This is a genomic window from Sphingomonas sp. A2-49 (assembly GCF_025548555.1).
GTDB lineage: Bacteria > Pseudomonadota > Alphaproteobacteria > Sphingomonadales > Sphingomonadaceae > Sphingomonas.
Map to the genome: position 1 here is coordinate 564,017 of NZ_JAJLPA010000001.1, position 55,828 is coordinate 619,844.

Genomic DNA, 55,828 nt, shown 5'->3' on the forward strand with positions numbered 1-55,828 from the left:
CGGCTCTCAATGTGCTCGACGGTTCCCTCAAAGTCTTTGACTACGATCTGATCGCCGCGCCGATAAGGCCGATTGACGAGCAGCAGAATGCCGGCGAGCAGATTTTGAAGGATGTCCTTGAAGGCAAAGCCGATCGCGACCGAGCCAATCCCGAGACTAGAGATGATCGTAGCTGGCTTCACCGAGGGGAAGACGATCACAGAGGCTATCAGCACCGCCGCCACCATGGTTGCACCGAAAGTGAGGCTGGCGAGCACGCCACCGAGATCGACCAGCCCGCGATGCTGAAACCCCTTGCGGACCCCGCGCGCGATCAGCTTACCGATCAGATATGCAACGATCAGCAGGACGATGCCGCCGACGATGTTGGGCAGCTGTAGGAAGAAGCCGTTCGCGGCGACGTGCAGCTTGGCGAGGATCAGGTCGATCGGGTTCTTGACGGGCGGAGGGGTGAGAGGCTGCATCCATGAGCAACGAAGCGCTGTAGCCGCCGTTCCTGTGCGCGGCTCAGTACAGGCCGTAGCGCAGCACGAGCAGGCCCGACAGGGTCACGACCATGATCGCGACCAGCGGCAGGCCGGTGCGCGTATAGTCTGCGAACCTGTAGTCTCCGGCAGACATGATCAGCATATTGGTTTGGTAGGCGACGGGCGTCGCGTAGCACAGGTTGCAGCCGAACAGCACGGCGAGGACCAGCGGCTCGACCGGAATGCCCAACTGCTGCCCGAGGCTGAAAGCGATCGGCGTGCCGACCGCCGCGGCTGTGGTGTTCGACGCGAAGTTGGTCAGCACGGTGACAAATAGCATGACCGCGGCCAACACCCCCGCCGGCGGTAGGAACTGAAGCCCCATCGCGATCAGCTCGCTTAGCCAAGTCGCCGCTCCGCTCTCCAGCACGATGCGGCCGATGGCGATGCTGGCGGCGACCAGCACCACCACCTTGGCCGAGAGCGCCCGGCCGATGCGGTCGAAACGGACGCATCCTGTGACCAGCATCGCAATGGCACCACCGAGCGCGGAGATCGCGATGGGAACGATACCAATGCTCGCCGGCACAACGGCACATGCCATGATCGCCAACGCCAGCGGCGCCTTGGCCGTCCGCGGCAGTTCTTTCGCCCCTTCGAGAACCAGCATGTTCTCGGCGAGCGACATCTGCTCAATGCTGCCGACGGCACCAGCGACCAGCAGGATATCGCCCTCGTCGAACGGACTCTCGGTTCTGGTCTCACCATCAGGCTGTGCAACCCATGGGCGCTGCGCGCGATGAACACCGAGAATGGCGACGTTGTACAGTTCGGCAACGTTCGCGGAAGCCACACCCTTGCCGACAAGACCCGAGTCCTTCGTGACGGCCAGCTCGGCGACGGTGAGATCGTGTCCTGTCGTCGCATAACCGCTGCGCAGCCGGTCCATGAGCCAAGCCGGGGCTGCGGTTGCACCCAGGATGCGCATCGTCTCTTCTAGGGCTGCATGCGTCGCGCGCACTAGCATCCGGCCGCCCGCTGCTGTGCCTCCAAGAAGCTCGACATCTGCAGGCAATCGCTCCGCGATCAGTTCGTGAGACAGACCGTGCGCGAAGGAATTTTCGCCGAGGCGGAGCAGAGCTGCGAAGCGACGTGGCTCGTGACCCGCCTCGACCGAATTGTCCGGCAGCAGGCGTGGCATGACCAACCAGATAAACGGCAACGCGACCAGAGCGGCCAGCAGCACGATCGGCGTAAAGTGGAAAACCGACATAGGCGGCAGGCCGAGATCGCCCGCAATCGACACGACCAGCAGGTTGGTCGAGGTCCCGATTGTGGTGGACATACCCCCGATCAGCACCGCGCTGTTGACCGGGATCAGCGTGCGCGAAGCCGGCATGCCGCCGTTCGCGGCGATCGCGGCCATCACCGGCAGCATCAGGACGAGCACTGGCGTGTCGTTGACCATCATGCTCATGCCGAAGGCCAGCAGCAGCGTAACGAAAAGGCCAATTTGACGGTTGAACCGCCAGACCCGGGTCAGCAGGCGAGATACGGGTTCCAACGCGCCAGTCGTGACCAGACCGCGCCCGAGGACCATCAGCGCGCAGATCGTGATCAGCGCATAGTGGCCGAACCCTTCGAACGCCAACTTGAGCCCGTCGGTCGGTGACTGCCCGGGGAGCGGAAACCAGTAGAGCCCGAGCGCTATCGCACTGATCGTCAGCAACGAGATGATCTCGACTCGTGCCCGACCTGAAACGAAGCCATAGAACATGGCGATCGTCAGCAGCATCGCTCCGATGGCATGGGGTTGCGGCGCGCTGAGCATGGAGATCAAATCGGAGCCTTATCGAGTTAAGGTGCCGACAGTAGCCCGACCGCACGGTCCGGCCAACGATATCAAGGCTTCCCCGTCCTGTGAGACGGCTCGGGATCGTCGTGCGATGCCATCCCCTGCGCTTGCTGGGGATCCGGCGGCGGCAGAAACGCCTGCGACAGCGCATGGTAAAGCCGCTCCTTGGATACCGCTTGCGCCACGAAATCAGCAATCAATGCGGAAGCGAGCAAAGGCATCATCAAACCGCGGCTGGCTGTCGTCTCGGAAATGATGATGACGGCGGTGAGCGGCGCACGGACGACACCAGTGAAATAGGCGACCATGCCGAGCAGCACGATCGCGCCGCCGGGGTAGGTTGGAAGCAGCCAGCGCAGCATGTTGCCGACCCCCGCCCCGACCGCGAGTGACGGTGCGAAGATGCCGCCCGGCATACCGGAGACCGCGGTCGCCAGCGTCGTAGCCAGCTTGGCGATCCCGAACCAGTGCGGAACATCCGTCCCAGTGATGATCGCCCGCGCCGCACCGTAACCGGTGCCCCAGGTCAGCCCACTGGCGACCCCTATAACTGCGACGATCGCGCCAAGCGATCCGGCGAACAGCATGGGTCGTGCGCGCAGCTTGGCGACCGGTCCCCAATTAGTCCGCCCCGTCGCCAGCACCGCGCGCGAGAAGAAGGCACCCATCAGGCCGCCGAGTATGCCGGCAATGGGAGCCGCCAACATCGTCTCTCGTACCGAGAGCGTCTGCCTCATCACTCCAAAATAGATATAGTCGCTGGACAGGCCCAGACTGGTCATGCCGGCGATCAACACCGCGGTCATGACCAGCAGCGTCATCCGCTGCTCGTAGGCCGCCGCCAGTTCCTCGATCGCGAAGGCGACCCCGGCAAGCGGCGTGTTGAACGCGCCCGCCACGCCCGCAGCGCCGCCGGCGATGAACACCGATGCCCTAAGCGGGATCGCCATCAGCCGGTGTGCGTAGCCCATGATCGATGCGGCGATCTGGACCGTCGGCCCTTCGCGCCCCGTCGACGCGCCGACCAGCAGGGTGCCGATCGTCAGGGCGAGTTTCACGAGGACGATCCTCGCCGAAACGAGCGCCGACATCGCGTGATCGGGGTTTCGGGTCGCTGCCATCACCTGCGGTATTCCGGACCCACGTGCCGCAGGGGCAAATCGAGCCGTGATCCCCGCGATGGCGGCATAGCCGAGCGGCGTGACGATCAACGGCGCCCACCACCAGCGAGCGGCGACTGCCGTAAACCGCTCGCCCGCCCAATCCGCGAGGTGCGCAAACAGCAGGGCGACCAGCCCGATCGTCACCGCGCCGCCAAGGATCGCGACACGTCGCCGCCACACCGGCGCGGTAGGCCCGTGCTCGCGCAGTAGATCACGCGCTTGTTCAGGTATCCTAACCATCAGCCTTCGGCAGGCGCGCCAACTGCCGCAGCGACGAGGCAGACAAGCCCGATCGCCACGAAGCCAATCCGCTGCGAGGTGGTGCCTTTGCCATCCTTGACCGACACGATCAGCGCCAAGGCGCACTGGAGGCCGTAGAATAGAGCGAAGGCGCGCGACGAGAGGGCGACGACCTCAAACGGGTCGGTCAGCCACACGATAACGATGGCGAGCGCGCCGGCCAGCGCGAACGCGAGCGGCACGCTGACCTTGCGACGGGAGACCTCGTTCACAAGCCCCCCCGATCCGATCGAGTCTGCCACCGCGGCGCTCAACTGACTCGACACCGCGCCGGCAAGCACAAAAAGGCCGAGCGCGGGCGCGATCAGTTCCATGATATCGAGGATGCCCGCCACGCCCTCGGTCGCGGCGGCACGGGTCAGGAAGGGTGTCAGCAGCGCGATGAAGGCGAGATAGATGGCAGACGAAATCCACTGCGCATGCCGCATTGTCCTGATCCGCATCTCGGCGGGATAGGCATGGCCAAGATAGCGTGACGTCTCGAACCCCTGAACCGTGATGAGCAGACCAAGCAGCATCGGCACGCTGGCGAACGACAGCTTGACCGGGGGCAGCGGGTCACCGGTGCCATTGATCGCCCACGAAATGCCGAGCGCGGCAAGCAGACCGGCGATGATCCCGATCTTGATCGAAACGGTGCCATGAGCAAGGTGCTCCACCTTGCGGAGACTTCCGCCCAACGCGAGCAGCGTCATCAGCACAATTAGAACGGTGACGATGATGTTGGCCGCCAGCGGCTGCGAAGCTGGATCGATCGCGATCGGCTTCAGCGAGAACTCGGCCAGCAACTTCAGGTAATAGGCGACCGAGACAGCATAGGCGAGCGCCAGCACGCCCTGTGTCACGCGAGCGATCCACGCGATCGGATCGTTAAAGGGGGCGGCCGCGAGATGCGCTTCGACATGGACGATGTTGAAGCGGATTACCGCACCCGCGGCGTAGGCGATTGCCAGAAGCACCGCCATCGCACCCAATGCCGCGCTGCCGAACTCCTTCGCCAACAACGGCCCGCAGATCAGGAAGCCCGAGCCAATGATCGACGCCAGCGGCGTGACGGTGGCCCGCCAGCCGTCGCTGCGCGCGAATCTTCCGAAGGTCAGCGCGGTGGTGACGATGATCGCGACGATCAGGGCGACGGTGACGATCATGCGGTGCCTCCGAGCCAGGCGTTGCCGTCACGGAGTCGGCGCTTGTAATCAGGTTCGACCAAGGCTCGCAGCAGGTCATCGGCACGCTCCAGCACGGCTTTGCGACAGGCGCCATCCAACGCCCCCTCGGCCAACAAGCGGAACTCTCGAGTTTGTCGCGCCAAGGTGGAGATCCGGCTCGGATCGTCGCAGCTCAATGCGACGTCGCCCAAGGCGTTGAGAAAGCGCTTGCCTGCGATCATGTCGCCGCTCGCATATTGGGCGAGCGCACCGAAGGCACGACCGACGAGACCGTCGAAGGTCGTTGGATGGGCGATCACCCTGAGGGCCTCGTCTTTATCCGCACGCAACCGCGACGGCAGGTCCCGCCGAGCAAGATCCGCCATGGCCGCGCCGAGCCAGTCGAGACAGCTGTTGGCGGTAAAAGGATCATTGACGCCAGGTGACAGCGCGCGGGCCGCGATCTCAACCAATTCGTCAATCAGGAAACGCAAATCTTGAAGAGCCGTTCGACGCGCGCCTACCGCAAACGCTCCACGCAGCGCCTTCATCGCGTCCTCGTCGCACCGCTCGGCGGGCCAAGCCTCCAGCAGCACGCTACCTTTGTGGGTAAAATCGCCCGACTGATATTGCAGGCGGATCACCAAGTCATGGCTGCGCGCCGCCTCCATCAGCGTGCTTTCGTCGATCAGCTGGATATATCCCGTGTCCTTGGATCGGACGGGAGCGCGTCGCTCGTAATCGGCAGAGCTTGCTTCGTCGCGGAACGCCAATGGTATGCGAGGGTCGTCCGAACGTTCGGCGAGCGGAACGCCAACGAAGACCGGAAAGCGTGCGTCTGTCTCCTCGATTAGTCGATTGCCGATCCGCTCAATCACATTGTTGATGTGGATCCGCATCGGCACGTGATGGATGAAGAAGATCAGCACGGCGATCGAACAGAGGACGAGGACCAACGCCAACAGCAGCGCAAGCTGCGGAACGAAGGCCGGCGCCCCCGCCCCGCTCTCCCCGGCAGATCGGATCGTGCGCAGAACCACCAGCGAGTAAACGAAGGTCGCGATGAAGGTGCCCAGTGTCACCTGGTTGCCGCGATCCGACATGAAGTTGCTCAGCAGCCGCGGACCGTATTGCCCCGAGGCGTAGACAACGGCGGCGATCGTGACCGAGAAGGTGGTGCCTGCTACCCCGATCATCGACCCGCCGATCGATGACAGCAAGCTGCGCGCGCCGTCGGGTCGCGCTGCATAGAGCCACGGCAACCCGTCCATCCAGGTCGAGCCGGAATGGCTATCGATATACACTATCGCCAATGCGAGCAGCAGTGCCGCGATCGCCATGACGGTGGGAACGAACCAGTAGCTCTCGCGCAGATCGTTCGACAGGCGGAGCAGGCGGGTTCTCATGAAGTCTTCTCCGCATCGGCTTCGGTAAGCCGTTCCAGCACGCGCTTGATCGTTCCGCCCTGCACGATCACCGAAAAGAGCACGACGACGTACGTCGCTGCGAGGATCACGGACCGCGCAGGCCCATCCGGCAAGCCAAGTGCCAGCGCGATCGAAATGCCGCCGCGAAGGCCACCCCAGATCAGCGTTACCGGCGCGACCCGCCCGTAACGATGCGTCGGGCGGATCGCCCGGAGCGGCAGCAGGACCGACACCGACCGCGCGGCAAGCGCCAGCGGTATCGCGGCGAGACCCAACACGACCAGACGCAGGTCGCCGGGGATGGTCACGACTTCCAGCCCGATCAGCAGGAACAGCACGGTGTTGAGGATGTCGTCGATCAGATCCCAGAACTTGTGGAGATAATCGCGGGTCGTCTCGCTCATCGCGTGGGCGACGCCGGCATTGCCGATGATCAGCCCAGCGACCGCCATCGCCACCGGGCCGCTGGCGTGAAGCGGCCGCGCGATCGCATAGCCGCCCATTACCACGGCCAGGCTGATCAGGACCTCGACCTTGTAGTCGTCGATCGACCGCATCATGCGGAATGCGACCCAGCCGATGCCGAGCCCTAGCAGGACGCCGCCGCCCGCCTCGACGGCAAATAGTTCGACGCCATGTGCAACGGAGAAGGCCTCACCCGACAGCGCCGACGCCAGCAGAATCGTGAAGATAACAACACCGACGCCGTCGTTGAACAGGCTCTCGCCCGCAACGGTCGCCTCGAGCGCGGGCGAGACGTTCGCGTGCTTGAGGACGCCCATCACCGAGACCGGATCGGTTGGACTGATGAGCGCGCCGAACACCAAGCACCAGATGGCAGGTACGTCGAAACCGATCGCCCTCGACAGCAACAGGAACCCGCCGCCGACCAAGACGGTCGAAAGTGCCACGCCAATGGTGCTCAGCACGAGGATCGGCCAGCGCCCACGCCGCATCTCGCCCCAGTCCACGTGCAGCGCGCCGGCGAACAGCAGGAACGACAGCATGCCGTCCATCAGCGTGGTGTGGAAATCGATGCCGGCGATAAAGCGCACGATGTCGCGGGCAAAGTCGGCGCCCGGAAGAATGCGATCGATCGCGACGACGAGTAGCGAGGCGATCGCACCCATGACCGTCAGGCCGATCGAGGATGGCAGTTTGAGAAACCGGTAATTGAAATAGCCGAGGACCGCGGCGAGCACGATGAGGATCGCTGCGGCATCGAAGGGCGTAAGCGCAAGACCGCCGCTCACCGGGTGATCCCGATCGATAGCTCGAAGCGCTGGCCTTGAGCAGGCGCCGAAACGGCACCGATGCCCCGACTTGCCAACAACGCTGCCACCGCTAGTGCCCTGCGCTGCGTCAAGGTCGGCCGCGCAGGCGGATCGCCCGTCGGCAAACCGGGAACGGCCAGCGTGGGCACGTTCCAGCGATGCGCAGCCCAGGCCGATGTCAACACCGCTGAGCGAGCCGCTGGATCGAGCGTATCGACATTATCGGCGAACGCGATCTCAGGCAGCGGTCCCTGCGGGGGCACGATCGCGACGCTCCAGCCATCCGTCTCCGCCACCGCGCGGGCTTCAAGGGTCCGATAGGTCGCGATGGTCGCACCGGGCAGCGCCACGGCCGCTGCGGTCGCGCGCCGATGGTCGCGATCGATTGTCACATCGTCAGCCGCGACACCGGTGATGAGCGCGATCATCCGTGCCAGCGCCGTCATCCGCTGCGCCTCAAGGTTCGACTGGTCGCCCGCCTGCCGCAACTCCTCGCGTTGTGCGTCGAGTGCGCCCGCGCCTGCTTCGAGCAGGACCTGGTCGATATCGAGCCGGACAGGACGGCCAAGCGCATCTTCGATCGATTTCTGCAAGGGCGCGGTCTTCTGCATCCGCCCGCGCGGAGTGATGACGACGGCTCTGACGACGTTGGGCTGACGGTCGAACTCAACCTCCAGCTGCGTCACGCGAGCGTCGTTGCCGAAGCGTTCGTTCAGAAGCGAGCGCACCTGCGACACCGTTAATGCCTCGCGCGCAATGCGGTTCAGCGACAGTCCCAATGGGACCGCCATGACTGCGAAGACGCAAAGCAGCACAATAGTTTGAGTCCAGCTCTGCCGACTGGAGAGGTGATGTCCGAAGCCATAGTACCTTGCCATCGCTGTTGCGGCGAGTGCGATGGTGATGAAGTTCGTGACGAACAGAGCGAACGCCCCACCCAGCACCGGCAGGTTCCAGGTCGCTAAGCCATAGCCGACGACAGCCAACGGCGGCATCAACGCCGTCGCGATGGCCACACCGACAATCGTCTCTCCCCGCCCGCGAATGATGGCGAAGCTGCCGGCCAGTGCGGCGAACAGCGCGACGCCGAGATCGAACAGGTTTGGCCGCGTGCGCGCGACGATCTCCGCCGTTGGAGCTTGAAGCGGCGACAGGGTTACGATCAAAGCGGTGAAGACGACCGCTGCGAACGCGCCAATGACGAGCGCCAGCACCGAACGTCGCATCTCGGCGAAATCGAACAGCGCCAGGCTGAACCCGAAGCCGAGGATCGGGCTCATAAGCGGCGATATCAACATCGCGCCGATAACAACGGCCGGCGACGATAACAGCAGTCCCAGCACCGCGATGCCGGCGGACATCATCGTCATGAAGGCGTAGCGCGGCGACCACCCGCTCTCTTCGACGATTCGGGTGACCACCGCCTCGTGATCGATCGGCCCGACGACGCTGCGGCGCCACCAGCGGTAGAGCGCAAGCCGTCCGAGCCGTGCATTCATCTGTTTGCTTCGAAGCTTGGATCCTCTGGACGCACCCTCGCGCGTCATGCTGCTGCTCGCGTTGTCGCGTGGCGTCTCGCCCCGTGCTCGCCGCAGCACGGCATATCCAAACAAGCCGGAAATGAGCGAGCCGGCCAAGACGCCGATCTTGGCTTCTGCCTGGAGCAAGGGACTGCCGGGGAAGGCAAGAAGAGTGATAAATATGCTCATGGTAAAGCCAATCCCGCAGAGCAAAGCGACGCCAAGCAACTGAAGCCGGCTTGCATGTGCTGGCATATCCGCCAGCCCCAGGCGAACCGCGATAGCTGAAAAGCCGAACACGCCGAGCACCTTGCCGATGAGCAGCCCTGCGGCGACACCGATCGTGACCGGCGCGGTGAGTGCGCCGGGAGGCAGTCCGAAAACCGGAACTGCGGCGTTCGCCAGTCCGAAGATTGGCACGATAATAAAGCCGACCGGCTTATGCAGCGCGTGCTCAAGCCGATGAAGCGGACTCATGCAGTCTGCGTCGGACCGGCTGGGCGTGCGGTCCATCGGAATAGTGAAGGCGAGCATGACACCTGCGAGCGTCGCATGGATTCCCGACCGAAGCACCAGCACCCACAGGATCAGGCCGACCATCATGTATGGCGACAGGCGCCGGACACCGAAGCGGTTCAGAGCTACCAGCACGCCGAGAGCGACCGCGGCGCCCCCGAGGTCAGCTACCGAAAGCTCCGCTGTGTAGAAGAGCGCGATGATGACGACCGCGCCGAGATCGTCGATGATGGCCAGCGCGGCAAGAAATATGCGCAGCGATCCTGGCACCCGATTGCCCAGAAGCGCGATGACTCCAAGGGCGAAAGCGATATCGGTGGCCGCAGGTATGGCCCATCCGGCAGCTGTCGGACCTTGGTTGAAGGCGAGATAGATTAGCGCTGGCACAATCATCCCGCCGCTCGCGGCTATGCCTGGAAGAATGCGTCGCGGCCACGACGAGAGCTGTCCGTCGAGCACCTCGCGCTTGATCTCCAAGCCGACGAGCAGGAAGAACACGGCCATCAGGCCGTCGTTGATCCAATGCCCTAGATTCAGCGGCCCGACATAGGTGTGCAGCAGCGCCTCGTAACCCGGCGCAAGCGGTGAATTGGCGATGACCAGAGCAACCAGCGCAGCTGCCATCAAGACGATGCCGGCGGACGACTGAGCTTCGAGAAATCGGCGGATTGCGCTTGGATGCGCATGGGCGTGGTTCATCATCATTCGTCCAGGCACAGCAGATCAGCGCTGGCGGCCCGACCAACGAAAGAACCTGCTCGCACTCGAGATCAAAGACGAACACCCACGCGAGCTATCGCATCGGGCGACCGTCGTCGCAACCTTCCCCGTGAGGTACCCCTTCGCCGGCGCTTCATAGAGCGTGCGGCTCGGCCGCCGTCCACCACACTCCAACGCCTTGCCAAGCCGCCAGAGGATCCGACGCGATGGTTGCGGGTCCGGGTGTCCGTGGCTCGCAGGCCGCGTCGCCGATTGATGCGTGACCGACAGCCCGCGGAATTCAAGCCTGGTCTTGAGGGCTGCCGCTCCCGCTCGCCGTTCTCATGAGGAGATTGCTAATCGAAAAATGCGGCGACGAATCGCCGCTTTCAAGCGATCGCTCGGCCCGAGCCACCATTGTCGTCGAGGGTACGCTGCACCTCGTCCACTTCTAGGCCCGTCTCGCGCGTATCCACGATCAGAAGCACGCCGCCCGCTTGCAAGTCTTCATCGTAACGACGCGCCCGATCCTCATCCACACCATAGCGGCCGAGCAAGGCGGTGAGAGCGCCCGCAGTTGCACCTAGTGCAGCAACCCCCGGCGTGGCGGCGACGGCGATGGCCCCCGCCGCGACGAGCGGTCCAACGCCAGGGAGAGCGAGTGCGGCGACACCCAGACCCGCTCCCAGCGCTCCTCTGCCAATCAGGTCGCGAAGCGACGCTTCCCCTGATGCTCCGGGCGCGCCCGCGCTTCCGCGCTCTGGGACGAGCACTGAAAGCGCCGAGTTGGGGATCCCAAGGCTGTGCAACGCAGACAATGCTTTACCTGCATGCGAATACGTGGGGAACACAGCGGACGCAGTATAGGGTGTCATCGACCAGTTCGCCTCGTTTCGTTCAGCGTCCTATCGCACGCTGCGTCGAAGAGCGACGTTGCCGGTCGGTAACCGACGACGTCACTCCTAGGTTTGCCCCATCGCTCGATCACGACCTCTGCTCGACGATCGCGCCGGTCGTCTCCGGCAATGAGCGGATGTGAACGTCACTTTGCGGATAGGGGATTTCAATTCCGTGCTCCTGGAACAGGAGCCAGAGACGGTTGAAAATGTCGGATTGCACGTTGCCGACACCAGCCTCTGGATCGTTGATCCAGGCAAGGATCTCATGGTCGACGGAGCTGTCTCCGAAGCCGCGTAGCCAAACGGTCGGTGCCGGGGTTTTCAGGACGCGCTCGGCAGCAGTTGCGGCCTCGATCATCAGCTTCTGCGCAAGCGGCAGATCGCTCGCATAGGCGACGCCCACAGGGATGTGGATACGGACGTTGCGACTTGAGTAGGACCAGTTCTCGACGGGCTCGACCATGAGTTGCTCGTTCGGGATCAGGTGCTCCTTGCCGTCGCGCGTGACGACCGAAACCGCCCGGACACCGATTTTCGTGACTTGACCGAACGTTTCGCCGACGACGATCACATCGCCCGGCTTTACCGAGCGGTCCATCAGTAAGATGAGACCGGACAGGAGGTTGCCGACTGTCTTCTGGAGTCCGAAGCCTACGGCAAGTCCCAATGCCCCCGAGAACACCGCCAGCGCCGTGAGATCGATGCCGAGCAGATCGATGCCGATCAACGCCGCGACGACGATGACGGCGATCCCGGCGAGCTTTTGGACGAGCGCGCGTTGCGACACGTCAAGCCGTGTGAGGCGCCCGATCGAATGGGTCAGCACGCGATTTGCCAGTCGTGCTACCGCGAACAGCACCGCGATCACAACGACCGCGTTGACAACGCCGAGCAGCGAGATGCGCCTGGTCCCCACCTCGACGCTGGCCCGGTCAAGAGTGGCGAGCAGCGGCTGCAGACCGCCGAGCGAACCGGCTGCCGCGACGACGAAGACGACGGCCGCGAGCAGCCAGGCATATCCCGAGCCCAGCCCTGCAAGCCTGACCAGCGAATAGGCAAGTCGCGCCACTGCCACGCCCAGCGCAACGGCGACGAGCACCAAAGCGAACGGACTCGCCGTGAAGAAGGGTAGCGCCAGCAACAGCGCGAGAGCCGCCAACAGCATGCCGACGATCGCAACGCCGGACCGGTATGCGTGCCCTTCTGCACGGCCCATCAAACGGTGCACTAAGGCCGTCAGCCTGGGACCGGCGCGTTGACCGATCCACCAGCCTGCCGCGAAGGCGAAAATGATGACAGCTACAGCCCCGGCGATTGCGGCCGCGTTGGGGTCGGTCGGAATCGGTATGCCTTGGGCGCGCAACCAGGCTACGAGGCTCATGTTTCGTCTCCTGCGCGTTCGACGGGCGATGTGGCCGTGCGCTTCCAAACGTCTCGGGCAATGGTTGCGGCATTGTCGCGCGCCTGCCTTTCGAGAACAGGCCACGAGTCTACGTAGACGCGGGCGAAACGGTCGACGCCGAGCTCTTCATATTGGCGAACATGGACAAGCTCATGCGCCCATAGCTGGACGTCCTTGGCCGTGTTCAGGTTGCTGAATACGTAAGCGTGGTGTGGGGGCCGCAGATTATGCGGCTTGCGCGATTGGCCGATCTGCCGACGGCATCCAGTTCCATGGCATGAGTTCGTCCCATCGGCTGGCAGGCCAGTCGCCCGCGACTTTGGCGATGACGTCGGCGATGTAGGCGTGCGGGTCGATGCCGTTGGCCTTGCAGGTCTGGATGACGGTATAGATGGCGGCGGCCCGTTCGCCACCTGCGCGAGAGCCGGCGAACAACCAGTTGCGCCTTCCCACGGCTATACCGCGGAGCGCACGTTCCGCGATATTGTTGTCGATCTCCAGGCGACCATCGTCGAGAAAGCGTGACAGCGCCGGCCAGCGCTTGGTGCCATAGGCGATGGCCCGAGCCATGTCGGATTTGGGTGACAGACGGCGCAAGGCTGCATCCAGCACCTCACGCAAGGCGTCGACCAGCGGCCGACTTTTCTCCTGTCGGGCTCGACATCGCACGTCGGGTGGTTGGCCGCGCACCTTGGCCTCGACGGCATAGAGTGTGCCGATCCGCTCGAGGATGTCGGTGGTCAGCGGTGTGGGCGACCGCTCGTGCAGGTCGAAGACCTTGCGCCGGAAATGGGCCCAGCAGGCGACTTCGGTGACGCCGCTGCGATACAACCCGTCATAGCCGGCATAGGCATCGGCCTGGAGAAAACCGCGAAAGCCGGCAAGATGGGCCATCGGATGCGCGGCGGTTCGGTCGGGCGTGAAGCGATACCAGATCGCACGCGGTGCCGTGCCGGCGGACGCCTGGTCATCGGCGGCATAGACCCACAGCCGCCCGGTCGCGGTCTTGCCGCGGCCAGGATCAAGCACCGGCACCGGCGTGTCGTCGGCATGGATCTTTTCGGCCATGAGGACTTCGTCGCGGATGCGGCTGACGATGGGGTCGAGGAGCACCGCGGCCTGTCCGGTCCAGCCCGCCAGCGTCGAGCGGTCGATGTCCAGCCCTTGCGCGGCCATCATCGCGGTCTGGCGGTACAGCGGCAGATGGTGGTCGAACTTGGAGACGACGACGTGCGCCAGCGTGGCGAAGGTCGCCTTGCCGCGTGCCACGGCGCTGACCGGCGCGGGAGCCTGGACGATCTTGTCACATACCTGGCAGCTGTATTTGGGGCGGACGTTTCGCACGACGCGCCAGCGCACCGGCACGATGTCGAGCATCTCGTGCGCGTCGATACCCAGCGGCCGCAACGCACCGCCACAGTCCGGGCAGGTACAGGCACCCGACGCCGGCTCGTGGACGACCTCCTCGCGCGGCAGGTGCCCCGGCAGGCTGCGGACGGGCACCGGCCGAACCGCCACGCCAGGGTCAACCATCTCAGGCCCAGGCGCGTCGCGCTCCGTCTCCAGTTCCTCCAGCGCCAGTTCGAGCTGCTCGATCTCGCGTCCCAGCTTCTCGGACGAGGCGCCGAACTGCATCCGCCGCAGCCGGGCGATCTGTCCGCGCAAGGTATCGATGAGCAGGTCGCGGGCGGCGAGCGCGGCATTGGCCCGGGCGAGCGAGGCCTCCAACGCGGCGATCCGCGCGGTGGCATCAGCAGGGGAAACGGGCGCTTCCAACACCCCGTTTCCATAGCAGATTGCAGGCCAGTGAGCGAGAGAAAGTGGCGCAAAACCGCCGTTTTCATCCCGCCAGCGTCGGCGTGAACGTCCGCTCGGGCTGCCGCCAGTCGATACCCTCCAACAGCATCGACAATTGCGCCGGCGTCAGTGCCACGGTGCCGGTCGCGGTCACTGGCCAGACGAAGCGGCCCCGGTCGAGGCGCTTCGAAAACAGGCAAAGACCTTGCCCATCGAACCACAGCAGCTTGACCAGATGACCGCGCTTGCCGCGGAACGCGAACAGCGCACCCGAATGCGGGTTCTGCGCCAGCACCTGCTGCACCAGCACCGCCAGGCCATCGAACCCCTTGCGCATATCGGTCACGCCGCACGCCAGGAATACCCGCGTCGGCAGCGGCACCGGGCTCACCGCAGCACCGACAACACCCGTGCCAATGCGCCCGCATCCACGCCCGCGTTGACACTCACCCGCACGCCGCCCGGCAGTTCGATCTGGATAAGCCCCGATGAACATGGCGCCGGCTGTGGTGTCGGCACAACCGGTTCCGCCACCTGCACTTCGGCAAACACCGGCAACGCGCACGCCAGCTTGCCCTCCCGCAACTGCTTGCGCCACGTGTAGATCAGGCTGCTCGACACGTCCCGACGGGCGATGACATCGCAGACCCGAACCCCCGGCCGGAACGCCTCGGCCAGGATCTCCAGCTTCTCCGCATCAGACCATCGCCGTCGACCCGACACCCGGCCGACCACCTCCATCCGACCAGTCATACGAGCACTCGTATGACTGGTCGTAAAACCTACAACTTCCCGCACCGCCCGCGCCCTCGTCAAAGGCCGCAAGCATCTCAGCCACAGGCCCTACCGCAAGGCGGCCTGCTGGCCACGCTTACCTGAATACCACCACCTCATCCAGCGTGACGGCACCTTCCCGGTAGTACCAGCCGGCGAGCACGGTGCCGAGGCTGATCCGTTTGCCGGCCGTCGTCCATCGCACCCGCCGCAAGGTTTGCGAGGGAAAATAGCTTTTCAGGGCCTCGGCGATATCCTGCGGGATGAGCTGCGGCGCCGCATTGCTCGCCTGCTTTCGGGAGAAGCGGATCGCCTGCGCCAGCGCGATGCCGCCGACTGCATGGGTCCTCTCTCCAAATGCGTGTCCGATGCGTGCGATCCGCCTTTGGTTTGATGCCACAGCGCTGTCGAATTGATTGCGGCTGATCCGAAGACCTCTTGGGATATGATCCTGCGCGCCCGGTCGCAGCACTGCTGGCGCGTAGAACACGGCAGCGAGCACCATGGCGAGCAGAGCCAGGGCGACCAGTTTCGTCGCGCGAGGCCAGCTGTTGCGCATGCCCGCGATCTTCCCCGCAGAAGTCTGACGTTGCAAGCTCGCATCCGAGGACCAGACGAGCAGCAAGGTGTCCTCGTAGACGTTTCATCGCCGCGAAGGCATGGTGCTTGGATGAACGATGAGGAGCCGCCCGGGACAACGGAGCTCGCTGAGGATCGCACCGATCTCGCCGAGGACCGCACTCTGCTCGCCAACGAGCGGACGTTCAGTGGATGGGCGCGCACCGCAATGGCCTCGATCGGTATCGGCATCGGCTTCAACGCCTTGTTCAAACCCGTTGAGCCGACATGGGTCGCCAAGGCGATCGCGACCATCTTTATTTTGCTCGGCATCTTTCTAACGATCAGCGCCGAGCGCCGCGCCGCATCGGTGCAGCGGCGGCTTGATGCTCACAAGGTCGCCAGCATTTCGAGCATCAACTTTCGTGTCATGTCCGTTGGGATCTCGACCGGGGCGGTGGCGCTCCTGGTCGCCATTTGGTGGCTGGCGTGATCGAGCTGGCGCCGGCACGCACCGCGTCTGGGGCGATCATACGGACGTCCACGGGCATCCAGACCCTGCTCTCACTGGTCGGTAGTGGGAACGATCTCGATCAGCACGTCGCCTGCCTCCATGGCAGCAGCCTCGGGCTCCCAGAAGCCGATTGTCCTGCCGTCACGGTAAAGGCGTAAAGCCTGGCCTGTCTCAACACCACGCAACGGCCGTCCGACCTCTTGCGGCGTCACCGGTCGCTCGTTCAGCTTGACCCGCCCGTCGGATGTCACGAGGTCGCTGACATAATCGGCGATGTGCGACCCCATCGTGGCACCAGCGAGCAGCCGACCACCGAAGCTGACTGGATTGACGATGACCGCAGCGCCCGCGTCGCGAGCGAGGATCTCGTTCTCGGTTGCTCGGACGCCGACGGCGACCGGCACCTCCGGAGCCAGGCGCCGAGCCGTCATCGCAATCAGCACGGCGGTATCGTCGCGGTTTGGGGAGACGACTAGCGCTCGGGCGCGGATGATGCCCGCTTCTTGGAGCACCGCGTTGTGCGTAGCGTCACCGAGCACGGTTCCAACACCAAGTTCGTCCGCTTCTTCAAGCGCGATTTCGTCGGCGTCGACCACTACAATTCCGTCTGGTGGACAGCCGCGACGCAGCAGTTCCGCGACCGCCTCCGCGCCAGTCGCGCCATAGCCGCAAACGATTGTATGGTTCTGCAGCTCTCGCTGGATGCGGGCCATGCGCCAGCGCTCCCATGTGTTCTTGAAGAGGAAGGTATAGGCTGTACCGAGGAAAATCAGCCATACGAAGATGCGGACAGGCGTCACCACGAAGGTGTCGAACAGGCGAGCCCGGTCGGTTACCGGCACGATATCGCCATACCCAACCGTAGTGACGGTGATCATCGTGAAGTACACTACGTCGATGAACGATACCTCACCGTCGGTATTGTCACGTAGGCCCTCACGATCGAACCAGTGTCCCGCCAGCGCAATTCCGACAAGCGCAAGCGCGGCGAGCACCCGAAGTCCGAGCGCAGCTCCTGCCGTAACACTGCTGCGCCGCTGAAAGTGCGCTGGCCGTCGCCGAACTTCCCGCGACTGTTTCAGCATCCGGGATTGCCGTCAGCGCGGCCCAGAGCGAGATTGCCGCTGGCCGAAGCCGCCGCTCCAACCGCAGAAAGGGGCTTCAGCTCGTGGATCAGAGGGGTCAGGGTGCGGCGCATCTAGGCTGTCAAACTTACCGCTGAAGCTTGAGGTCGAGACCGACGAGAACGAGTTTTGCCGCAATCCGGTCACCGCTTCTACGCGTCAGATCGCCCGGTCGATTTAACGGTGCCTGCTGGTAGCACGACGGGGCGAGGCCAAGCCCAGGCTGCCCGAGCCGACCATCAATCAGGCGCGGCCGGGGCGTAATCCTAACAGGTGCCAGCTTTGCGAGCGGAACAGGGAGCCGAAGGGTTAAAGGCATAAGGCAACCCTAGTCGCCATTGAGCGCGGCGTCGCCCGCCAACTCCACGTTGAAGCGAGCCCCGAGCAGGAAAGCGAACGCAGATCCGAGCAACCAGAGCTGCAGCACGATCACCGCACCAAGAGACCCGTACAACCGACCGAAGCTCCCGAAGCGGGTCAGGTAGATGCTGAACAACGCTGTCGCTCCCAACCACAGAGCGGTCGCCAGAACCGAGCCTGGCATGACGTCATGCCAAGGTGGCGCATCGCGAGCCGGCCCGAAACGGTAGATGATCGCCAGCATGGCCGCTGTGACCGCGGCCGTCCCGACCCAAAAAAGTGCCTGTGTAAGTTCAGAGGCAAAGGGCAGTTCAGGTAGGAATCGCGCGATGAAGGCGAATGCCGATACCGCGACGAGCGCCGATGTCACCAACGCGGCCACGGCAAGCACGATCAGAACGGATACCTCTCGCCTAGCCACGAAGCTCGAGCGCCGCTCGATACGGCACGCCACATTCAGTCCGTACAGAAGAGATCGACCCGCGCGGCTGGCGCTAAAAAGGGTCAGCGCAATCGACAGGGCGAAGCCGGCTCCACGGCCGTCGGAAATGAGTAGCGCCTCACCCAACGAGTTGTTGATCAACGCCCGGGCCTCGTCAGGCACGATCCGCGTAAGTGCGCGCAGGTTCGCGACAACTTCCTGCGGTTCGGTGAAGGTGCCGTAAGCCAACGCGACGAGCGCAAACAACGGAAGCATGGAGAGGAACGCCGAGAAAGCGATTGAACTCGCCACCATGCCGAAGTCGTCCTGCGCCGCCCCCCTGCCCGCACGCCAGCCGGCCGCGGCCAAGCGTCCGATCGAGCCAGAGGTCAGCGGAGCAGCGCCATTCGAACCCATCAAGACCGCTTTTTCCAGAGGTTGGGTCATCAGCCAGCAGCGCTCAGCGCCGCATCGGCACGACGCTCATGCTGCCGTCTGTTTCGAGCATAACGAGCGCAATTTCGGCCGCATCTGAGTGACCGGAGCGCCGTATCGCGGCGTCTACCTCGTCCGGCGTGACGCGCTCAGCTTTCAACGCATCGATGATCAGCTGCCCTTCGCGCAGCAGTGCGCGCGGTTCTGCCTTGATCCACCCTCGGAACCAGTGCGATCTTAACGACATCCAGGTAACAGCATATTGCGCGCTAGCGAGCAGCAGGAAGGCGGTCACGCCCTCCGCAAGCGCCACATCCTTCGACAACAGGACCGTTGCTAGTGTGGAGCCAAGAGCGACCGTCACGACCAAATCAAAGGCGTTCATTTTGGAGAGCGTGCGCTTGCCGGTGATGCGGAGCACGCCGACCAATCCTGCATAGGCACATAGGCCTACCACTCCAGTGCGCCAGATGCCGTCCCAACCGGAAAAGAACATGGTGCTCCTTTGCATGGGGGCTGTGTAAACCTTACCCGACCCTCGGCGTTGCCCCAATGTCGATCACCGGGTGCCCCCAGCCAGGAGCGCTGGCCTAGTCCGCAGGAGCTTACCGCGGCGAAGAACAGCGAACTCAGCCACGGCTTCGATCGCTTGGTCCTAAACCGTGACGACGATCTTGCCCACCTGTTCGTTGGACTCCAGGAAATCGTGCGCGTCCCTGATCTGCTCGAGCGGAAAGGTCCGGGCGATCTTCGGCGCGAGCACACCGCTCGTCAGCCCTTCCAGCATGAACGTCTTGGCACGCGCGAACGCGTCGGCGTCGCGCACCACCTCGCTGTAGAGATAGCCCCGGATCGTCAGCATCTTGCCCAGCACCGCGAACAGCGGGAACGGCGTCGGGTCGGGGCTGAGCGCGCCATAGATCAGGAGAATGCCGCCCTCCGCCATGGCGGCGGTCAGCGGTTCGAACGAGGGCCCGCCGACCGGATCGAACACGACGCGCGCCCCGCGGCCGCCGGTGATGGCGGCCACCCGGTCGGACAGGCTCTCCTCCGCCGTCGCGATCACATGATCGGCGCCCAGGGCGGTCAGCGCGTCGCGCTTGGCGCCGGTCCGGGTCGTCGCGATCACCGTCGCGCCCACCTGATGCGCGATCTGGATGGCGGCCAGCCCCACGCTGGACGAGGCGGCGGTGACGATGAGATGGTCGTCCGGGCCAAGCTTCGCCTGCTCGATCAGCGCCCCATAGGCGGTCATGTACTGCATCCAGACCGCCGCCGCCTCGATGGAGGACAGCTGCTCGGGATGCCGCACCAGATGATCCGCGGGCACGTTGGCGACCTCGCCATAGGTGCCCCAGCGCGCAATATCGAGCGGCGGGACGAGACTGACGCGGTCGCCCACGGCCCAGCCCTCGACGCCTTCGCCCAGCGCGGCGATCGTACCCGCCGCTTCATAGCCGAGCCGGCTCGGAAACTCGGCGTCCTGCAGGTAGGCGCCGTTGCGGAACATCACCTCGGCGCGATTGAGCCCGATCGCCTCCACCGCAAGCCGCACCTCGCCCGCGCCGGGCGGCGGAACCTCGACCTCGTCGAGCGACAGCACGTCTGAGCCGCCGTAACTGTTGAACTGGACGATGCGCGCCATGGGATACTCCATGATCGTTGGGGAATGCGGCGGATGGGCAGCCCGGGCGCCGGCGGCAACCGGCCGCTTCAGGCCCGCTCGCCCGGCGCCGTCGCGCGCAGCAGCGCGTCGAGCAGGCCGGGGAAGCGCGCGTCGAGTTCGTCTCGCCGCAGCCGGTTCATATGGGTCGTCCCCTCTGGCCGGGTATGAACCAGGCCCGCCGCGCGCAACACGCGGAAATGGTGCGACATGCTCGATTTCGGCCGCCCCCGGTCCAGGGCACCGCAGCTCGCCTCCCCCTCCCCCGCGAGCTGGCGCACGATCTCCACCCGCGCCGGATCGCTTAGCGCATGGAAAATCTGCTCGGCAGAAACTTCTTCGAGTTGAGGATGTTGGAACGCACGCATGACGCTCTTGGAGTAGCACGGTCTGCCCTGGCTACGAAAGTTCGATGGAAATCGAACGATCGAACCACTAGCTAGGGCATCCGATCAATTTCACCGGAAAACCCGATGGCCTCCCTGTTCGAGCCATATGCGCTCAAAGGCGTGACCCTGCGCAACCGCATCGCGGTATCGCCGATGTGCCAGTACATGGCCCAAGAAGGTGTCATCACCGACTGGCACGGGGCGCATTATGCCGGCCTCGCCCGCGGTGGCGCCTCGCTCGTGACGGTGGAGGCGACCGCCGTCTCGCCCGAAGGCCGGATCACGCCGGGCGATGCCGGTATCTGGACCGACGCGCAGGCCGACGCCTGGCGTCCGGTGGTCAGCGCGATCAAGCAGGCGGGCGCGGTGCCCGGCATCCAGATCGCCCATGCCGGCCGCAAGGCAAGCGCGAACCGCCCGTGGGAGGGCGACGACCATATTCCCGACGGGGATCCGCGCGGCTGGCAGACGATCGCGCCCTCCGCTGTCGCGTTCGGCGGCGACCTGCCCAAGGTGCCGCTGGCGATGACCGCCGATGACATCGCCCGCGTGCGCGCCGATTTCGTCGCTGCGGCACGACGCGCGGACGCGGTCGGGTTCGAGTGGCTCGTGCTGCACTTCGCCCATGGCTATCTGGGCCAGAGCTTCTTCTCGCCCCATTCAAACCAGCGCACCGATGAATATGGCGGCTCGGCCGAGAACCGCGGCCGCTTCCTGCTCGAAACGCTCGCCGCCGTGCGGGCGGTCTGGCCGGATAACAAGCCGCTCACCGCCCGGTTCGGCGTGATCGAGTTCGACGGGCGCGACGAGGAAATGCTGGCAGAGTCGATTGGGCTGGTGAAGCGCTTTAAGCAGGAAGGGCTCGACTTCATCGACGTCAGCATCGGCTTCTCGACGCCGCATGCAGCGATCCCCTGGGGTGCGCACTTCATGGCGCCGATTGCGGAGCGGGTGCGCCGCGAAACCGGCCTGCCGGGTTCCACCAGCTGGTTCATCAGCCAGCCGGACCAAGCCAACACGCTGATCGCCGACGGCACGCTGGAGCTCGTGATGCTCGGCCGGCCGCTGCTCGACAATCCGCACTGGCCTTATGCCGCCGCGCTGAAGCTGGGTGTCGACAGGCCCGCGTGGACGCTGCCCGCTCCTTATGCCCACTGGCTCGAACGCTATCGCGCTGCCTAATTGACCGGAGTTAGCCCATGAGAATGCAGGATCTGAACGGCCGCGTCGCGGTCATCACCGGCGCGTCGAGCGGGATAGGCGAAGCTGCCGCCCGGCTGCTCGCGGAGGAAGGAGTCACCGTTGTCCTGGTCGCGCGTCGCGCCGAGCGGATCGAGGCACTGGCCCAGGAGATCGGCGATCGGGCGGTCGCCATGCCCGCCGACGTCGCCGACCGCGATGGGGTGGTGAAGCTGTTCGACGCGGTGAAGGCGCGCTTCGGCGGGATCGACCTCCTGTTCAACAACGCCGGAATGGGCGTGAACGGCCCCTTTGCGGACAGCGATCCTGAGGACTGGAAGACACAGATCGACGCCAACCTCTACGGCGTGCTCAATTGCACGCACGCCGCTCTGCCGGTCATGCAGGGGCGCGAGGGGGCGATGATCTCGATCGTCTCAAGCGTGGGCGGCCGCTACGGCATCGCCGGCTGGTCGGTCTACAATGCCACCAAGTTCGCGGTCGTCGGCTTTGCCGACGCGCTGCGCAAGGAAGTGGGCGAACAAGGCATCCGCGTCGGCCTGATCGAGCCGGGGGCGGTGTGGACCGAATGGGGCCACAACGTCACCGAGGAAGCGATGCGCGAGCGCCGCGAAAAGGTCGACGCGCTCCATGCCGAGGACGTTGCGCAGGCGCTGGTCTATGCCTTCGCGCAGCCGCCGCGCGTGCTGGTCGAGGAGATCCTGGTCCGCCCCGTGAAGCAGGTGGCGCCGTGATCCGGGCCGCAATGCTCGCCGGCATGGGGATGCTCACGCTCCCCGCCGGAGCACAACAGGCCACGCCTCCCCAGGGCCGCGACCTGCAGCCACTGTTGCCAGTCGAGCGCGTCGCGACCTTCAAGGGCGCGATGCCGACGGGCGTGACCGTCGCGCCGAACGGCCGCATCTTCGTCAACTACCCCCATTGGGGCGAAAATCCCGCCTTCACCGTCGGCGAGCTGAAGAACGGCAGGACGGTCGCCTACCCCGACACCGCGATCAACAAGGCCGATCCGCAGCGGCCGGGTGAGACGTTCATCAGCGTGCAGAGCGTCGTCGCGGATGCCGCGAACCGGCTGTGGGTGCTCGACACCGCCGCCCCGAACCTCGGCACGCCGATCGCGGGCGGCGCGAAGCTGGTCGCGATCGACCTTGCCACGGACAAGGTGGTGAAAACGATCCGCTTCGGCCCCGAGGTCGTGTTGCCGACCACCTATCTCAACGATGTCCGGTTTGATCTGCGGCAGGGCGGGGCCGGGGTCGCGTACATCACGGACAGCTCGCTGAAGGGCCCCGGCGCGATCATCGTCGTCGATCTGGCCAGCGGCAGGGCGACGCGCCGCCTGTCGGGCGCGACCGTCACCTCGGCCGAGCCCGACTTCGTCCCGACGGTGGAGGGCGAATGGCTGATGAACCGCCCGGCAGACGGCGCGCCGACTCCGTTCGCGGTGGCGAGTGACGGGATCGCCCTGTCCCCCGACGGCGCCACGCTCTACTTCTCGCCTCTGTCGAGCCGGCATCTTTATTTGGTGCCAACCGCGATGCTGCGCAACACGACGGTCGACGAGGCCGCGCTCGCCGCCGCTGTCATCGACCTCGGGCTGAAGGGCGCGTCCGACGGGCTCGACAGCGACGCGCTGGGGCGCGTCTATGGCGGCGATTACGAGCACAATTCCATCCGCCGCCTGGCCGGCGGACAGTGGCGGACGATCGCTCAGGACAAACGTATCATCTGGCCCGATACACTATCAGTCGGCACCGACGGCTATCTCTACTTCACCGCAAACCAGCTCAACCGCCAGGCCGGGTTCCACCACGGCGTCGACCGGCGGAAGAAACCTTACGAGCTGCTGCGCATCCGCATCGGCGCGGGCCCCGTGCTGCTCGGCCGCTGATCCACTCAGAACAGGAGTTTCATCGATGTCCCAAGCCAAGGGCTATGCCGCCCAGTCGGCCGAAACGCCGCTCGCCCCCTTCGCGTTCGAACGTCGCGAGCTTCGCCCCAACGACGTGCGCGTCGATATTCTCTATTGCGGCGTCTGCCATTCGGACCTGCACACCGCGCGCTCGGAGTGGCCGGGCACCGTCTACCCGAGCGTGCCGGGGCACGAGATCGTCGGCCGCGTCGCCGCCGTCGGCCCTGAGGTGAGCGGCTTCGAGGTCGGCGAGATCGTCGGCGTCGGCTGCATGGTCGACAGCTGCCAGCACTGCCACGCCTGCGACGATGGGCTGGAGCAATATTGCGAGAACGTCTTCACGATGACGTACAACAGCCCCGATCGGGTGACGGGCGAGAACACGCTGGGCGGCTATGCCGACCATATCGTCGTCCGCCAGGAGTTCGTGCTGAAGATCCGCCACGGCGAGGAGCAGCTCGCCGCCGTCGCCCCGCTGCTGTGCGCGGGCATCACCACCTGGTCGCCGCTGCGCCACTGGAAGGTCGGGCCGGGGCACAAAGTCGGCATCGTCGGGATCGGCGGGCTCGGCCACATGGGCGTGAAGCTCGCCCGTGCGCTGGGCGCCACCGTGGTCGCCTTCACCACCTCGCCATCGAAGCGCGAGGAGGCGCTACGGCTCGGCGCCGACGAGGTCGTGATATCGCGCGATGCCGACGAGATGGCAGCGCATACCGGCAGCTTCGACTTCATCCTCAACACCGTCGCCGCGCCGCATGATCTCGACCCGTTCGTGACGCTGCTGAAGCGCGACGGCACCCTGACGCTGGTGGGTGTGCCGGCCGAGCCGCATCCCTCGCCGGCCGTCTTCAATCTCGTCTTCGGGCGCCGCTCGATTGCGGGCTCGTTGATCGGCGGGATCGCGGAAACGCAGGAGATGCTCGATTTCTGCGCCGAGCACGGCATCACCGCCGATATCGAGATGATCGCGATGGACGAGATCGAGGAAGCCTATCGCCGCATGACGGCAAGTGACGTGAAGTACCGCTTCGTCATCGACATGGCGACGCTCGGCACCGCCGCCTGATTCAACCCCTAAGCAAGGACGGCCGCAGCGGTGCGCGCCGCTGCCTTCCGGCCCCGAACCGATGGAGAGACCATGCCCGCCCCCACGCCCTATGACGGTTTCGACAAGCTGTACCTCGCCGGCGCATGGCGCACCGGTCGCGCAAAGCCGGCGCGCAACCTGAACCCCTGGACCGAACAGCCGATCGGCGAGGTGCCGCAGGCCAACGCCGAGGATCTGGAGGACGCCTATCAGGCGGCCAAGAAGGCGCAGCCCGACTGGGCCGCGAAGCTGCCGTCCGAACGCGCCGCGGTGTTCGCCGCCGCCGCGAAGATCATGGAAGCGCGCCGTGACGAGATCATCGGCTGGCTGGTGCGGGAGGCGGGGTCCACCCAGCTCAAGGCGGCGCTGGAATGGAAGGCGGTCAACGGCGTCATGCTGGAGGCCGCCAGCCTGCCCTACATGGTCGAAGGGCGCATCCTGCCCAACGACACGCCCGGCAAGGAAAGCCGCGTCTACCGTAAGCCCGTCGGTGTGGTCGGCGTCATCTCGCCGTGGAACTTCCCGCACCAGCTGTCCGCCCGCTCACTCGCGCCCGCCATGGCGGTCGGCAACGCGGTGGTGCTGAAGCCCGCCTCCGACACGCCCGTCACCGGCGGGCTGTTCTTTGCCAAGCTGTTCGAGGAGGCCGGGCTGCCGGCGGGCGTGCTCAGCGTTATTCCCGGCCCGGGCCGCGAGATCGGCGATGCCTTCGTCAAGCACCCGATCCCGCGGGTCATCTCGTTCACCGGCTCGACCCCTGTCGGCCGAGGGATCGGCAAGGCGGCGTACGAGGCCGACATCATCAAGCGGCTGGAGCTGGAGCTGGGCGGCGACAGCCCGATCGTGGTGCTGGCCGATGCTGATCTCGATCTCGCCGTCAAGGCGGCGGTGTTCGGCAAATTCCTCCACCAGGGCCAGATCTGCATGATCGCCAACCGACTGGTCGTCGAGGCGCCGGTATATGACGAGTTCGTCGACCGCTTCGTCGGCGCGGTGAAGGCGTTGCCGATCAACGGCCCCGACGATCCCACCACCATGATCGGGCCGATCATCAACCGCCAGCAGCTGGGCAGCGTGCAGGAGCTGATCGGCAAGGCCCGCGACGCCGGCTACCGCCAGCTCGCGGGCGGGGACCCCGACGGCCTGGTCCTGCCTCCGCATGTCTTCGCCGACGTCGAGGCGGAGGGCGCGCTTCACCGGCGCGAGATCTTCGGGCCGATGGCGCCGGTGATCCGCGCGACCGACGAAGCGGACGCGCTGCGGATCGCCAACGACACCGATTACGGCCTGTCCTCGTCCGTGTTCACCCGGGATCTGGAACGCGGCGTGCGCTTCGCGCGGGCGATCGAGGCGGGGATGGCGCACGTCAACGATCAGCCGGTGAACGATCTGCCCTTCAGCCCGTTCGGCGGTGAGAAGAACAGCGGCATCGGCCGCTTCAACGGCCGCTGGGCGGTCGATGCCTTCACCACCGACCAGTGGGTCACGCTGCAACACACGCCCCGCCCCTACCCCGCCGATGCCCGCATGCTGTCCCCCGGCAGCACGGAAAGCGTCGGCGGCTGACCCAATCAGGAGAATTGACCATGCGTTACAACAGACTGGGCCAGACCGGCCTGTTCGTGTCCGAGCTGTGCCTGGGCACCATGACCTTCGGCGGCGAGGGCGAGACCTGGAGCAAAATCGCCGACGTGCAGCAGGAGGGGGCGGACGCGCTGGTCCGCACCGCGCTCGACGCCGGCATCAACTTCATCGACACGGCCAACGTCTATTCGGGCGGGCAGTCGGAGGAGATCCTCGGCCAGTCACTCAGGAACCTGGGTGTCGCGCGTGACGAGGTGGTGATCGCGACCAAGGGCTTCGGCCCGATGGGCGGCGGGCAGAACGCGCGCGGAGCCACGCGCTACCACCTGATCGATGCCTGCAAGGCGAGCCTGAAGCGGCTGCAGCTCGACCACATCGATCTCTACCAGATCCATGGCTTCGACCCCGCGACGCCGATGGAGGAGACGCTGCGCGCGCTCGACACGCTCGTCCAGCACGGCCATGTCCGCTATGTCGGCGTGTCGAACTGGGCGGCGTGGCAGATCGCGACCGCGCTCGGCTTGGCGGAGCGGCTGAACCTGCACCGCTTCGTCAGTCTTCAGGCCTATTACACCGCGGCGGGCCGCGACCTGGAGCGCGAACTGATCCCGATGCTCAAGGCGACGGGCCTGGGTCTGATGGTGTGGAGCCCGCTCGCGGGCGGGCTGCTGTCGGGCAAGTACGACCGCGAAGGCAAGTCGGGCGATGGCCGCCGTGCCGATTTCGACTTCCCGCCCGTGAACCGCGATCGCGCGTTCTACGTCATCGATGTGCTGCGCCCCATTGCGGAGGCCAAGGGCGTGTCGGTGGCGCGGGTCGCGCTCGCCTGGCTGCTCCACCAGCCCGCCGTCACCAGCGTCATCATCGGCGCCAAGCGGCCCGACCAGCTCCGCGACAATCTGGGCGCGGTGGATGTGACGCTGTCCGATGACGAGTTGCGGCGCATCGACGAGGTCAGCGCGCTGCCACCCGAATACCCGGGCTGGATGTTCGGCTTCCAGGGCAAGGGGCGCCAGGACCAGCTCGACGCGGTCGCGACGCCGCGCGGCTGACTTAGCTCGGGGCGGACGGGCGTCCGCCCCGACACGCTCAACGGAGCGTGCGGGCGAACAGCGAAGTCAGTTCGCGCCAGGCGCGCTCGGCCGCCGCTTCGTCGTAGATGCCGAGGTCGCTCATGGTCCAGCCATGCTTCGCGCCCGGGTAGATCTCGCACCGGTGCTGGACGCCCGCGTCGGTCAGCGCCCGATCCAGCCGCTCGGCCATTTCGGGCGGGTAGCTGCCGTCCTGGTCGGCGCCCGCGACATAGACTTCGGCCTGCATCTGTGGCGCCAGAAGGTGCGGGCTGTCGGGTTTGTCGGTGGCGAGATTGCCGCCATGGAAACTCGCCGCCGCCGCGATCCGGTCGGGATAGACACCCGCCACGGTCAGCGCCATGCCGCCGCCCATGCAATAGCCGGTGACCCCGAGCCGCGTTCCCGCGACGTCGGGCCGGCTTGCCAGATGGTTGAGAAACGCGGCCGTATCGCTCGCGGCGCGGGTGTTGTCGATCGAGGCCATCATCGGCACGATCTTCTCACGAAAGTCGTTAGAGCCGAGCTCGCTCGGTATGATCTCCGCATATCCGCCCAGGCGATAGAACATGTCGGGCAGCAGCACGACATGGCCCGCGTCCGCCAGCCGCTGCGCCATCGCGAAGAGCGTTGGACGTATCGCGAGCGCGTCCATGTAGATGATGGCGGCTGGCCAGGGGCCCTCACCAGCGGGCGTGAAGAGGAACGACGGGCAATCGCCATCGGCGGTGCGGATGGTGAGGTCTTGACGGGGCATCGTGATACTCGATCGGGGGGAGCGATCGCTATAGCCCCGCCCGACCGCCATCCCAACCGATTGCTCGCACGCGCCTACATCACCGGCAGAGCGCGGGTCAGGGTGCGCGACGCTTGCCGGTGCGGCATCGGGCGGTGCAAGGCTCCCCGCATGAAGACACGCACGATCGCCATCGTCGGAGCGGGGATCGCGGGCCTGTCCTGTGCGGATCGGCTGGCTGCCGCGGGCCATGCGGTCCGGCTGTTCGACAAGGGTCGTGGTCCGGGCGGCCGCATGTCGACGCGCCGCGTCGACATGGGCGGCGAACCGGTCGGATTCGATCACGGGGCGCAATATTTCACCGCGCGCGACGAGGAGTTCCTGGAACAGGTCTTGCGTTGGGAAGCGGACGGACTGGTCGCGCGCTGGCCGCCCGCAGGCGACGACGCCTGGGTCGGCGTACCCGGCATGAGCGCGCCTGTACGCGCTCTGGCCGACCGCCATGCGGTGGAATGGAACGCCGCAGTCGTTTCGGTTGTACGCCAGGACGGGCGCTGGCTGGTCGGCGCCGACGCCAGGCCGTTCGATGCGCTGGTGGTGGCCGTTCCCGCGGAACAGGCCGCGCCGCTGCTCCGACCCTTCCTGCCCGCCTTCGCGGCCGAAGCGGACCACCTGCCCTCCCGGCCGTGCTGGACGCTGCTGGCGGCGTTCGACGCGCCGCTGGCGGTCGGGGCCGATTGCTGGCGCGGGGGCGACGAGGACGCCATCGGCTGGGCTGCGCGCAACAGTGCTAAGCCTGGGCGTGGGCCAGCGGAGACCTGGGTCGTACAGGCCGGCGCCGGCTGGTCCGCCCGGCACCTGGAAGACGACCGCGAGGGCGTCGCCGACGCGCTGCTCGCGGCGCTGCGCGACGCAGTCGGGCCTACGGCCCTCCCGCCGCTCCGCTACCGCGCCGCGCACCGCTGGCGATATGCGCGGACGACGGCGCAGGGCTGCCGGCCGTTATGGGACGAAATCGTGCGGATGGGCGCATGCGGCGACTGGCGCGGCGCGCCTCGCGTCGAGGCGGCATGGCTGTCGGGCGCCGCCCTGGCGGCCATGATGCTCGGAGGCTGAGCGAGACGGCCCTTTTCGCCCGATGGTGGAACGATAGGCTGCCCCCGGCCGCTCTGCCACTGAACCAATTGGGAGAATGAACGATGCGCGCACTTTGCTGGCATGGGAAAGGCGACGTTCGCGTCGACACGGTTGCCGATCCGGAAATCAAGCATCCCCGCGACGCCATTATCAAGATCACCGCCTGCGCGATCTGCGGCTCCGATCTTCATCTGCTCGACGGTTATCAGCCGACGATGGAGGCGGGCGACATTCTCGGCCACGAGAACATGGGCGAAGTCGTCGCGTTGGGCTCGGAGGTGACCAACCTTAAGATCGGCGACCGCGTCGTCGTCCCCTTCACGATCAGCTGCGGCGAATGCTGGTTCTGCAAGAAGGGGCTGTTCTCGCTTTGCGACACGACCAATCCCAACGCGGAGATAGCGATCAAGGCGATGGGCCATTCGCCCGCCGGGCTGTTCGGCTTCAGCCACATGCTGGGCGGCTATTGCGGCGGGCAGGCCGAGTATCTTCGCGTGCCGATGGCCGATGTCGGCCCAATCAAGGTGCCCGACAACGTCACCGATGAACAGGCGCTGTTCCTGTCGGACATCTTCCCGACCGGCTATATGGGCGCGGAGAACGCGCAGATCGAACCGGGCGATACCGTCGCCATCTGGGGCTGCGGCCCGGTCGGACAGTTCGCGATCCGCTCCGCGATCATGATGGGCGCGGGCCGCGTGATCGCGATCGACGAGGTGCCGGAGCGCCTCGCCATGGCCGAGGCCGGCGGCGCGGAAACGATCAACTTCGCCGATACCGACGTCTATGACGAGCTGATGGCCCGCACCAAGGGGCGCGGCCCCGACAGCTGCATAGACTGCGTCGGACTGGAAGCGGCGGGGCACGGTGCCGCCGATGCGGTGATGGACAAGGTGAAGGCGGCCGCGTTCCTGGCGACCGATCGCGTTCACGTTCTTCGCCAGGCGATCATGAGCTGTCGCAAGGGCGGAACCATCTCGGTTCCCGGCGTCTATGTCGGCATGGCCGACAAGCTCCCGATGGGTGCGGCGATGAACAAGGGGCTGACGTTCAAGATGGGCCAGACCCATGTGCAGCGCTACACCCACCCGCTGATGGCGAAGATCGAGGCGGGCGAGATCGACCCAAGCTTCGTCATCACCCACCCTGCCAGCCTGGAGGATGCGCCGGAGATGTACCGGAAGTTCCGGGACAAGGAGGACGGCGTCATCAAGGTGGTGTTGCGCCCGCACGGCTGACAAAATAACCGGCGCCTCCAAGCTTCGGAGACGCCGGTTACCACCTCATCAGCCTTAGCTAGTCCAGCAAATGCCGGGACTGAACACTGGGGAACGGCTATCGCCTTTAAACGGTGTAGGCGCCGTCCTGGAGCCCGATAGCAACTACGCCATGTCCTCTGCAGGTTAGCTCATTGCGCCTGATCGCTCGTATCAGAGCAAGCAGCAGCCACGCCGCCGAAGCGTTTCACTTTCGCTCGCGCCTCACCTTGCCGACGCGAGAGGCTCGAGCGTTCCCAGCCAAGCCACCACCGCTAGAAGCGTGACGGCGCAGGTCGCCTCGGCCGCGAGGCTGCGTCGTAAGGCGACGAGTGCACCGCGATGATCGGACGCGGCGATCGATCGCTCGAACATCGGCGTAAGTCGAAAACGGTTGAGCGACGCGAGCGCGAGCATCACGCCGAAAAGCGCGAGCTTGGCGATCAGGATCTGGCCGTAGCGCGTAGCCGGGAGGGCCGGCAGATTGGCGAGGCCGACCAGCAGCCACGCGTTGACGACACCCGTGATGACGATCGTGCCGACCAGGATCGTGCCGACCATGCCGAACCCGTGCAGTGCGCGGTGCGTCAGGGTCAGATGGGCGGCGTCGACGCGGCCGACCGGCCGGGCGACCAGAAGCCCGAGCCCGAGCAGGGCTCCGGCCCAGGCTCCGCCCGCAAGCAGGTGGAGAATGTCGGCGCCCAGATGCACCCAGCCAACAGCGCCCTCGTCCATCGCGCCGTGTCCTGTCCAAGCAAGTGTGGCGAGCGCCACAGCCGCAGCGAACGTCACCAAGCCGAGCAAAGCCGCGCGACCGGCTGCCACGAGGGCCGCGCCCGACGCCACCACGAGCGCAGCCATGCGCGCTTCCCACGCGGTGCCCGTCGCGGACCCGGAGAGGAGCATCCCGATCGCCTCCCGATCGACCGGCCAGGGCGGCGCCCCGGCCATCGCCGCCGCGAGCAGCGCGAGGGCGATCCCGGAGAACAGGAGGCCGAGGAGGCCGCTTCCGACGAGCCAGGGGCGCAAGGCGAGCGCGTCGGCGCGCTCGCCCGCTTTGAGGCCGTAGAGACTGAAGGCCGACAGGCCGAACAATCCGCTCAGCGTTGCATAAAGCGCGAAGCGAACCGCGATCAGCGGCCAGTCGGTCTCCACCCTTACTTGACCGCGAAGGCGAAGTTTCCGGCTACCCGGTGGGTGTCGACCGAGACCACGTGCCACGCGACGCTGTAGCGCCCCGCGGCGAGCGGCGCCTTGGGCGTGACGACGAGCGTCCGGCCATCATCGGCGACCCCGGCCGCAGCCGCGACCTTCATGGGCGGGTGCGCGGTGCCGCCATGCGCTGTCATCATCAGGTCCGCGCCCGAGAACTTCGGCATCAGCTTTTCGCTGAACCGAAGCGCGAGACGCGCTGGCTTGGCGACAGTCGCGTTCGGCGCCGGTGAGGCGGACAGCAACTTAGGGTGAGCCTGGGCGGCGCTGGCGAGCCCGAGGATGGCAAGGGCGGCAGGGGCTAGGGCGCGATGCATGGGGTTACTCCGTGATGTTCTGTCCATTCTACGCGGCGAAGTCGCGCACCCCTCACGCGACCGATGAGGGATGATGGGCAGCGCTGCGTAACCAGTGTTAGAGGGGCGGAGTGGAAAACATGGATGATCTGGACAGAGCGTTGGCGAGATTGGCGGGAGCACCTGTTCCGGCCGCGCTCGACGACGTCGAAGCACGTGTTCTCGCCCGCATCGGCACCCGGCCGGTCGTGCGGCAGGCCGGGCTCGGCATCGGTGTGGTGACGGTCGCGGCGTTGGCGATCGGCATGATCGGAGCAGAGTTGCCGGCGACCGCGAGCCCCGCGGTGTCGCTCGCACCGCTTGGTGGGGCTTCGCCGCTCGCACCCTCGACTTTGCTGATAGGCGAGCCGTGACCTCGACCAAGCGCGTCGTTCTGTGTGTCGTCCTCGCCTTTGTCGCGGCGATTGGAGGCGTGTTCGTCGGACGTGCGCTGTTGCCCCATCCCAAGCAGCCCGGTGCCGCGCTGCACGATGTATTGCACCACAAGCTCGCGCTCGATGCCGATCAGCAGGCAAAGCTGAAGGTTCTGGAGGACCGGTTCGCGGTGCAACGGAGCGCTCTCGAGCTGGAGTTGCGCGCGACCAATGCACGGCTCGCCGAGGCGATCGAGGCCGAGCACGGCAACGGTCCGCGGGTAACGGCCGCGGTCGATCAGAGCCATGCCGCGATGGGCGAGCTGCAGAAGGCCACGTTGGCGCACATCTTCGCCATGCGGCAGCTTCTGCGGGCCGATCAGACCTCCCAATTCGATGCTGCGGTGGTGAAGGCGCTCACCGACGGCCAGGGGTGAGCCTCGATTGGACCACGCTGTCCGATGGCGAGCTGGCGACGCTCAGCATTGCCGGTCGGCAGGCCGCTTTTGCCGAAATCGTGCGGCGCTACCAACAGCCGGTGTTCCGGCTCGCGCGGGCTTGCGTCGGCGAACCGGACGAGGCGCTCGACTTGGTGCAGGAGACGTTCGTCGCAGCACACCAGGCCCTCCCGCGCTACGACGGACAGCGCGCTATGAAGGCGTGGCTTTCGACGATCGCGATCAACAAGTGTCGTGACTGGGCGCGAAAGCGCGCTGTGCGCCGGTTCTTCTCGTTTGCGGCCCCCATCGATCATCGGGCCGAAGCTGTGGTGGACGATCAGGTGGCAATCGACGACGGCGCAGCCGACCGCCAGGAGTTGGACCGGGTAACAGATGCCATTTCCGCTCTGCCCATGAATCTAAAAGAGGCTCTAGTGCTGCGCACCATCGAGGGTTTGAGCCAAGCCGAAACCGCCGACGTGCTGGGGATCAGCCAGAAGGCTGTCGAAACCCGCCTCTACCGTGCCCGCTCGCGCCTCCTCGAAAAGTTGAACACCGAACAAGGGATCGGCGTGCGGGACGCGTAGAAGGAGTGAAACGGGCCGGTAGCGGCCCACCTTCTAGGAGCTTTCATGTCGCGCGTTCTCGACCGCCGCCAAGTGCTGCGCGGTGCCACCCTAGCCGGAAGCGGCCTTGCTCTGTCGGCCTATATGCCGGCGTGGGCGCAGCCGGTGTCCGCGGGCATCGCCAAGCCGTTGCCGACAGTTTCGGGCGACGACATTACGCTAAAGATCGCTCACCAGATGATGATGATCGACGGGCGGCAGAGCCACGCGATCGGCATCAACGGCACCGTGCCCGCTCCGCTCATCCGCTTGCGCGAGGGGCAGAACGTGCGCCTCCACGTCGTTAACGATCTGGATGAGGAAACCTCTATTCATTGGCACGGGCTGCTGGTGCCCTTTCAGATGGACGGCGTGCCCGGCATTGCCTTTCCAGGCATCCCGGCACGATCGACCTTCACCTACGAGTTCCCGATCATCCAGAGCGGCACCTACTGGTATCACAGCCACTCGGGGCTCCAGGAGCAGGAGGGGCACTACGGGCCGATCCTGATCGACCCAAAGGACCCCGACTCGGTGCAGTTCGATCGCGAGCACGTCATCGTGCTGTCCGATCACAGCTTCCAGCACCCGCACTACCTGTTCGACCGCCTCAAGAAGGAGTCGGGCTACTTCAACCGCCAGCGTCAGACCCTAAGCGGGCTGCTGGCGGGCAAGGATCAGCCGCTCAAAGAGCGGCTGATGTGGGGCAAGATGCGGATGGACCCCGCCGACGTCGCCGACGTGACCGCCTCGACCTACACCTATCTGGTCAACGGCCATGGTCCCAAGGACAACTGGACCGCGCTGTTCCGGCCGGGGGAGCGGGTGCGGCTTCGCTTCATCAACGCATCGTCCATGACGACCTTCAACGTCCGCATCCCTGGCCTGCCGATGACGATCGTCGCGGCCGATGGTTTGAACGTGCGCCCCGTTCAGATCGACGAGTTCCAGTTCGGTCCGGCCGAGACCTATGACGCGATCGTCACGCCGCCCGACATGCGCGCCTACACGCTGGTGGGCGAAAGCGTCGATCGCTCCGGCATGGCGCGCGCGACGCTCGCACCCCGCGAGGGCATGGCTGCCGAGGTCCCGCCGCTGCGCAAGCGGCCGCTCGCGACCATGAAGGACATGGGCATGGGCGGCCATGACATGAGCACGATGGATCACGGTTCCATAAAGGGCATGGGGAGCGGTGCGACGGGCGCATAGGCTGGATCGATGGCGGGCATGGACCATAGCGGTATGGACCATGGCGCAGGTGCCGGTTTGATGCAGGGCATGGACCATTCCCAGATGAACCATGGTGCCGCCGGCGCTGCTGCCGGCGCCATGGCCGGGATGGATCATGGGTCGGGTGCGATGCCGGGCATGACAGATGGGCAGCCGATGGCCGGCATGGACATGGGCAGCATGAACATGCGCGATTTCTCGAAGGCCCCGGGTGTGAAGAAGGGACCAGGCGTCCAGACCATTTCGGCGATGCCCATCGATCGCACCGGCGAGCCCGGTCAGGGGCTGGAGAATGTCGGGCACCGCGTGCTGACCTATCGCGATCTGATTGCCCTGGACCGCAATCCCGACACGCGGGCACCCGAGCGCGAGATCAAGCTCCACCTTACCGGCAACATGGAACGATACATGTGGGGCTTCGATGGCGAGAAGCTGTCGGAGAGTCCCGATCCGATCACCCTGCTGCACGGCGAGCGGGTGCGTGTCACCCTCATCAATGACACGATGATGGGGCACCCCATTCATATCCACGGTCACTTCTTCGACTTGGTGACGGGGAAAGGCGCTTACGCGCCTCGGAAGCATACCGTGCTCGTGCAGCCAGGCGGCACGGTGAGCTGGGACGTGACAGGCGAGGAAGGCGATTGGGCCTTCCACTGCCACATGCTCTACCACATGCACGCAGGGATGATGCGTGTCGTCCAGGTCCGCAAGGCCGGGGAGGCAGCAGCGTGAAGCGGTCACTCCTTCTCGCCGGCCTCGCCTCGGCAGTCGTCGCCAGCCCCGTGTCTGGGCAGAGCATGGATCATTCCATGCACAACATGCCGGGGATGACCATGCCGGCGAAGCCCGCGGCCAAGGCTACCCCCAAGCCCGCGCGGAAAGCAGCCGCGAAACCTGCGACCAAACGGAAGGCCCCTGTTCGGCGCGCGGCCCCCCGTCGTGCCCCAGCCGCACTGGCGCCGGCGGCCGATCCGCACGCCGGTCACGACATGAGCGGGATGCAGGGCATGAACATGGGCGGGCAGCAGGCCGCGCCCGCCCAGGACCCGCACGCCGGCCACGACATGTCCGCTATGCCCGGTATGGGCTCCCCGGCAGCAGCGGGGCAGGATCCGCATGCCGGGCATGACATGAGCGCGATGCCTGGTATGGCGATGGAGGGTAGCCAGGCAGGCGCCAAGGTCGGGACCGACCTTCTTCCCGGCAATAGGCCCGCTCCCGCGCCGTCCGGCGATCATCTCGCCGATCGCTTCTGGGGGGCGGACGCCATGGCCAACTCGCGCGAGAACGATCTGCGGCGCGAGCATGGCGGGATGACCTACTATCAGGTGCTCTTCAATCTCGCGGAGTATCAGGCCCGCAAGGGAAGCGATGGCTACCGCTGGGATGGCGAGGCTTGGATCGGGGGCGACATCAACCGGCTCTGGCTGAAGTCGGAGGGCGAAGGCGGCTTCGGCAAGTCGCTGGAGAGCGCCGAGGTGCAGGCGCTCTACAGCCACGCCCTTGATCCCTACTGGAACCTTCAGGCCGGCGTCCGCTACGACTTCAAGCCGAACCCGTCGCGCACCTATGCGACGATCGGGATCGAGGGCCTGGCCCCCTACCAGTTCGAAGTGGAGGGAGCGCTGTTCCTCTCCGACAAGGGTGACGTGCTCGCCCGCGCCGAGGGCTATTACGACCAGCGCATCACCAACTACTTTGTTCTGCAGCCCAGGGTGGAGGCCAACTTCGCGGCCCAGGACGTGCGCGATACCGGTATCGGCTCCGGATTAACGGACCTGGAGGCCGGTCTGCGGCTTCGCTACGAGGGCCGCCGTGAGTTCGCGCCCTATGTCGGCGTGTCGTGGGAACGTCAGTTCGGCGACACCGCCCGCTTCTCGCGGGCACGGGGCGACGACACGGGCGGCTTCAGCTTCGTCGCCGGCGTGAGGACCTGGTTCTGAGCCCGCGGCTCCGCCTCCACCTTGGAGCGAGCAAGATCCACCGCTGGCTTGCTCTCCTGATCGGCGCGCAGGCGATCGTCTGGTTCACCAGCGGGCTTGTGATGAGCCTGCTCCCGATCGACACGGTGCATGGCGATCACCGGATCGAACGGAACGCCGAGCCGGCGCTGTCGAGCATACAAGGCTTCGCATCGTTACCTGCCTTGCTCGCGGCAGCCGGAGCGCCGGTCCGGCAGCTTCAGCACCGCATGCTGCTCGGGCGGCCGATCGTCGAGGCACAGCTTGTGGATGGTCACATCCGTCTGCTGGACGCCCGCACGGCTGCGCCAATTCCACCATTGGATGCCGGGGTGGCCGGGACAATCGCTCAGAAAGCGTATCGGGGGGCTGGTGTGCCCGCGCCCACCATCGAACGGGTCGAACAAGCCAGTACAGAGTATCGCGGGGCCTTGCCGGCATGGCGTGCCTCCTTCGCGGACGATGACGCCACCCGCATCTATGTAGCGGCCGAGACGGGACGGCTCACGGCGGTCCGGACAGGAACGTGGCGGCTGTACGACTTCTTCTGGGGTCTCCACATCATGGATTGGACCGAGCACGAGCGGTTCAACACGCCGTGGCTCAACGCCTTTGCCGCAGGCGGTCTCGTCTTCGCGGTGTCGGGCGCAATCCTTCTTTTCATGCGCTGGCCGAGACGGTCGCGCCGCGTAGCCGGGGGGCGTAATTCCAGACAGGGAGTCGCATGATGGATGAGCACAAAGGCAAAATGAACATGGGAATGGGCTACGGTCGCTTCGCGGCGATGGTGGCGACCTCGACCGTTGTCATGTTCGGGCTGATGTACGTGAACGTCTATGCCCTCGGGCATATCGAGTTCAGCCAGACGCGGTTCTGGATGGCCTTCGTGATGGGCGCCACGATGGCGATCATCATGCTCCTCTTTATGTGGTCGATGTACAAGAACAAGCGGACGAATGCCGCGATCATCGGCGTTAGCATCGTGGTGTTCGCGCTCGCGCTGTGGCTCGTCCGCAGCCAGGAAACGGTGGACGACATGAGCTACATGAAGGCCATGATCCCGCATCACTCGATCGCGATCATGACTAGCGAGCGCGCGCACATCAAAGATCCGGAGGTGCGGAAGATGGCGGACGGGATCATCGACGCGCAGGTCCGCGAAATCACGCAGATGAAGCGAGCCATTGCCAGGCTTGAGGCAAACCCAACGCCTGCGAATGCGCCCGACCTGCCCTCTTACCGTGACAAGCAGGTTCCCCCTCCCCCGCCTGAAACCGACGAGAGCGCCGGGGTGAATACGCTGCAGCCGATCCACTGAATTCGATCCCGGGCGTGAGGGATACGGTCCGCACGCCCGTATCCCTCCTGTGGGCGGGGGCATTTACGCAGCAGCGACACGATGAAGAAGTTGACTGTTCTGGTTCTCGCGGCCGCACTCGGCGCCGCCCCGGCCATCGCCCAGATGCAGGGCATGGATCATTCGGGCATGAACCATGGTCAGATGATGCAGCCGACACGGGCCAACCCCTATCCGCCCTCTGAGATGCAGATGCATCAGAAGATGATGTCGGCCATGGGTGCCGATGCGACCGAAACCTGGGTCCGCAAAATGGTCGAGCATCATCGCGGCGGTATTGCCATGTCGCAGATAGTGTTGCGCGAAGCCAAGGACGCAAAGGTCCGCCAGATGGCGACCAAGACGATCGCCGAGCAGAACAAGGAAGTCGGTGAGCTGAACGCCTGGCTGCGGGCGCACGGCAAGGCTGCACAGTGATCGGCGACCGCCCCACCGCAGGGCTGGCCTGCGGTGGGGCGACCATCTAGGAACAGATATGACCCGCACCCGCCTTCTCGCCGCTGTTGTAACGTTCGCCATGCCGGTCGCAGCCGTGGCTGCCGGGCCGGTGCTGATGCACCGTGATCCGGGCTGCCCATGTTGCGAAAAGTGGGCGCAGCAGGTGAAGGCTCAGTTCGGTCGCGCGGTCCGCGTGGTCGACGACGCGAACCGGCCCGCGTTCATGAAGGCCCGGGGCGTACCTGCGGACTTAGCCTCGTGCCACACGGCCATCATCGACGGCATGACTTTCGAGGGTCATGTGCCGATCGCCGACATGAAGCGGGCTCTGGCAACGCACCCGAAGGGTGTGATGGGGCTCGCGGTTGCCGGGATGCCGATGGGCTCGCCGGGCATGGAGATGCCGGGCATGAAGGCCCAGCCCTACGACGTCGTTGCGTTCGGACCTGGTGGACGCAAGGTGTTCGCCCACCACTAAAAGGAGGGAGGCGCAAACGCCTCCCTCCCCGGCTTACTTCTTAGGGATTCCGGACATGTCGTGACCGGCATGATCGTCGCCCTTCTTCATGTCCTTGCAGCAATCGCCCTTGCCGTCCTTGCAGCAATCGGCACCGTCTTTGCAGCACGCCATGTCGGCGCAGCAGGACCCGGCCGCGAAGGCTGCGGTGGGAAGGGCGAGCGCCAGCGCTGCGCCGATCAGCTTGAACTTGGTCATTGAAATCTCCGTTGATTAAATGTGTGAACCTGTTGGAGGGTCACACGGCTCGCGGAGGTGGAGTGGCGGGCGGTATCAGCCACCCGCTCATGACAGTAGCCGGCGACGGCCAGGCGGCGATTGGGAGTGAGGATAACGGCTCGACCCTCGCCAGGGCTTCCCCGGGGACGGCGATGCAGGGCGTCGCGCAGGCCGCTTGCGGCGCCTTTTTGCCCGGGGCCGAAGGGTTCTTCTCCTCGCACCCGGCCATTACCGACGCGATCGGAGCGGCTTGAGCACTGGCTTCGCAGATCGGCCCCAGCCGGATAAGCAGCATCATCGCAAGCACGGCCAGGACGGCCGTGCGAAAGACGCTGATAAAAGGACGAGACCCGGACTTCACGCCCACTACCGGCAGCCTTTTGGACCTGAAGTCAACGGCTCAGTGCGGCATCGAGAGCGCAGCCGGGGCGATCACCATCCATAGCGCCATGGCGACCATCATCACGTTCTCGGTCAGCGAGAGGAAGCCGAGAGGTACGTTGCTATCTCCGCCCACGCAGGCGCACTTGAGTTCGCGCTTGTCGACATAGACCGCCTTGATGACGGATACCGCACCGATCGTCCCGATAACGAGCGCGATCGGCACCGACAGCCAGGTGAGCACACCTGCCGCCATCAGCACGCCCGCGACACCTTCCGCGTAGGGATAGACGTAGGAATAGGGCACCCAGCGCTTGGCGAGCAGATCGTAGTTGAGGAACATGCTCGAGAAGCTCTCGACGTTCTGGAGCTTCAGCATGGCGAGCACGCACATCGAGAAGGCGATGAACCATTCCCCAGCGCGGACCGTGAACGGCGAACCGAAGGCAGTGTAGCTGGCCGCGAGCGCCATCAGGGCGGTCATGGCGAACACCGCGACTACGGGCCGGTATGTGACGGCCTTGGGATCGCGCACCGCCTTGCCGAAGAAGCGGCGCAGATCGTCAAAGCCTCCTACGCGCTCACCCCCGATGAAGGTCTGCGGCGTGGTCTTCACGTCATGCTCCGCCTTGAACGCGTCCGTGTCCTCGCGCGTGCGCAGCCAGTGATCCTCGACCTCGTAACCTTGCCGGCGCAGCAGATCCTTGGCCTTCACGCCATAGGGGCAGGTGTGCGCCGGCATCACCATACGATAGATCGTCGCTTTCTTGGGCGCCGCGGTCGCCATCTCACTTCTCCGTCCTGTTCGCGGAGCCTATATAGGGTCCGTACTATAGTACGGAGTCAAGGCATGGCGGCGCTGACAATTGCGGGTTTCGCGCGTGAAGGAGACGTCGGTGTCGAGACCGTGCGCTACTATCAGCGCCGGGGTTTGCTCGATACGCCAGACCGGCCGCAAGGCTCCGGCGCGAGCGGCAGTATTCGCCGCTACGGAATCGATGACGTGCGCCGCCTCCGGTTTATCCGATCGGCGCAGGCAGCCGGGTTCACGTTGGAGCAGATCGGCGAACTGCTAGCGCTCGACGCAACCGACGATCGCGCCCGCGTACGCGAGCTTGCCAATGAGCGGATTGAGGCACTGGACGCCAAGATCCAGGAGCTTGAGCGGGTGCGCGCCTCCCTTCGCCATCTCGCAAGAGAGTGCGGAAGCGGGTCAGCCGGGCCGTGCCCGATCCTCCAAGCGTTCGATCACGCATGAGCGTCAGGCGCGCGCGATGGCGATGCTCGACAGGTCGGTTGCTTCGTCGACCGGCACGCCGACCTGCTTGCGCTCCGAATAGCGATCGACGAGCTGGACCGCATGGGGGCGCAGCAGGACGGTGAAGCGTACCAGCTCCTCCATCACGTCGACGATCCGATCATAATAGCTCGACGGCTTCATGCGGCCTGCCTCGTCGAATTCCTTGTAAGCCATGGCGACGGACGACTGGTTCGGGATCGTGAACATGCGCATCCAGCGGCCGAGCAGGCGCAGGGTGTTGACCGCGTTGAACGACTGCGATCCGCCGGACACTTGCATGACCGCGAGTGCGCGACCCTGGGTTGGGCGCATTCCCTTCATTTCGAGCGGCAGATGATCGATCTGGGCCTTCATGATGCCGGTGATCTGGCCGTGTCGCTCAGGGCTGCACCAGACCTGCCCCTCCGACCACATCGACAGCTCGCGCAGCTCGTGGACCGCAGGATGATCGTCGTCCTTCACCTGATCGGGAAGCGGCAGCGTCGATGGATCGAAGATGCGCGTTTCGGCTCCGAACAGGTGCAGGAGGCGCGCGGCTTCCTCGACAGCGAGCCGCGAGAACGACCGCTCGCGCAGGCTCCCATAGAGCAACAGGATGCGTGGCGCCGGATCGAGAGCACCCAGGCTCAGCGCGGGTCGCTGGCGGACGAAGGCGGGATCGAGCGCGGGAAGGCTGTCAGGATCGATCAATGAACGCAGCGACATCAGAGAGCTTTCACGAGATAGACGGCCGAGGCGGGGCAGAGCGCGGTGAACTCACGCGAGGCGGTGATGGTCGACGGAGCGGACTCGCGGCTTGCATTAGCGAACCCGAGGCTCCGGAAGAACGACGCGGCCGTCGTCGTCAGCAGGTGGAGGTGTGCCACTCCGTATTCGCGAGCTTGCTGTTCGAGCCCGGCGATCATGGCACGGCCGATTCCGCGCCCTCTGCGATCGGTGACGACGACCGAGCGAAGCAGGCGATCGGCTCCCCTTCCTTCCAAACCACCATATCCGATGAGGCCTTGAGCATCGTCAAAGCGGAAGAAGGTGCGGCCGGGTTCGCCCAGGTCCGCGATCGGCAGTTGGGCTGCCGTCAAAGGGCCTGCCATTTCGTCCAGATCGCCGGATCGAAGCAGGGTGACGACCATGCTCGTCATGCGAGGCTGATCCTGATGGCGAGCGCCGCAAGCGTGATGAGCAGCACCGGCACCGTCAGCGTGACACCGACCCGGAAGTAATAGCCCCACCCGATCCGCACACCCTTCTGGCCGAGAACATGAAGCCACAGCAGCGTCGCGAGCGAACCGATCGGCGTCAGCTTGGGGCCGAGATCGCAGCCGATCACGTTGGCGTAGATCATCGTTTCCTTGACCGCGCCCGTGGCGTGCGCGGCGTCAATCGAGAGCGCACCCACCAGCACGGTCGGCATGTTGTTCATCACCGAAGACAGGACGGCCGCGATCACGCCGGTTCCGAGCGCAGCGCCCCACACGCCGCCCTGGGCGGTGCGATCGAGCAGCGCGGCGAGATGATCGGTGAGGCCTGCGTTTCGCAAGCCATAGACGACCAGGTACATACCCAGCGAGAAGATCACGACCTGCCACGGTGCGCCGCGCAGCACTTTGCCGGTCTGGATCACATGACCCCGGCCCGCGATCACCAGCAGCAGGACCGCGCCGGCAGCGGCTACGGCGCTGACGGGCACGCCCAGAGGTTCGAGCAGGAAGAATGCGGCGAGCAGCAGCGCCAGGACCGTACACCCGGCGCGAAAGGTCGCAGCGTCGCGGATCGCGTCACGCGGAAGCCGGAGCGCCGCCACGTCATAGGCTTGCGGGATGTCGTGCCGGAAGAACAACAGGAGCGCGCCGAGCGTTGCCGCGATCGACACCAGATCCACCGGCACCATCACGCCGGCATATTCACCGAAGCCGATCTTGAAGAGGTCGGCCGACACGATGTTGACCAGGTTCGAGACGACAAGCGGCAAACTGGCGGTGTCGGCAATAAACCCGGCCGCCATGACGAACGCCAGCGTCGCCCTGTCCTTGAAGCCCAGCGCCCGCAGCATGGCAATGACGATCGGCGTGAGGATCAGCGCCGCGCCGTCATTGGCGAACAACGCGGATACTGCTGTGCCCAGCAGCACGATGAGGACGAACAGCCTCCGCCCATGCCCCCTGCCCCAGCGTGCGACATGGAGTGCTGCCCACTCAAAGAACCCGGCTTCATCGAGCAGCAGGCTGATTACGATGATCGCGACGAATGCAGCCGTCGCGTTCCAGACGATGCCCCACACCACCGGCACGTCCGACAGCGTGACGACACCCGCAAGCAGCGCCACGGCGGCCCCGCCCATCGCGCTCCATCCAATCCCGAGACCCTTGGGTTGCCAGATGACGAGCGCGATCGTGGCGACGAAGATCAGGACGGCAAGGAGCATCAGGCGACGCGCTGGCCTGATGCATCGACGACTTGCTCGCCATCTTCCTTCGCAAACGCGCCGAGCTCATCCGCGGGCAGCAGATCGAGGACGGCTTCGGACGGTCGGCAAAGCTTCACGCCAAGTGGTGAAACGACCAGTGGCCGGTTGATGAGGATCGGATGTGCCATCATCGCGTCCACCAGCGCATCGTCGGACAGCCCCGTGTCGCCCAGGCCCAGCTCCGCATAAGGCGTCCCCTTCTCGCGGAGCAGCTCACGGGGCGTCATGCCGGCACGATTGATCAGCTCGACCAGCAGCGCGCGGGCGGGCGGGGTCTTCAGATACTCGACGACATGCGGCTCGATGCCGGCATTGCGGATGAGGCCAAGGGTGTTGCGGGAGGTGCCGCACTCGGGATTGTGATAAATGATCATATCGACAGGCACGAAGCGTCCTCTCAGCAGCAAGGGGCAAGTTCGGCGATGAGCGGAGCACACAGCTCCGCGTTGCCGGCGCAGCAGTCTTTGACGAGGAACAGCGTCAGCGCGCGCAGGCCGTCCAGATCGGCGCGGTAGATGATAGAGCGGCTGCGTCGTTCGGCTCGTACAAGGCCGGCGCGGGCGAGGATCCCGAGATGTGCGGACATGGTGTTCTGCGGCACGTCGAGCCGACGAGCGATCTCACCCGCCGCCATGCCGTCTGGTTCATGGCGCACCAGCAGGCGAAAGGTGTCCAGGCGTGTGCCTTGAGCCAATGCACCAAGCGCAATGATGGCTAATCCCGATTCCATATATCCAGCATAGCGGATATTGGGGCAGGAGCTAGTCCTTACGCGCGCAGGTGATACGGCGCGGGTTGCCAGGGATCGCGCCGCTCACCGATGAAGGATAGCGCAACTCCGCTTACCCCGCAGAAGCGGCCTTTCTCTCCGCCATGGCTCACGTCAGATGATGAGCACCGACTAAGTGAATTGCCCAACACGCTGTAACCGGACGGCTTTTCGCACCGCCGCAGCGAGCAATCGCGGTTCAAGGATCCGCCCAACGGGCACGCCGCTTGTAACGTCTCGAAATTTCTCCGTGGATCGGACATGGTGGCATCATGGCATCCGACAGAAACACCGTCGCATTGATCGTCGATCAGCTATCCGCAGCAGGCGACGTCTCGGCCAGGCCAATGTTCGGCGAGTACGGACTGTACTGCGGCGGCAAGATGTTCGGAATGATCTGCGACGGCCAGCTTTTCATCAAGACCACCGTCAGCGGGCGGACGTTAGGACCCAATCTCGACGAAGCGCCACCCTACCCGGGCGCGAAGCCCTGCCTGCTGGTTGATGCAGACCGATGGGAAGACGGCGACTGGCTTGCCGAGTTCGTCCGGGTCACGGTCGCCGAGCTTCCCACGCCCAAACCCAAGCCTCGCAAGTCGAAACCGACCTGAGGCAATAGCCGGCTAGCTTGATGGCGTCAGCGCAGCTGGCTGTCCTTGCTGCCGCGTCGATTGAACGCGGAAAGAACAGCTCGGCTGTCGCGCTGCGACTGGCACTGTACGCATGTCCTTACGCCCGCCAGCGCTTGACGGCGGGCCTCGGGGATCTCCTCGCCGCACTCCTGGCAGTGCGTTGCACTTTCCCCTCCGGGAAGGCCTGATCGCGCGAACAGGACGGCGTCGGTCACCGTGTCGTCGATCTGATCCTGGATAGCGCCGTCGCGCGTCCACCCGCCCGCCATTTTGCTCACCCATCCTAATCCCAAGCCTCCTAGATGGGACATGACGGGCGACATTCCAGCCGGCGCCGATGCGCCCGAACGACCGCTGCAACGTTGGTCGCTGAGCGTTCCTATGTGCGAGGCGATGATGAAGACGGTGACGCTACCCAGCGGCGAGAAGGTGCCGGCGCTTGGCCAGGGAACCTGGATGATGGGCGAGCGCCGCGAGCGCCGTTCGAGCGAGATTGCGGCGCTTCGTGCGGGCGTCGAGTGCGGCATGACGCTGATCGATACCGCCGAGATGTATGGTGACGGTGCGGCAGAAACCCTGATCGGCGAAGCGCTCAGCGACGTGCGCGACCGGCTGTTTCTGGTCAGCAAGGCCTATCCGCAGAATGCCTCGCGAAATCGTCTGGCCGGCGCGTGCGAGGCGAGCTTGAAGCGGCTCGGGACCGATCGGCTCGACCTGTACCTGCTTCATTGGCGCGGTTCGGTGCCGCTTGCTGAGACGGTTGGGGCAATGGAGGCGCTGAAATCCGCGGGCAAGATCCGTTACTGGGGCGTCAGCAATCTCGATACCGATGACATGGAAGAGCTTGTTGCGGCGGACGGCGGCGCCTGTGTGACCGACCAGATCCTCTACAATCTCACGCGGCGGGGGGCCGAACACGATTCGCTGCCCTGGCTTGGCGATCACGGCATGCCAGCCATGGCGTACAGCCCGGTGGAACAGGGCCGCCTTCTTGCCAACCGCACCCTTGCTACGACCGCGAGCAATATCGGCGCGACGCCGGCGCAGGTGGCACTCGCCTGGGCGATGCGCCACGACGGCGTCATCGCCATTCCGAAGGCAGGTTCGATCGACCATGTGCGGGAGAATCGCGCGGCGGCCGATCTCATCCTTTCGGACGCTGATCTTGCAACACTCGACGCAGCGTTCCCGCGCCCCCGCACCCGTCGCCCGCTCGAGATGCTCTGAGCCTTCCGCAATGACTATCTTCTTCACCGCCGACACGCACTTCGGTGATCATCGCACGATCAACATCCACCGCCGACCGTTCGCCAATGTGGCGGCCATGGACGAGGCGATCGTTGCCGCCTGGAACGAGATCGTCGGCCCTGACGACGAGGTTTGGCACCTCGGTGACGTCGCACGCCGTTCGGCAGACGTCGCGGCCTTTCTGGCTGGGCTCAACGGCATCAAGCACCTCGTCCGGGGCAACAATGACGATCCCGCAACCGGCGTTGCCGCAGGCTGGGCGAGCGTTCAGGATTATGCAGAACTTACGCTGGACGGCGTTGTGCTGGTGCTCTGCCACTACCCATCCAGGAGCTGGAACGGGCAGCATCGCCGCTCGATCAACCTGCATGGGCACAGTCATGGCAAGTTGAAGCCGTTGCCGCGCCAGTTCGACGTCGGCGTAGATGCCCGTGGCTTTCAGCCGACGACACTCACCGCACTCCTTGGCGGAGTTTCGTCCCATGAGCCTGGCGAAAGCTCGCCTCGCCTGATCCCGTCGACAACCTCAAGCAAGACGGTAGCGTGACCGCAAAGGACTATCCGGTCACACCCGATGGACGCTACTTCGTCGTCCGCGGGCGCCTGTGGCGACGATCAAACCCGTCGCTGCCAGAGCCTCAGCGCGCAGCCTTGGTCGGCGAACTCATGGCGGCGAGACGCGCCGTAGGGATTGCGCTGCGCGCGGCCGACAAGGCACGCCTTGCCGAGGCCCACGCGCAGGTCGACCAAGCCAAGGTGGCGCTGGGCGAGCGTGGGCCCGTATGGTGGCAGGATGGGACGCCTGACCTCAATCGGCACATGGTCGCCAACACACCCTATGCAGACTGGCTGAGAGAGCAGGACCGCGCGCCGTGATGAACCCGCTCCCCGAGCTGCCCGCTGGCGCCTTCACGAAGCAGGATACCGGCGATGATCTCGCTTTCTATGCCCCTCCGCGGCTGGTCACGCACATTGACGAGGGGGCGGTGGCGTCGCTGACCGCGCACTATCGAGGGCTGCTGCCCGAGGACAAGCCGGTACTCGACCTCATGTCGAGTTGGGTCAGCCACCTGCCGCCCGACCTGACCTACGCCCCTGTCGTCGGACATGGCATGAACGCCGAAGAGCTCGCCGCCAATCCGCGGCTGGATCGCTGGTTCGTGCAGGATCTGAATCGCGACGCCACGCTGCCGCTGGACGACCGATTCTTCGAGGGTGCCCTCTGCTGTGTCGGTGCTCAATACCTCCAGCAGCCCGTCGCCGTATTCACCGAAGTGCGAAGGGTGCTGGTGCGGGAAGCCCCCTTCATCGTCAGCTTCTCGAACCGGTGTTTCCCGACAAAGGCAGTCGCCATCTGGCGGTCGCTCAACATCAACGGACACGCCGCGCTGGTCCGGCTCTACCTGGAGCGCGCAGGGTTCCGCCACATCACCGCGGACGTCCTCGCCGATGGCCGTGCAAGTGATCCGTTGATCGCGGTCACTGGTCGCGCCTGACAACAGTGAGCGACTGCCTCAAAGCTCGGGAAGAGAGCCCGCGACCTCCTGAGTGATCCACCACCTGCGGAGGATCCCGGTTGAAGACGACCTGTCCGCCGGCCGGCGCTACATGTCCACGACCTGACGACGTGAGGCGATGCGAGCCCGACGGTCAGCGACTCTTTCGTTGCTGCCGTTCCTCATGATCCGCTGTGATCTCGAGGTCCCTCGCGAGCTGCTCCAAGGCGCAGCGAGCGCCCAGGCGCTCAAGCCCGTCCCGATGATCGACAGACCGCGGCGGGGTGCTTCGCGCCCGCGCCAGTCTCGCGGCGGCTCTGAGTGTTTCTGAATCCATGACCGCCGATCCTCCGATCGCTGCTTACGGAACCTCGACGGCAGCATAGCATCATCGCGGGCGAGGTATCGATTCGCATCGCGTCGGACCCTCGGACCCGGGGCATGTCCGATCCGCCGCTAATGCACGTTGGCGCTTACCAGCTCGTCCAGAGCAGACCCGACGATTCCCCATCGTCGCATGCCCCGCCAATCCCGTTTCCGATGCAGGTCCCGCATATAATTGTCAGCCCATGCGACTGCCTCATGCGCGCCCAGATCAGTGATCAATTCGGCCGCAATCGCCCAGGCTTCCTGCTGGTCACCATGGTCCGGCACGGTCTCGATCGCTGGTTGCTTTCGCGCCCGGCGATCAAGCGGCTCACCAGCCATCGATCGGAAACGCACGGAGTTTGGGTCTGCGCTGGCGACGTTTGGCTGAGTGCTGCGGTCGAGCTTCCTTCTCGGCATGATCAATCGTCCGGCGGTAGTTCGTCGGGCCAGAAATCAACCTCTTCGGTCGTGACTTCGGCGTGCCGCTTCCGGTCGCACCGGGGCAGGACGGGCACTTCTCCGTCGAACCCGATCCTGATCGCTGCTCCAGGCTGTGTCGCCTCCTGGAACACTGCCTGAAGCTCGCGGCCATTGCGTAGCATGCTGCCGATCCACGGCGCGCGATCGGCCGTCAGGTAGCCGATCTGAATATGACGGGCGCTGACGACCGCAATGGCGCTCGGATCGGCGGGGTTCTTGGGTTCGGGGAGAAGCTCGATCGGCTCACCCGGCACGCAGAGCAGGATCTCGAACCGGCGGTTGCTGCCATCGGCATTCGGATGGTTCGCGCCGACGACATGCAGGCTGAGTTGCTTCATAGCCATGTCTCAGTCCACCGCGATCAGCTCAGGGTGCGGCCGAACCATAGCACCCGACCAACAATGTCGATCCGGCCAAGCTCGATGTTCTGCCAGCTCGGATAATCCGGATTGTCGCTCCTGATCGAAATGCCTCGGCCCGATGGATTGCGGGCGAGCCGTTTGACCATCAGGCTGTCGTCGAGCCGCAGCACGTAGATGCCGTCCCGGAGTCGCCCCACGCCGTCCTTTCGGTCGACGAGCACATCGTCGCCATCGGCAAGCGTAGGTGCCATGGAATCGCCCTTTACCTGAATGACCGACAGACCATCGGCAGACCCCTTGGTGCGATCGCGCAGCCAACGCGGATCGAAGCCGATCGTCGTGCGACGCGCCTCACCGAAATCGGCAGCGCCATGTCCGGCCGACGCATAGACGTCGAGCACGGGCACTTGTTGCAAGGGGGGCTGCTCCCACTCTTGGGGTCCGCCCAAGACGGCCTCCTTGACGCCAAAGTAAGCGGCGAGAACGCGCCGGTCCTCCTCGTGCAACCGCTTGGGCGTTCCGCGCTTGATGTACTGCTGGATGTACGCATCGTTGCGCCGAAGCATGCGCGACAGGCCCGCATAGTCTTCCTTGCGTTCGTCGATCAGCCGCTGGAGCGCTGTGCGAGGATCTTCAATTTGCGCGAGCATCATAGGAATCATCCTAGACAAAACCGGCAGGAGCATGGAACATAACGGGAACAATGTAAAGCGAGTCGGTGCCTGTGGAGAACGAACTGCTGCAGAAAGTGGAGGAGTACCTCGCTCGCGCGGGCCTGAGCCCGACCCGCTTCGGCCGTATCGTCGTGCACGACCCGCGCTTCGTGTCCGACCTCCGCGCAGGAAGACGTCCTAGGCGAAAGGTCTATGGCAAGGTGACCGCCTACCTTGTTGCCCACGGCGCCTGATGACCGCATGCCGGCCCGGATCAGCGGACGCCACCGAAGGACCAGGCAGCAAGGACCTTCGCGACATAGGCTGGCGTCTCGTTATTGGCCGGCACCCCACGCGAGCGAAGGACCGCCCCCGGACCTGCATTGTAGGCGGCCAGCGCAAGTTTGATCGACCCGAAGCGGTCGAGCATCGCTCTTAGGTACCGCGCACCGCCATCGACATTGGCGCGCGCGTCGAATGGATTGAGGACGCCGAGCGCGCGCGCTGTCGCGGGCATCAGCTGCGACAGCCCCATTGCCCCGGCTCGGCTGATCGCACCCGGCTGGAATGCGGATTCAACCTCGACCAGAGCCTCAAGCAGCCCAAGCGGCAGTGCGTGGCGCATCTCGGCCGCCCGGATGAAGGCCAGCACATGGGTGCGAGCTCGGTTCGTCGCCGAGAGGCGCGACGTCGTACGCGCAACGGCCGGGATGGCTTGGCGCATGGGAAGCGACGGCGGGGGTCCGGCCACCCTGTGCTCGACGAGCTTGAACGCCAGTGATGGCGAAATGCCCTCGTCGACGCTGTTCTCAGTCGGCGCTTCAACCGAGGGTGTCACCTGCTCGGCGAGCGCCGGCGGGCTGACCAAGAAGAGCGGGAAGGCGCTCACGCTGGGAGTAAGGAATCGGATCATCGTGTCCTCGCATGGCTCTTCCCTTCCTCCTCGAATTGGAACATAGTGCGAACGTGCTGCTGTAGGAAAGCAGCGAAGCAGCCCTGGAGAGGAGGCGGCGGCCGGGGCCTGCACACGAAGATGCGAGACGCCGATGAGCTACCATGACCCTCACTTTACAGGCGCGGCCGACAGCGGACGCGCCATCGTCGAGTCGCTCGGCGGACGATGGGGACAGAGCGGCGGCATGTGCCGCTGTCCCGCGCATGGCGACCGGACGCCGTCCCTCAGCGTCAGGCTGGGCCGGAAGCGCCTGCTGTTCCACTGCTTCGCGGGTTGCGACAACGGAGCGGTTCTGCAGGCGCTGCACGCCTTGCGACTTCCCGGCGCGGCGAGCTGGTCTCCCGCAGAGCGGCACGATGCGCCTGACGATCTCAGCCGCCGAGCCGCCCAGCAGCTCTGGTCCGACGCGCGTGCCGCGGCCGGCTCCCCTGCGGAGCTTTACCTCGCCGGCCGAGGCATCAAGCCGACCCCCGCCCTTCGCTTCCATCCCCGCACACCACTCGGGCCGAAGCCGTTCACCCGCTTCTCGCCCGCGATGATCGCGTCCGTTACCGATGCAACGGGCCTCATCGCCGTCCACCGGTCATTCCTGTCTCGCGACGGCAGACGCCTGACCCGTCGTGAACCCCGGCGTGCCGCGCTGGGTCGGCTTGGCTCCGGCCTTGTTCGTCTCACGCCGGCTGCGCGCCGCCTCGGGCTTGCCGAAGGCATCGAGACGGCACTGTCGGCTACTTCGTTGTTCGACCTGCCGTGCTGGGCGACCCTGGGCACCGAGCGCTTCTCCCGCATCGAGCTCCCGCCCGGCGTCGAGGAGATCGTCCTGTTCCTCGATCATGATGCGGGTGGAAAGCGGGCCGAGAAGCTGGCGCGCGAACATCTCGGCCGGCGCGTGGTCGAGGCGCGCTACCCTCCCTGTTCAGGCGACGACTGGAATGACGTCCTGCGGCGCTGACGCTTCGGAGAGAGGACAGGCAGCGGGGCTCTGGGTGCCCTGGTGCCGGCAATGAAGCCGGTCGGGCGGGAGATTACCGATGCCCGCATTTGTCCTGTCACGCGCCCCGACCGCCGAGCCGGTAATCAAGCTCGCTCATGCACTCGTTGCCCATCTGCAGGCCGGCGAGCCGATCGACCAGCGCCTCCTGAGGCAGCTGTTCGAATCTGCCTGCTCGCAGGCGGGCACGCGCAACCATCGGTCGATACGCCACGCCTATGACGCGCTGGAGCTCGCGCAAATCCTTGTTCTCACCTCGCCCGCGTGGAGCGAGCGCGACAACACCCTCGAGACGCTCGCCGCACTCACAGCCCTGACCGACCGGCTGCCGACGCAGAGCATCCGCACCGAGGAGCAGCTCGCCCTTCAGCAATTCTCGACGCCCGCTCCGATCGCGTGGCTCCTGGGGCGGGCCGCCGCGCTTTCCTCGGCGGACACGCTGCTCGAACCGTCCGCCGGAACAGGGATGCTCGCTTGGCCGGCCGCGCGTGCAGGGACGCGCCTCATCCTGAACGAAATCGACCCGGTGCGCCGGCTGTGTCTGCGGGAGGCGTTCGGCGACGCTCAGGTGACCGGCTATGACGGGGAGCTGATCGACGACCTGCTCCCGCCGGACCAACGCCCGACCGTCGTCATCATGAACCCTCCCTTCGCCCGTTCCGAAGGACGCGGCCAAGATCGGAACGCAGCCGATCGCCACCTGCTCGGTGCTGCGAAACGCCTCCCCGACGGCACACGGATCGTGGCGCTGATGCCGACCTGGTCCAGTCGCGATCTGCTTGGTTCGTTTTGGACTTGCCGCATGGACCTGACGCTGAGGCGCGGCCTTTATGCCAAGCACGGCACCGGCATCGCGGTGCGGCTGGCCGTCTGGGACCGGGTCACTGACGGCGGCGTGCCAATGGTGGCGGACATCGAGGACCTTGCTGGCGCCCTTGAACTCGTCGATCGGCTTCCTCCCCGCGCAACGCCGCCATCCTCACCTTCGCCGCCCTCGCCGTCCCGCGCCCCGCGCCTGTCGCTCTTCCGCGGGATTCGTGGCGCCTCACGCGCGCCCACGCTTCCGAAGCCGGAGCACCAGGATGCCGAGGCGCAGCCGTTGCGGGTCATTGCGCTCGAGGAACCAAGCCCAACCGGCGAGACGGCCGGCATCTACCTGCCGTGGCGGCCAAGCCGGCTCAGCCTTCCCGACGGACAGGATCACCCGACCCCGCTCGTCGAGTCGCTGGCGATGGGTTCGATCGCCGCTCCCCGGCCGGTCTACGCGCCTTTGCTGCCCCGGAAGGTCATCACCGAAGGACTGCTGTCCGCGGCGCAGCTGGAAACGCTCATTTACGCCGGCGCGGCCTTCGAGCGTGACCTACCGGGTCGCTTCAATACGGCCCAGGAGGGTAGCTTGCTCGAAGTCTCCGATGACGGAGCTGCGTATGCCGCGGGCTTCTTTCTCGGCGATGGCACCGGCGCCGGAAAGGGGCGTCAGATCGCCGGGATCATTCTCGATCAGTGGCAGCGGGGACGGCGACGCCACATCTGGCTCAGCAAAAACGAAGCCCTGCTGGAGGACGCGCGGCGCGACTGGGGCGCGCTCGGCGGAATGGCACTGGACGTCCAGCCCCTGTCACAATGGAAGCTCGGCACGCCGATCGCGCTCGATGCCGGCATCCTCTTCGTGACCTATCCGACACTGCGCTCGGGGCGCGAGGACGCGACCCGCCTTCGCCAGATCCTCGACTGGGCAGGCGAGGCGTTCGACGGTGTCATCGCGTTCGACGAAGCGCACGCGCTCGCGAACGCGGCGGGCGGCGAAGGCTCACGCGGCCGGGTCAAAGGATCGGAGCAGGGCGTCGCAGGTCTGCGGCTGCAGAACCATCTCCCCCGCGCTCGCGCCCTCTACGTCTCGGCCACGGGCGCCTCGGACATCGCCAACCTCAGCTATGCGACACGCCTCGGGCTCTGGGGACCGGGAACGGCATTCGCTGACCGCGAGGCATTCATCACCGGCGTCCGCAAGGGCGGCATCGCGGCAATGGAGCTGGTCGCCCGCGACCTAAAGGCGCTTGGGGTCTACACGGCGCGTGCGCTGTCCTTCGCCGGGGTCGAATATGACCTGCTGGAGCACACGCTCACCCCCGAGCAGATCCACGTCTACGACGCCTATGCGGAGGCCTGGGCGATCATTCATCGCAACCTGAATGCCGCGCTCGAGCAAACCCGGGTCGTTGATACCGTCTCCGGCTCGACGTTGAACCCGAATGCCAAATCGGCTGCGCTGTCCCGGTTCGAGAGCGTCAAGCAGCGCTTCTTTGCGCAATTGCTCCTGTCCGCCAAGCTGCCGAGCCTCTTGCCTGCCATCGAAGCCGACCTCGGCCGCGGCGACGCCGTCGTGGTGCAGCTGGTCTCCACCTCCGAGGCGATGCTCGCGCGGCGATTGGCCGAACTCGCTCCGGCCGAGCGCGAAGCGCTCGAGATCGACCTCTCCCCTCGCGAATATGTCGTCGACTACCTGCTCGGCGCCTTTCCTACCCGCCAGATGCGAGTCTTCACCGATGCGGACGGCACGGTTCGCTCCGAGCCGATGACCGACGAAGACGGTCGTCCCGTGCACAGCCAGGCCGCACTGGCCGCGCGCGATGCTCTGGTCGAGCAACTCTGCGCCCTGCCGGCAATCGCCACGGCGCTCGACGCGATCATCGAGCGGTTCGGCACCTCCCAGGTCGCAGAGGTGACCGGGCGCACCCGCCGCCTCGTCGTGGATGCAAACAGTGCGCAGCGCCTCGAACGCCGCACGCCCAAGTCGAACCTCGCTGAGTCCCAGGCCTTCATGGACGGCACCAAGAGACTGCTCGTCTTCAGTGACGCCGGTGGAACGGGACGCAGCTACCACGCTTGCCTACGCGCCAAGAACCAGGCGCGCCGCATCCACTATCTGCTCGAGCCCGGCTGGCGCGCCGACGCGGCCATCCAGGGCCTCGGCCGTACCCACCGCTCGGCGCAGGCATCGGCGCCCCTGTTCCGGCCCGTCACGACCGATGTGCGCGGCGAACGCCGCTTCATCTCGACCATCGCTCGCCGCCTCGACACGTTGGGTGCGCTCACTCGGGGACAACGCCAGACCGGTGGTCAGAACCTGTTCGACCCCGCCGACAATCTCGAGAGCGACTATGCCAAGGATGCGCTGATCGCCTGGTACCGCCTGCTCTATGCCGGGAAGCTTCAGTCGACGACGCGGGGTGACTTCGAGGATCGTTCGGGGCTCCGCCTTGCCGCTGAGGACGGCGGTCTGCGCGACGACCTGCCGCCGATACAGCGATGGCTGAACCGTCTCCTCGCCTTTCCCATCGCGCTCCAGAACGCGATCTTCGACGAGTATCTCGGTCTGGTCGAGGCGCGCGTAGACTCGGCGCGCAAGGCGGGTACGCTCGACCTCGGCGTCGAGACACTGGCGGTCGAGCGGTTGCGCGTGGAGCAGGATCGCGTGATCCGGACCGATGCCACCAGCGGTTCCACCACGCATCTGCTCACGTTAGGCCTAGAACGCCGCCCGCGGCCGTTGTCGTTGGACGACGTAATGGATCTCGCACGACGGAAGGATGCCCGTTTCCTCGTCAACGAACAGTCAGGTCGCAGCGCCCTGCGCCTGGATGGCCGGAGCGTGCTCAGCGAGGACGGTACGCTATGCCCGCGCTATGAGATCGTTCGTCCCTTGCGCCGCCAACGTCTTGATCGTGACGCCTTCGCCGACACACGTTGGACCATCGCCACAGCTGACAGGTTCGCGTCCGCCTGGACCGCCGAGGTAGACGAACTGATTGCGTCCACGTCGACCGTGACCATGCACCTGGTCACCGGTCTGCTCCTGCCGATCTGGGACGCCCTGCCCGATGAACTCGCCCAGGTGGTGCGCGTGGTCGACGAGACAGGACAATCGTCGCTCGGGAGGCAGATCCCCGCGCTGGCGCTGGCGGAGCTTGGCCGTCGGTTCGGCTTCGATGCGCCCGTGGTCGCGCCGGACGATCTCGTCAGGGCGGTGCTCGAGGATGGGCGAACTGTCCCCGTAGGCAACGGTGGCAAGCTGCACGCTAAGCGGGCGCTCGTCGGCGGGTCGCAGCGGCTTGAGCTCACAGGGTTTGATCCGGCGCGCCTGCCCGAGCTGAAGGCGCTCGGCTGTGTCGTCGAGATCATCCGGTACCAGACCCGGCTGTTCGTTCCGGCTCCAAAGGCACCGGAGATCATGACCGCGTTGCGCAGATAGTCGAGATCATGGGTTCGGCTCGACAGCGCCTCGCTCATCATCTATTTAGACGTTACCACTAGAAAGGTCGGGCCATGGAACGTGCGATCAGCGCCAGC

At 65.6% G+C, this 55,828-nt stretch carries 59 protein-coding genes and 1 pseudogene (2 of these 60 cut by a window edge); 28 read left to right on the forward strand and 32 right to left on the reverse strand.

The window, feature by feature from the left end; all coding sequences use genetic code 11:
• The 13 genes from LPN01_RS02690 to LPN01_RS02750 form a co-directional block, all read right to left on the reverse strand.
• On the reverse strand, positions 1 to 464 hold the beginning of the coding sequence (locus tag LPN01_RS02690; protein ID WP_262826800.1) for a mechanosensitive ion channel family protein. It extends 493 nt beyond the left edge of the window; only the first 464 of its 957 coding nucleotides appear in the window; it begins with the start codon at positions 462 to 464; its stop codon lies beyond the left edge, outside the window.
• A gap of 43 nt (positions 465 to 507) precedes the next feature.
• Complete coding sequence (locus tag LPN01_RS02695) at positions 508 to 2,298, reverse strand: SLC13 family permease (protein ID WP_262827054.1); 1,791 nt, start codon at positions 2,296 to 2,298, stop codon at positions 508 to 510.
• A gap of 71 nt (positions 2,299 to 2,369) precedes the next feature.
• Positions 2,370 to 3,725 carry a chloride channel protein gene (locus tag LPN01_RS02700; RefSeq protein ID WP_262827055.1) on the reverse strand — a complete coding sequence of 452 codons (1,356 nt, stop codon included), beginning with the start codon at positions 3,723 to 3,725 and terminating at the stop codon, positions 2,370 to 2,372.
• Positions 3,725 to 4,933, reverse strand: coding sequence for a hypothetical protein (locus tag LPN01_RS02705; RefSeq protein ID WP_262826801.1), 1,209 nt, complete (start codon positions 4,931 to 4,933; stop codon positions 3,725 to 3,727). The genes LPN01_RS02700 and LPN01_RS02705 overlap by 1 nt, the downstream gene beginning before the upstream one ends.
• The gene (locus LPN01_RS02710) at positions 4,930 to 6,339 is read right to left on the reverse strand and encodes a DUF2254 domain-containing protein (protein ID WP_262826802.1); all 1,410 of its coding nucleotides are present in this window, start codon (positions 6,337 to 6,339) and stop codon (positions 4,930 to 4,932) included. Before LPN01_RS02710 ends, LPN01_RS02705 begins: the two co-directional genes overlap by 4 nt.
• Entirely contained in the window at positions 6,336 to 7,613 is a 1,278-nt protein-coding gene (locus LPN01_RS02715; RefSeq protein ID WP_262826803.1) for a cation:proton antiporter, read from the reverse strand. Before LPN01_RS02715 ends, LPN01_RS02710 begins: the two co-directional genes overlap by 4 nt.
• Positions 7,610 to 10,375 (reverse strand): Na+/H+ antiporter NhaA, encoded by a 2,766-nt coding sequence (gene nhaA / locus LPN01_RS19100; RefSeq protein ID WP_262826804.1) that lies wholly within the window; start codon positions 10,373 to 10,375, stop codon positions 7,610 to 7,612. Before nhaA ends, LPN01_RS02715 begins: the two co-directional genes overlap by 4 nt.
• Before the next feature lie 383 nt (positions 10,376 to 10,758).
• Positions 10,759 to 10,926, reverse strand: coding sequence for a hypothetical protein (locus LPN01_RS02725; protein WP_262826805.1), 168 nt, complete (start codon positions 10,924 to 10,926; stop codon positions 10,759 to 10,761).
• A gap of 427 nt (positions 10,927 to 11,353) precedes the next feature.
• On the reverse strand, positions 11,354 to 12,649 hold the full coding sequence (locus LPN01_RS02730) for a mechanosensitive ion channel family protein (RefSeq protein ID WP_262826806.1): 1,296 nt from the start codon (positions 12,647 to 12,649) through the stop codon (positions 11,354 to 11,356).
• Positions 12,650 to 12,895: 246 nt separating this feature from the next.
• Positions 12,896 to 14,449: an IS66 family transposase gene (gene tnpC, locus LPN01_RS02735; protein WP_410482776.1), complete on the reverse strand. Its 1,554-nt coding sequence runs from the start codon at positions 14,447 to 14,449 to the stop codon at positions 12,896 to 12,898.
• 61 nt (positions 14,450 to 14,510) lie between these two features.
• Positions 14,511 to 14,858, reverse strand: a complete 348-nt coding sequence (gene tnpB, locus LPN01_RS02740; protein ID WP_262826807.1) for an IS66 family insertion sequence element accessory protein TnpB — start codon at positions 14,856 to 14,858, stop codon at positions 14,511 to 14,513.
• Complete coding sequence (gene tnpA, locus LPN01_RS02745; RefSeq protein WP_262826808.1) at positions 14,855 to 15,208, reverse strand: IS66-like element accessory protein TnpA; 354 nt, start codon at positions 15,206 to 15,208, stop codon at positions 14,855 to 14,857. The genes tnpB and tnpA overlap by 4 nt, the downstream gene beginning before the upstream one ends.
• Before the next feature lie 130 nt (positions 15,209 to 15,338).
• On the reverse strand, positions 15,339 to 15,866 hold the full coding sequence (locus LPN01_RS02750) for a hypothetical protein (RefSeq protein WP_262826809.1): 528 nt from the start codon (positions 15,864 to 15,866) through the stop codon (positions 15,339 to 15,341).
• A gap of 45 nt (positions 15,867 to 15,911) precedes the next feature.
• Here LPN01_RS02750 and LPN01_RS02755 point away from each other — a divergent pair, with 45 nt between their 5' ends.
• Complete coding sequence (locus tag LPN01_RS02755) at positions 15,912 to 16,292, forward strand: YidH family protein (RefSeq protein ID WP_262826810.1); 381 nt, start codon at positions 15,912 to 15,914, stop codon at positions 16,290 to 16,292.
• A 71-nt stretch (positions 16,293 to 16,363) separates the two neighbouring features.
• On the opposite strand, the gene LPN01_RS02760 is transcribed toward LPN01_RS02755, so the two are convergent.
• The 5 genes from LPN01_RS02760 to LPN01_RS02780 all read right to left on the reverse strand — a co-directional run bounded on the left by LPN01_RS02760 (position 16,364) and on the right by LPN01_RS02780 (position 20,684).
• Entirely contained in the window at positions 16,364 to 17,398 is a 1,035-nt protein-coding gene (locus LPN01_RS02760; protein ID WP_262826811.1) for a potassium channel family protein, read from the reverse strand.
• Between the two features lie 367 nt (positions 17,399 to 17,765).
• Positions 17,766 to 18,665, reverse strand: a complete 900-nt coding sequence (locus LPN01_RS02765; RefSeq protein ID WP_262826812.1) for a YihY/virulence factor BrkB family protein — start codon at positions 18,663 to 18,665, stop codon at positions 17,766 to 17,768.
• Between the two features lie 13 nt (positions 18,666 to 18,678).
• Positions 18,679 to 19,164, reverse strand: a complete 486-nt coding sequence (locus tag LPN01_RS02770; RefSeq protein ID WP_410482777.1) for a DUF421 domain-containing protein — start codon at positions 19,162 to 19,164, stop codon at positions 18,679 to 18,681.
• A gap of 144 nt (positions 19,165 to 19,308) precedes the next feature.
• Entirely contained in the window at positions 19,309 to 20,298 is a 990-nt protein-coding gene (locus LPN01_RS02775) for a zinc-dependent alcohol dehydrogenase family protein (protein WP_262826814.1), read from the reverse strand.
• Positions 20,299 to 20,366: 68 nt separating this feature from the next.
• The gene (locus LPN01_RS02780) at positions 20,367 to 20,684 is read right to left on the reverse strand and encodes an ArsR/SmtB family transcription factor (protein ID WP_262826815.1); all 318 of its coding nucleotides are present in this window, start codon (positions 20,682 to 20,684) and stop codon (positions 20,367 to 20,369) included.
• 105 nt (positions 20,685 to 20,789) lie between these two features.
• Between LPN01_RS02780 and LPN01_RS02785 the strand changes: the two genes are divergently transcribed.
• From LPN01_RS02785 to LPN01_RS02810, 6 genes are all read left to right on the forward strand, one after another.
• Positions 20,790 to 21,887, forward strand: coding sequence for an NADH:flavin oxidoreductase/NADH oxidase (locus LPN01_RS02785; RefSeq protein WP_262826816.1), 1,098 nt, complete (start codon positions 20,790 to 20,792; stop codon positions 21,885 to 21,887).
• A gap of 17 nt (positions 21,888 to 21,904) precedes the next feature.
• Positions 21,905 to 22,639: an SDR family oxidoreductase gene (locus tag LPN01_RS02790; RefSeq protein ID WP_262826817.1), complete on the forward strand. Its 735-nt coding sequence runs from the start codon at positions 21,905 to 21,907 to the stop codon at positions 22,637 to 22,639.
• On the forward strand, positions 22,636 to 23,796 hold the full coding sequence (locus LPN01_RS02795) for a major royal jelly family protein (RefSeq protein WP_262826818.1): 1,161 nt from the start codon (positions 22,636 to 22,638) through the stop codon (positions 23,794 to 23,796). The genes LPN01_RS02790 and LPN01_RS02795 overlap by 4 nt, the downstream gene beginning before the upstream one ends.
• A gap of 25 nt (positions 23,797 to 23,821) precedes the next feature.
• Entirely contained in the window at positions 23,822 to 24,883 is a 1,062-nt protein-coding gene (locus tag LPN01_RS02800) for an NAD(P)-dependent alcohol dehydrogenase (RefSeq protein ID WP_262826819.1), read from the forward strand.
• Between the two features lie 72 nt (positions 24,884 to 24,955).
• On the forward strand, positions 24,956 to 26,470 hold the full coding sequence (locus tag LPN01_RS02805; protein ID WP_262826820.1) for an aldehyde dehydrogenase family protein: 1,515 nt from the start codon (positions 24,956 to 24,958) through the stop codon (positions 26,468 to 26,470).
• 20 nt (positions 26,471 to 26,490) lie between these two features.
• Positions 26,491 to 27,540 (forward strand): aldo/keto reductase, encoded by a 1,050-nt coding sequence (locus LPN01_RS02810; RefSeq protein WP_262826821.1) that lies wholly within the window; start codon positions 26,491 to 26,493, stop codon positions 27,538 to 27,540.
• A 37-nt stretch (positions 27,541 to 27,577) separates the two neighbouring features.
• Here the strand turns inward: LPN01_RS02810 and LPN01_RS02815 are convergent, their stop codons facing one another.
• On the reverse strand, positions 27,578 to 28,315 hold the full coding sequence (locus LPN01_RS02815; RefSeq protein WP_262826822.1) for a dienelactone hydrolase family protein: 738 nt from the start codon (positions 28,313 to 28,315) through the stop codon (positions 27,578 to 27,580).
• A 150-nt stretch (positions 28,316 to 28,465) separates the two neighbouring features.
• Between LPN01_RS02815 and LPN01_RS02820 the strand changes: the two genes are divergently transcribed.
• Together LPN01_RS02820 and LPN01_RS02825 are read left to right on the forward strand one after the other, a co-directional pair.
• Entirely contained in the window at positions 28,466 to 29,410 is a 945-nt protein-coding gene (locus tag LPN01_RS02820) for an NAD(P)/FAD-dependent oxidoreductase (protein WP_262826823.1), read from the forward strand.
• Positions 29,411 to 29,493: 83 nt separating this feature from the next.
• Complete coding sequence (locus tag LPN01_RS02825; protein WP_262826824.1) at positions 29,494 to 30,669, forward strand: zinc-dependent alcohol dehydrogenase; 1,176 nt, start codon at positions 29,494 to 29,496, stop codon at positions 30,667 to 30,669.
• A 243-nt stretch (positions 30,670 to 30,912) separates the two neighbouring features.
• Here LPN01_RS02825 and copD read toward each other — a convergent pair whose 3' ends face one another.
• On the reverse strand, positions 30,913 to 31,842 hold the full coding sequence (gene copD / locus LPN01_RS02830; protein WP_262826825.1) for a copper homeostasis membrane protein CopD: 930 nt from the start codon (positions 31,840 to 31,842) through the stop codon (positions 30,913 to 30,915).
• Between the two features lie 2 nt (positions 31,843 to 31,844).
• Positions 31,845 to 32,216, reverse strand: coding sequence for a copper homeostasis periplasmic binding protein CopC (gene copC, locus LPN01_RS02835; protein WP_262826826.1), 372 nt, complete (start codon positions 32,214 to 32,216; stop codon positions 31,845 to 31,847).
• Between the two features lie 119 nt (positions 32,217 to 32,335).
• On the opposite strand from copC, the gene LPN01_RS02840 reads away from it, so the two are divergent.
• From LPN01_RS02840 to LPN01_RS02880, 9 genes and pseudogenes are all read left to right on the forward strand, one after another.
• Positions 32,336 to 32,608, forward strand: a complete 273-nt coding sequence (locus LPN01_RS02840) for a hypothetical protein (RefSeq protein ID WP_093330861.1) — start codon at positions 32,336 to 32,338, stop codon at positions 32,606 to 32,608.
• Positions 32,605 to 33,045: a periplasmic heavy metal sensor gene (locus LPN01_RS02845; RefSeq protein ID WP_262826827.1), complete on the forward strand. Its 441-nt coding sequence runs from the start codon at positions 32,605 to 32,607 to the stop codon at positions 33,043 to 33,045. Before LPN01_RS02840 ends, LPN01_RS02845 begins: the two co-directional genes overlap by 4 nt.
• Positions 33,042 to 33,635 carry an RNA polymerase sigma factor gene (locus tag LPN01_RS02850; RefSeq protein ID WP_262826828.1) on the forward strand — a complete coding sequence of 198 codons (594 nt, stop codon included), beginning with the start codon at positions 33,042 to 33,044 and terminating at the stop codon, positions 33,633 to 33,635. The genes LPN01_RS02845 and LPN01_RS02850 overlap by 4 nt, the downstream gene beginning before the upstream one ends.
• A gap of 45 nt (positions 33,636 to 33,680) precedes the next feature.
• Positions 33,681 to 35,618, forward strand: a pseudogene (locus LPN01_RS02855) (copper resistance system multicopper oxidase).
• Between the two features lie 77 nt (positions 35,619 to 35,695).
• A complete protein-coding gene (locus LPN01_RS02860; protein ID WP_262826829.1) occupies positions 35,696 to 36,829 on the forward strand; it encodes a copper resistance protein B in 1,134 nt (377 codons plus the stop codon).
• 101 nt (positions 36,830 to 36,930) lie between these two features.
• A complete protein-coding gene (locus tag LPN01_RS02865) occupies positions 36,931 to 37,575 on the forward strand; it encodes a hypothetical protein (RefSeq protein WP_262826830.1) in 645 nt (214 codons plus the stop codon).
• Entirely contained in the window at positions 37,572 to 38,165 is a 594-nt protein-coding gene (locus tag LPN01_RS02870) for a DUF305 domain-containing protein (RefSeq protein WP_410482778.1), read from the forward strand. Before LPN01_RS02865 ends, LPN01_RS02870 begins: the two co-directional genes overlap by 4 nt.
• An 81-nt stretch (positions 38,166 to 38,246) precedes the next feature.
• A complete protein-coding gene (locus tag LPN01_RS02875; RefSeq protein ID WP_262826831.1) occupies positions 38,247 to 38,621 on the forward strand; it encodes a DUF305 domain-containing protein in 375 nt (124 codons plus the stop codon).
• Positions 38,622 to 38,679: 58 nt separating this feature from the next.
• Entirely contained in the window at positions 38,680 to 39,120 is a 441-nt protein-coding gene (locus LPN01_RS02880) for a DUF411 domain-containing protein (RefSeq protein WP_262826832.1), read from the forward strand.
• A gap of 33 nt (positions 39,121 to 39,153) precedes the next feature.
• Here LPN01_RS02880 and LPN01_RS02885 read toward each other — a convergent pair whose 3' ends face one another.
• Together LPN01_RS02885 and LPN01_RS02890 are read right to left on the reverse strand one after the other, a co-directional pair.
• The gene (locus tag LPN01_RS02885) at positions 39,154 to 39,357 is read right to left on the reverse strand and encodes a hypothetical protein (RefSeq protein WP_262826833.1); all 204 of its coding nucleotides are present in this window, start codon (positions 39,355 to 39,357) and stop codon (positions 39,154 to 39,156) included.
• A gap of 421 nt (positions 39,358 to 39,778) precedes the next feature.
• Positions 39,779 to 40,546, reverse strand: a complete 768-nt coding sequence (locus LPN01_RS02890) for a glutaredoxin (protein ID WP_262826834.1) — start codon at positions 40,544 to 40,546, stop codon at positions 39,779 to 39,781.
• Positions 40,547 to 40,609: 63 nt separating this feature from the next.
• Here LPN01_RS02890 and LPN01_RS02895 point away from each other — a divergent pair, with 63 nt between their 5' ends.
• A complete protein-coding gene (locus LPN01_RS02895) occupies positions 40,610 to 41,017 on the forward strand; it encodes a MerR family transcriptional regulator (RefSeq protein WP_262826835.1) in 408 nt (135 codons plus the stop codon).
• A 3-nt stretch (positions 41,018 to 41,020) separates the two neighbouring features.
• Here LPN01_RS02895 and arsH read toward each other — a convergent pair whose 3' ends face one another.
• From arsH to LPN01_RS02920, 5 genes are read right to left on the reverse strand one after another with little or no spacing between them, the layout of a single operon-like run.
• Positions 41,021 to 41,764 carry an arsenical resistance protein ArsH gene (arsH, locus tag LPN01_RS02900; protein ID WP_262826836.1) on the reverse strand — a complete coding sequence of 248 codons (744 nt, stop codon included), beginning with the start codon at positions 41,762 to 41,764 and terminating at the stop codon, positions 41,021 to 41,023.
• On the reverse strand, positions 41,764 to 42,198 hold the full coding sequence (arsN2, locus tag LPN01_RS02905; RefSeq protein ID WP_316746625.1) for an arsenic resistance N-acetyltransferase ArsN2: 435 nt from the start codon (positions 42,196 to 42,198) through the stop codon (positions 41,764 to 41,766). Before arsN2 ends, arsH begins: the two co-directional genes overlap by 1 nt.
• Complete coding sequence (locus LPN01_RS02910) at positions 42,195 to 43,481, reverse strand: arsenic transporter (protein WP_262826837.1); 1,287 nt, start codon at positions 43,479 to 43,481, stop codon at positions 42,195 to 42,197. Before LPN01_RS02910 ends, arsN2 begins: the two co-directional genes overlap by 4 nt.
• Positions 43,481 to 43,897, reverse strand: coding sequence for an arsenate reductase (glutaredoxin) (arsC, locus tag LPN01_RS02915; RefSeq protein ID WP_410482787.1), 417 nt, complete (start codon positions 43,895 to 43,897; stop codon positions 43,481 to 43,483). The genes LPN01_RS02910 and arsC overlap by 1 nt, the downstream gene beginning before the upstream one ends.
• A gap of 23 nt (positions 43,898 to 43,920) precedes the next feature.
• The gene (locus LPN01_RS02920; RefSeq protein ID WP_262826839.1) at positions 43,921 to 44,253 is read right to left on the reverse strand and encodes an ArsR/SmtB family transcription factor; all 333 of its coding nucleotides are present in this window, start codon (positions 44,251 to 44,253) and stop codon (positions 43,921 to 43,923) included.
• A gap of 311 nt (positions 44,254 to 44,564) precedes the next feature.
• Between LPN01_RS02920 and LPN01_RS02925 the strand changes: the two genes are divergently transcribed.
• The gene (locus LPN01_RS02925; protein ID WP_262826840.1) at positions 44,565 to 44,903 is read left to right on the forward strand and encodes a TfoX/Sxy family protein; all 339 of its coding nucleotides are present in this window, start codon (positions 44,565 to 44,567) and stop codon (positions 44,901 to 44,903) included.
• 26 nt (positions 44,904 to 44,929) lie between these two features.
• Here the strand turns inward: LPN01_RS02925 and LPN01_RS02930 are convergent, their stop codons facing one another.
• Positions 44,930 to 45,193 carry a DksA/TraR family C4-type zinc finger protein gene (locus LPN01_RS02930; RefSeq protein ID WP_262827059.1) on the reverse strand — a complete coding sequence of 88 codons (264 nt, stop codon included), beginning with the start codon at positions 45,191 to 45,193 and terminating at the stop codon, positions 44,930 to 44,932.
• A gap of 127 nt (positions 45,194 to 45,320) precedes the next feature.
• On the opposite strand from LPN01_RS02930, the gene LPN01_RS02935 reads away from it, so the two are divergent.
• From LPN01_RS02935 to LPN01_RS02950, 4 genes are read left to right on the forward strand one after another with little or no spacing between them, the layout of a single operon-like run.
• Positions 45,321 to 46,151 carry an aldo/keto reductase gene (locus LPN01_RS02935; protein WP_262827060.1) on the forward strand — a complete coding sequence of 277 codons (831 nt, stop codon included), beginning with the start codon at positions 45,321 to 45,323 and terminating at the stop codon, positions 46,149 to 46,151.
• A 10-nt stretch (positions 46,152 to 46,161) separates the two neighbouring features.
• Positions 46,162 to 46,719: a metallophosphoesterase family protein gene (locus LPN01_RS02940; protein WP_262826841.1), complete on the forward strand. Its 558-nt coding sequence runs from the start codon at positions 46,162 to 46,164 to the stop codon at positions 46,717 to 46,719.
• Entirely contained in the window at positions 46,716 to 47,048 is a 333-nt protein-coding gene (locus LPN01_RS02945) for a hypothetical protein (protein WP_262826842.1), read from the forward strand. Before LPN01_RS02940 ends, LPN01_RS02945 begins: the two co-directional genes overlap by 4 nt.
• Complete coding sequence (locus LPN01_RS02950) at positions 47,048 to 47,668, forward strand: methyltransferase type 11 (protein WP_262826843.1); 621 nt, start codon at positions 47,048 to 47,050, stop codon at positions 47,666 to 47,668. The genes LPN01_RS02945 and LPN01_RS02950 overlap by 1 nt, the downstream gene beginning before the upstream one ends.
• A 788-nt stretch (positions 47,669 to 48,456) precedes the next feature.
• On the opposite strand, the gene LPN01_RS02955 is transcribed toward LPN01_RS02950, so the two are convergent.
• Positions 48,457 to 48,855, reverse strand: coding sequence for an HIRAN domain-containing protein (locus LPN01_RS02955; protein WP_262826844.1), 399 nt, complete (start codon positions 48,853 to 48,855; stop codon positions 48,457 to 48,459).
• Between the two features lie 23 nt (positions 48,856 to 48,878).
• Positions 48,879 to 49,517, reverse strand: coding sequence for a helix-turn-helix transcriptional regulator (locus LPN01_RS02960; RefSeq protein ID WP_410482788.1), 639 nt, complete (start codon positions 49,515 to 49,517; stop codon positions 48,879 to 48,881).
• 86 nt (positions 49,518 to 49,603) lie between these two features.
• Between LPN01_RS02960 and LPN01_RS02965 the strand changes: the two genes are divergently transcribed.
• Positions 49,604 to 49,786, forward strand: coding sequence for a hypothetical protein (locus LPN01_RS02965; protein WP_262826845.1), 183 nt, complete (start codon positions 49,604 to 49,606; stop codon positions 49,784 to 49,786).
• Positions 49,787 to 49,806: 20 nt separating this feature from the next.
• On the opposite strand, the gene LPN01_RS02970 is transcribed toward LPN01_RS02965, so the two are convergent.
• Positions 49,807 to 50,445 carry a lytic transglycosylase domain-containing protein gene (locus LPN01_RS02970; protein ID WP_262826846.1) on the reverse strand — a complete coding sequence of 213 codons (639 nt, stop codon included), beginning with the start codon at positions 50,443 to 50,445 and terminating at the stop codon, positions 49,807 to 49,809.
• Between the two features lie 133 nt (positions 50,446 to 50,578).
• Between LPN01_RS02970 and LPN01_RS02975 the strand changes: the two genes are divergently transcribed.
• The 3 genes from LPN01_RS02975 to LPN01_RS02985 all read left to right on the forward strand — a co-directional run.
• Positions 50,579 to 51,439, forward strand: a complete 861-nt coding sequence (locus LPN01_RS02975) for a toprim domain-containing protein (RefSeq protein WP_262826847.1) — start codon at positions 50,579 to 50,581, stop codon at positions 51,437 to 51,439.
• 79 nt (positions 51,440 to 51,518) lie between these two features.
• Complete coding sequence (locus tag LPN01_RS02980; RefSeq protein WP_262826848.1) at positions 51,519 to 55,730, forward strand: strawberry notch family protein; 4,212 nt, start codon at positions 51,519 to 51,521, stop codon at positions 55,728 to 55,730.
• 74 nt (positions 55,731 to 55,804) lie between these two features.
• Positions 55,805 to 55,828 carry the beginning of a type II toxin-antitoxin system Phd/YefM family antitoxin gene (locus tag LPN01_RS02985; protein WP_262826849.1) on the forward strand. 210 nt of this gene lie beyond the right edge of the window, so 24 of the gene's 234 nt are visible here — the first part of the coding sequence; it begins with the start codon at positions 55,805 to 55,807; its stop codon lies off the right edge, out of view.

Coding starts and splice junctions, on each gene's coding strand:
- LPN01_RS02695 (WP_262827054.1), bottom strand. CDS start 2,298: ATGCTCAGCGCGCCGCAACCCCATGCCATCGGAGCGATGCTGCTGACG.
- LPN01_RS02700 (WP_262827055.1), bottom strand. CDS start 3,725: ATGGTTAGGATACCTGAACAAGCGCGTGATCTACTGCGCGAGCACGGG.
- LPN01_RS02705 (WP_262826801.1), bottom strand. CDS start 4,933: ATGATCGTCACCGTCGCCCTGATCGTCGCGATCATCGTCACCACCGCG.
- LPN01_RS02710 (WP_262826802.1), bottom strand. CDS start 6,339: ATGAGAACCCGCCTGCTCCGCCTGTCGAACGATCTGCGCGAGAGCTAC.
- nhaA (WP_262826804.1), bottom strand. CDS start 10,375: ATGATGATGAACCACGCCCATGCGCATCCAAGCGCAATCCGCCGATTT.
- LPN01_RS02730 (WP_262826806.1), bottom strand. CDS start 12,649: ATGAGCCTCGTAGCCTGGTTGCGCGCCCAAGGCATACCGATTCCGACC.
- tnpA (WP_262826808.1), bottom strand. CDS start 15,208: ATGGAGGTGGTCGGCCGGGTGTCGGGTCGACGGCGATGGTCTGATGCG.
- LPN01_RS02755 (WP_262826810.1), top strand. CDS start 15,912: ATGAACGATGAGGAGCCGCCCGGGACAACGGAGCTCGCTGAGGATCGC.
- LPN01_RS02760 (WP_262826811.1), bottom strand. CDS start 17,398: ATGCTGAAACAGTCGCGGGAAGTTCGGCGACGGCCAGCGCACTTTCAG.
- LPN01_RS02765 (WP_262826812.1), bottom strand. CDS start 18,665: ATGACCCAACCTCTGGAAAAAGCGGTCTTGATGGGTTCGAATGGCGCT.
- LPN01_RS02770 (WP_410482777.1), bottom strand. CDS start 19,164: ATGCAAAGGAGCACCATGTTCTTTTCCGGTTGGGACGGCATCTGGCGC.
- LPN01_RS02775 (WP_262826814.1), bottom strand. CDS start 20,298: ATGGCGCGCATCGTCCAGTTCAACAGTTACGGCGGCTCAGACGTGCTG.
- LPN01_RS02780 (WP_262826815.1), bottom strand. CDS start 20,684: ATGCGTGCGTTCCAACATCCTCAACTCGAAGAAGTTTCTGCCGAGCAG.
- LPN01_RS02785 (WP_262826816.1), top strand. CDS start 20,790: ATGGCCTCCCTGTTCGAGCCATATGCGCTCAAAGGCGTGACCCTGCGC.
- LPN01_RS02790 (WP_262826817.1), top strand. CDS start 21,905: ATGAGAATGCAGGATCTGAACGGCCGCGTCGCGGTCATCACCGGCGCG.
- LPN01_RS02800 (WP_262826819.1), top strand. CDS start 23,822: ATGTCCCAAGCCAAGGGCTATGCCGCCCAGTCGGCCGAAACGCCGCTC.
- LPN01_RS02805 (WP_262826820.1), top strand. CDS start 24,956: ATGCCCGCCCCCACGCCCTATGACGGTTTCGACAAGCTGTACCTCGCC.
- LPN01_RS02810 (WP_262826821.1), top strand. CDS start 26,491: ATGCGTTACAACAGACTGGGCCAGACCGGCCTGTTCGTGTCCGAGCTG.
- LPN01_RS02815 (WP_262826822.1), bottom strand. CDS start 28,315: ATGCCCCGTCAAGACCTCACCATCCGCACCGCCGATGGCGATTGCCCG.
- LPN01_RS02820 (WP_262826823.1), top strand. CDS start 28,466: ATGAAGACACGCACGATCGCCATCGTCGGAGCGGGGATCGCGGGCCTG.
- LPN01_RS02825 (WP_262826824.1), top strand. CDS start 29,494: ATGCGCGCACTTTGCTGGCATGGGAAAGGCGACGTTCGCGTCGACACG.
- copC (WP_262826826.1), bottom strand. CDS start 32,216: ATGCATCGCGCCCTAGCCCCTGCCGCCCTTGCCATCCTCGGGCTCGCC.
- LPN01_RS02840 (WP_093330861.1), top strand. CDS start 32,336: ATGGATGATCTGGACAGAGCGTTGGCGAGATTGGCGGGAGCACCTGTT.
- LPN01_RS02860 (WP_262826829.1), top strand. CDS start 35,696: ATGCACAACATGCCGGGGATGACCATGCCGGCGAAGCCCGCGGCCAAG.
- LPN01_RS02865 (WP_262826830.1), top strand. CDS start 36,931: ATGAGCCTGCTCCCGATCGACACGGTGCATGGCGATCACCGGATCGAA.
- LPN01_RS02870 (WP_410482778.1), top strand. CDS start 37,572: ATGATGGATGAGCACAAAGGCAAAATGAACATGGGAATGGGCTACGGT.
- LPN01_RS02875 (WP_262826831.1), top strand. CDS start 38,247: ATGAAGAAGTTGACTGTTCTGGTTCTCGCGGCCGCACTCGGCGCCGCC.
- LPN01_RS02880 (WP_262826832.1), top strand. CDS start 38,680: ATGACCCGCACCCGCCTTCTCGCCGCTGTTGTAACGTTCGCCATGCCG.
- LPN01_RS02885 (WP_262826833.1), bottom strand. CDS start 39,357: ATGACCAAGTTCAAGCTGATCGGCGCAGCGCTGGCGCTCGCCCTTCCC.
- LPN01_RS02890 (WP_262826834.1), bottom strand. CDS start 40,546: ATGGCGACCGCGGCGCCCAAGAAAGCGACGATCTATCGTATGGTGATG.
- LPN01_RS02895 (WP_262826835.1), top strand. CDS start 40,610: ATGGCGGCGCTGACAATTGCGGGTTTCGCGCGTGAAGGAGACGTCGGT.
- arsH (WP_262826836.1), bottom strand. CDS start 41,764: ATGTCGCTGCGTTCATTGATCGATCCTGACAGCCTTCCCGCGCTCGAT.
- arsN2 (WP_316746625.1), bottom strand. CDS start 42,198: ATGACGAGCATGGTCGTCACCCTGCTTCGATCCGGCGATCTGGACGAA.
- LPN01_RS02910 (WP_262826837.1), bottom strand. CDS start 43,481: ATGCTCCTTGCCGTCCTGATCTTCGTCGCCACGATCGCGCTCGTCATC.
- arsC (WP_410482787.1), bottom strand. CDS start 43,897: ATGATCATTTATCACAATCCCGAGTGCGGCACCTCCCGCAACACCCTT.
- LPN01_RS02920 (WP_262826839.1), bottom strand. CDS start 44,253: ATGGAATCGGGATTAGCCATCATTGCGCTTGGTGCATTGGCTCAAGGC.
- LPN01_RS02925 (WP_262826840.1), top strand. CDS start 44,565: ATGGCATCCGACAGAAACACCGTCGCATTGATCGTCGATCAGCTATCC.
- LPN01_RS02930 (WP_262827059.1), bottom strand. CDS start 45,193: ATGGCGGGCGGGTGGACGCGCGACGGCGCTATCCAGGATCAGATCGAC.
- LPN01_RS02935 (WP_262827060.1), top strand. CDS start 45,321: ATGAAGACGGTGACGCTACCCAGCGGCGAGAAGGTGCCGGCGCTTGGC.
- LPN01_RS02940 (WP_262826841.1), top strand. CDS start 46,162: ATGACTATCTTCTTCACCGCCGACACGCACTTCGGTGATCATCGCACG.
- LPN01_RS02950 (WP_262826843.1), top strand. CDS start 47,048: ATGAACCCGCTCCCCGAGCTGCCCGCTGGCGCCTTCACGAAGCAGGAT.
- LPN01_RS02955 (WP_262826844.1), bottom strand. CDS start 48,855: ATGAAGCAACTCAGCCTGCATGTCGTCGGCGCGAACCATCCGAATGCC.
- LPN01_RS02970 (WP_262826846.1), bottom strand. CDS start 50,445: ATGATCCGATTCCTTACTCCCAGCGTGAGCGCCTTCCCGCTCTTCTTG.
- LPN01_RS02975 (WP_262826847.1), top strand. CDS start 50,579: ATGAGCTACCATGACCCTCACTTTACAGGCGCGGCCGACAGCGGACGC.
- LPN01_RS02980 (WP_262826848.1), top strand. CDS start 51,519: ATGCCCGCATTTGTCCTGTCACGCGCCCCGACCGCCGAGCCGGTAATC.